This is a genomic window from Rahnella sp. AN3-3W3 (genome assembly GCF_003263545.1).
GTDB lineage: Bacteria > Pseudomonadota > Gammaproteobacteria > Enterobacterales > Enterobacteriaceae > Rahnella > Rahnella variigena.
The window spans coordinates 1-57,671 of record NZ_JYDG01000054.1 but is presented as its reverse complement, the minus strand read 5'-3'; the positions used below and the strand labels follow the sequence as shown (position 1 = coordinate 57,671).

Genomic DNA, 57,671 nt, shown 5'->3' with positions numbered 1-57,671 from the left:
GGATCCGCTTTGACTGGGTTGTGGAAGAAGGTTTCACTCAGATCCCCGGCTGGCATCCGGCCGTCGATCGCGTTATTCCGGTAGCGATCCGCCGCTGGCGCAAAAACTGGTTTGGCTCTGAAACCCGTCAGCAACGCTGTGATTTCAAACGCGAAGTGCAGTCCACCCGCTATGACGCCATCATTGATGCTCAGGGATTAATCAAAAGTGCAGCGCTGATCACCCGTGTTGCCAAAGGCGAAAAACACGGGCAAGACTGCAAAAGCGCCCGTGAACCTTTCGCCAGCTGGTTCTACAATCAGCGCCACGAAATTGATAAAAAACAACATGCAGTGGAGCGCTCCAGAGAACTGTTTGCTAAAAGCCTCGGCTATGTAAAACCTGCGACCCAGGGCGACTACGCCATTGCGGCGCGCTTCCTTTCACATTTACCTGACGATGCCGGTCAGTATCTGGTCTTTCTCCATGCGACCACCCGTGCAGACAAACACTGGCCGGAAGAAAAGTGGCGTGAACTGATCGGGATGTTGAGTGCTGCCAATCTTCGCATCAAACTTCCGTGGGGCGCTGAGCATGAATATCAGCGCGCGTTGCGCCTGGCTGAAGGGTTTCCTTACGTGGAAGTCTTGCCTAAATTGAGTCTCGAGAAAGTGGCTGAGGTGTTAGCCGGTGCGCAAGCCGTGATTTCAGTGGATACCGGACTCAGCCATCTGACTGCGGCGCTGGATCGCCCGAATATCACCCTCTACGGTCCGACCGATCCGGGTTTGATTGGCGGGTACGGGAAGAATCAGTTTGTCCTGAAAGCAGAAAACAACTCGCTGGAGGCTCTTCCGGCGGAACGCGTTTTTGAGCAACTCAACGATGTTATTTCTGCCAATAAGGAAATGAACTGACCATGAGCTATGTGATTATTTTCATTTTTCTGTGGCCATTCAAAATGCTGATGAAACCTTTTCATCGGGGCAAAGGACGCAATCTCGTCATCCAGACCGCCAAAATTGGCGATTTTGTTAACATCACGCCTTTACTCAAACATCTGAAAAAATCGGACGTGTTAATCAGTAAAACGGTGCTGCCACTGGCCGGGCGCGATACAACGATTGAGTCGATCTTCCTGATTGAAGAACACAAGAAGTCTCTCTTCAGTAAAATCCGTCTGGCGTTCAGGCTGCTCAACCGCTATGACAATGTCTATCTGCTGCAACCTAACAGCATTAATGCTTTCTACGCTGCATTTTGTAATGCGAAGCACAAAGCCTTTTTAGAAACCTATGTGCGTAAGTGGTATCACAGGATGTTCTTTGCCACAGCCAACGTGGTTCGTCAGCACGGTAAGTATGACCTCGCTTTAGAAAACTACCTGAAACTGGCTGATCCCGCGCTGACGGCTGACAGTTACCACTCGCATGCCACGCTGCCGTTATGGATCCCGAAAACTCACTATCCTGTGCTGGATAAAACCGGTGAAATCAAAATTGGGATCAGTATTTCTGCGGGTAATCGTGCAAAAACCATCCCACGGGAAGTCTGGCAACAGATCATACAAAATCTGTCGAATCTGAACTGTCAGTTCATCGTGTTCGGTCCGGCTAATGAACAGCCTTATCTGGATGCTTTGCTTGAAATATTAAGTGAAGAGGAAAAATCACGCATCGTGAGCCTCATCGGTCAGATGCCGTTAGAAGATGTGCCTTTTGCGCTAGGTCAACTTGATGCTTATATCGCCTCAGATTCAGGAAATGCCTATATAGCAGATTCACAAAAAACGCCTATCATCTGCTTTACCGGCCCATGTTGTAAGGAAGAACAGCGTCCGTTAGGCAAGGTGCTGTTTATTGAACCTGAAAACTTTGAACCTGCTTCGTTTGTTTTTGAAACCAGAACCCGTTTTAGCCTGACGCCGGAACAATTGTTTGCGCTGAACGAACATAAATTAAAAGCGATTCACGAGTTCATTACTGACAGCAGAGGTCAGGAGCCCCATTATGGCTAATATCTTGCATTCATCGATTAAGAATAGGGAAGAAATTGTTAACTCTCTGGGAACTGAAAAAGATGTGGTGCATCTCTCTTTCGGTATCAATGACAGTTATGCTCGCGGAATGGGCATTGCTGTGTTCTCAGTTCTGGAAAACAACCCTGATCTGCGCTTTCATGTTCATTTATTCGGTACAACACTAAGCAATGAGAGCATTAGCCGAATCATTGAGTTAGCGAAGATGTTTCCCCTTGCCGTCACCACCTATACCTTCAAAGATGAGGCGTTCCAGGGGTTGCCGATGGTTGGCCGTTACACACACGCCATCTATTACCGGTTATTTATTCCTCTCATCCTCGCTGATATCACAGATAAAGTGATTTATCTGGATGCTGATACGCTATGTGTCGGTCAGTACAATGACCTGATCACCCTGGATATCAGTCAACATACGTTATGTGCAGTAAATGATGAAAAAAGGGCGCGAGCTAAACTTTGCCCGGTGCTTAAACTGACTTCTGGTAATTATTTCAACTCCGGATTTCTTTATATCAATATCGAAAAATGGGTTGCCAGAGACACCACCAACCGGGTGATTAATGAGCTTCGCGAAAACGGGGATAAATTTAAATTCCCTGATCAGGAAGCTCTGAATGTCGTGCTGGAACACGAAACCCTGCTACTGCCTAAAGAATATAATTATATCGTCGATATCATTTACAAACGCGTAGGCCATGAGAAAGCCCTTCCTGCCGGTGTGATCCTGATTCATTACACTGGAAAATGTAAACCCTGGCACTCGTGGGGAGGAAGTAATGTGGCAGATCTCTATTACTCCTATTATGAGCGCTCCCCATGGAGAGGCATTTCGCTCGATATGCCAGTAAGTTATAAAGAAATGAAACGCTATGCTCGTGTCCTGTGGTTTAAAGGAGACTACTTAAGTAGCGTGAAATGGATGGCTAAGTATATGAACACAAAAGTATTCAGGAAAAGAACACATGATTAACCCTTGGTTATCAGCTATCAAAAAATCGTCATTTGACGATAAGCTTGCTGCACTGTTTTTCTTATTCACCACCATCTCGATTTCTTTTTTTATGCTGTCCGGAGAAGTCACCCGAAACTTTTTCTATATCACGACTTATATCGCAGTTATCTATTTCGTGTACATCACGTTTAAAAAAGATAAAAAAGTCCATTTTTACGTTTTTTCATGGATTGTATTACTGCTCGGTGTTAGCAAATTATTGTGGGTCGCATTGACGACCAATGAACAGTATCCGCTGATTGCTCACCATTATCAGATAAGCGGCAAGCGACTTATCCTGGCGGCCTTTATTCTTTATGCTATAGAGCATAATTTGCACAGATGGAAGATATCGACAGTGACTGTCCGCACGGGCATTGCGATCATGACATTGTTATTTATGATTATCTCCGTCATGCATATCGCGGTTTACCTGAAAACAGGCGAGCGTATCCGAATTAACTCTGACGCACCGACTTCCGGTGCTTATACGTTTACTATTTTCTCATTACTGGTGATGTACAGCCTGAAATTTCATGGGCTAAAACATTACAGGCTTTTTTGTCTGGTGATCATGACCATGACATTTGGCGTTCTGGCAGCAACAGAAACCCGATCAGCGGCAATCCTGTTTACCTTTATTAGCGTCTGTAGTGTGCTCTATGATTTCGCGAAGAGTTCACATACATCAAAAATGATTTATGGCTTCGCCATTGCAGGGCTAATCATTTCTGCTCTTTTATCCGGCCACCCGTATTACAACAAAATCGTTACCCGAATCGATAATCTGCAGAATGAAGTCGCCTCTTACGATGCCGGAGACCGTAATACTTCCGTAGGCGCCCGTTTCTCAATGTGGCGTGCCGGTATCGATGCTTTTGAACATCATCCGTTCGGACAGTCAGCAGACAGCCGGAATGCGCTGGCGACAACCTTCATTAATCAGCATGAAGGGGGAAATCCGGAAGCCTTACGTAATCTGCCTTTCCATTTGCACAATGACATTATTGACACCTTGTCATTACAGGGCATTTTTGGCGGGATTATTATCGTGCTGTTCTTCGCCGTATTATTGTTATATCCCTTTAAACTCGTCCCTAAAGGCTACGAATTCCTGCTTCTTTCAGTACCGGTTATTTATTTCAGTCAGGGCGACTCTCAGTTCTATAATCGCGAGACGCCGTATTTTGTCGTTCTGATCGTGGGTTATCTGCTGATGCTGCGGATGAAGACCCCAGCAGTCTCTGAAAAACAATGATTTTACGTGCCGGGCACTGCGTTCGGCGCGGTTGCTAGCTCTCCTTATTCGTGGAAATTTTGTGTCATGACCCTAACAATACCATCCGAAACCATTAAGCTCAGCGCGATCATCCCTATGTACAACGCAGGGGCGATGTTCCGGGATTTTATGGATTCACTCGTCGCGCAAACGCTGGATAGCCTCGAAATTATCATTGTTAACGACGGCTCGACGGACGGGTCAGAGCAGACAGCACAAGAGTACGCCGCAAAATATCCCCATATTCAGGTTATTACTCAGGAAAACGGCGGGGTTTCGCGCGCACGTAATGCCGGTCTGGAAATTGCCCGGGGCAAGTACGTGACCTTTCCGGATGCCGATGACATCGTCTCTCCGGAGATGTACAAAACGCTGATAGAGATGTGTGAGCAGGATGATCTGGATGCCGCTCAGTGCAATGGTGAACGCTATTTTGTCGGCTCAGAAAAAGTCAAACCGCTCATTCCTGAGGACCGTTTAACCTCAACGGGGGTACTGGATGGGCCGTTGTGGTTGAAAACGGCGCTGGCAACGAACCGGTATTTACATGTTGTCTGGCTTGGCGTCTATCGTCTCGAATTGATTAGAAAACAGGGACTGTATTTTGAACCTGGTTTACACCATCAGGACATTCCCTGGACGACCGAATTCATGTTCAATGCCCGCCGCGTGAGATACACCCAAACGATCCTATACCGCTACTACATTCACGGTCAGTCAATCAGTAATCAAAAACGCACCGGAATGAAGAACGTTGAATATCAAAGACATTATCTGAAAATTGCCAAAATGCTTGATGAGCTGAATGAGCAATATAAAGACCGGATAAAAATTTATCCTGAGTTTCCACGGCAGGTCACACGTGAAGCGCTGACGGTATGCCACTCAGTTCGTCGCGAGCCTGATCCTGCGGCTCAAAAAGCCATGATTGAAGATATTTATACCTCCGGCACACGTAAGATAATGCTCCGTAATGCCCGCGGCCCGAAACAATGGTGGCAACTATTATTGTGGCTAAAGCGCCTGCATAACTTACGCAAAAAACTCGCCTGAGGCCTTTAAGAAAGAGATGATTTCCTTACCCACATAATTCCTTTATAACTATTTCCTAAACGAAGTTATTTACCTTTCTATATCAGGCAGATAAATAACTTCACAGCATAGGATTCTTCACCTAAAATCTATTCACTATATTCTAATATCAGATAATAGAATGCCTAACTCAGAAGCCAAGTACGCAGCCTTTATCCCCAGACGAATTTTGCTGGTGAAACTCCGTCATCACGGAGATATGGTGCTCACAACACCAGTGATAAACAGACTGCGCCAGCATTATCCTGATGCTGAAATTGATGTGCTTCTCTATAAAGAAACCCGCCCTATTCTGAGCGAACATCCGTCGCTTTCACACATTCATGTCATTGACAGAACATGGAAAAAGCAAGGGATCCGCTATCAGTTACAGCAAGAATATCAGCTGCTGAAAGCCGTTCGCGCACGCCATTATGATCTGGTGATCAACCTGGCTGATCAGTGGCGCAGTGCGCTACTTTCTTTGTTTACGGGGGCAAAAGTCCGGCTGGGTTTTGACTATAAAAAACGCCGTTCTCCGGTCTGGCGGGCTGGCCATACAGAGTTAGTGACGACTGAAAATCACAGTATTTTGCATACCGTTGAACAAAATATGTCGATTTTATCTCCGCTTGGGATCCCGGTGGAGAATGCCCAAACCTCGATGCATTATTCAGAAAGTGACAAGGCTTTTTGCCAGCAGTTGCTTCTCAAACATCATGTCACCGGCGGATACATCGTGATTCAGCCGACCTCACGCTGGACGTTCAAATGCTGGGATGATGATAAATTTGCCAGCGTCATTGATGGCCTCGCAGATACAGGTCTTACGATTGTCATGACCGCGGGTCCTGATAAAAAAGAACGGGATATGGTGCGTAAAATCCAGGATCTCACTCACAACCCTCAGGTTATTTCTGTTGCCGGGCAGTTGTCGCTGACGCAACTGGCCGCCATGATTGACGGTGCAAAACTTTTTATCGGTGTTGATTCTGCGCCGATGCACATGGCAGCAGCCCTGAATACCCCCTGCGTGGCGTTGTTCGGTCCGACGAAAATGCAGCACTGGCGCCCCTGGGGCAATAATAATACGACCCTGTGGGCCGGAGATTATGCCCCGCTGCCCGCGCCGGATTCTATCGACACAAAAACCCAACAGCGTTATTTGCATGCTATTCCGGTCAGCGATGTTATTGATGCCGCCAGGAGTTATCTGCATGACTGATTCTGCTGACCAGACAACAAGTATTCGTTTAGCGATTGTCAGACAAAAGTATCGCCCGGATGGCGGTGCAGAACGTTTTATATCCCGTGCGCTGGAAGCGCTGGACGATCAGAATATCGACCTGAACATCATCACCCGTCAGTGGGAAGGCAAGCCTAATCCGAAATGGAAAATTCATCTTTGTAACCCGGCAAAATACGGTCGCGTTTCAAGGGAAAAAGGCTTTGCCGCCGCCGCGCAGCAATGCTGGAAGCAGGAACATTTCGATATCGTTCAAAGTCATGAGCGCATCCCGGGTTGCGATATTTTCCGTGCAGGAGACGGCGCACATCGCGTCTGGCTGGAACAAAGGACACGCGTCATTTCCCCTTTCCAGCGTTTCCTCACCCAAATAAGTCCCTACCACCGCTATGTCCTGCAAGCCGAAGAAGCGATGTTCCATTCGCCGGAATTGAAAAAAATCATCTGTAATTCTGAAATGGTAAAACGCGACATCATGCGTTGTTACGGGGTCGATGAGAGCCGGTTCGAGGTTATTTATAATGCTATCGACTCACAAAAGTTTATTCCTGCAACTGACGAGCAACGCAATGCCTCGCGCGAAACACTTTCTATCCCTGCCGGCGCTGTTGCCCTGATTTATGTGGGTTCAGGCTTCGAGCGTAAGGGGCTTAAACCCGCGATAGAAGCCATTGCCGCCAGTGACCGCTATCTCATCGTTGTCGGACAGGATAAAGACCAGAAGAAGTATGAATCTCTGGCGAAGCAGGCAGGATGTCTGGAAAGAGTCCGTTTCACCGGCGTACAAAACAATGTTATCCCGTTCTATCACGCAGCTGATGGAATGATTTTACCGACGTTGTATGACCCGTTTCCTAACGTCATTCTTGAAGCGATGGCCTGCGGCCTTCCGGTGATCACCAGCCAGACATGTGGCGGTGCTGAATTCATCAGGGAAGGACATGAAGGGTTTGTTTGTGATGCGCTGGATGTGGCAAAACTCATCGAATTCGTGAAGAAAATTCCTTCCCGAAGGGAAAATGCTGAGATGGGAAATGCGGCCAGAGAGCGTATTCTCCCCTATAGCCCCAAAAACCTTTCACAACAATTAGTTGCACTTTATTACTCGTTGCTGGCCTGATGCCATTCGCGCTGACATGATGAGTCGATCACACTTATCTGGTAACATGTGCCCATCTATCCGCCGGGACTATTTTCGCTATATGAAATTGACTTTCCCTTATGCAACGCCTGATAAAAGATGAATATTTTTTATAATATAATCATATATTTAATTCAGCCATTGATTTGGATTCGTTTACTGTTGCGCAGCCGGAAGTCTCCTGCATACCGTAAACGCTGGGCTGAACGTTATGGCTTCTGCAAAGGGAAGGTTGTGTCCGGTGGCATTATGCTGCATTCCGTTTCCGTGGGCGAAACACTGGCAGCCATTCCTTTAGTCCGCGCTTTACGTCATCGCTATCCTTCCTTGCCAATTACCGTCACGACAATGACCCCGACCGGCTCGGAGCGTGTTCAGTCGGCCTTTGGCAAAGGTGTGCATCACGTCTATCTGCCTTATGATCTGGCAGGATCGGTAAATCGTTTTCTTGATGAAGTAAACCCTAAGCTGGTGATTATCATGGAAACCGAGTTGTGGCCGAATTTGATCAGTGCCCTGCACCGTCGCCAGATCCCGCTAGTCATCGCCAATGCGCGCCTTTCAGCCCGTTCGGCAAAGGGATATCAGAAACTTGGCAAATTCATTCGTACCATTTTGCAACGTATCACGCTGATTGCCGCGCAAAACCAGGAAGACGGTGAACGTTTCCTCTCCTTAGGCCTGAAACGAAATCAGCTCGCTGTCACCGGTAGCCTGAAATTCGATATCTCCGTGACACCTGAACTGGCGGCAAAAGCCATTGCGCTGCGCAGTCAATGGGCATCACGCCGTCAGGTCTGGATAGCTACCAGCACGCATGAAGGTGAAGAAACTCTGCTGCTGGAAGCACACAAAGAGCTGCTGAAAGCGCATCCTAATTTGCTGCTGATTCTGGTTCCCCGCCATCCGGAACGTTTCCCGGTGGCCTGTGAACTGACGCGTAAAGCAGGACTTTCATTCATTCAGCGCAGCTCCGGGGAAGTGCCTTCCTCGACCACTCAGGTGGTGATCGGCGATACCATGGGCGAATTAATGCTGCTATACGGCATTGCTGACCTGGCATTTGTCGGCGGCAGTCTGGTCGATCGCGGTGGTCATAACCCGCTTGAAGCCGCCGCACACGCCATCCCGGTACTGATGGGGCCGCACACCGTTAATTTCAAAGACATTTGCGCCAAGCTGGCTCAGGACGACGGTCTGATTACGGTGACGGATACGGCATCGCTGGTGAAAGAAATTTCGACCCTGCTGACTGACGAAGACTATCGTTTGTATTATGGGCGTCACGCCGTTGAAGTTCTGCATCAAAATCAGGGGGCGTTACAACGTCTGCTGCATTTACTGGAGCCTTATCTGCCTGTCCGGAGTCATTAATGGCTGATAAAAAACGTTTATCCGTTGTACTGATTGCGCGTGATGAAGCCGGTTTGTTGCCGGAATGCCTTGAATCAGTCGAATGGGCGGATGAAATTATTCTGCTCGACTCCGGCAGTAAAGATGCAACTCAGGATGTCGCACGCAGTTTTGGCGCGAAAGTATTTCAAAATACTGACTGGCCGGGGTTCGGCAAACAACGCCAGCGGGCACAAAGTCACGCCACCGGCGACTATATATTGATGATCGATGCCGACGAGCGTGTAACGCCGGAATTGCGCCAGTCGATTGAAAATGTCCTGAATACTCCGCAGGAAAACACCGTTTATAGCCTCGGGCGCAGTAATCTTTTTCTCGGAAGATTCATGCGCCACAGCGGCTGGTATCCGGATCGCGTGAACCGGTTGTATCCTTCCACATTCAGTTATAACGACGATCTGGTTCATGAATCACTGAACACCGGCAGTGCCGCGGTGGTGCCATTGCCAGGCGATCTCCAGCATCTCACCTGTCGTGACCTTTTCGCTTTCCAGCGTAAACAGCTCAGTTATGCGCAGGCGTGGGCAGAACAACGTCATCAGCAAGGGCGTAAGTGCAGCTTCTTCTCGATTATTTCGCATACGCTGGGTGCATTCATGAAAACCTGGATCCTCCGCGCTGGCTTTCTGGATGGTAAGCAGGGGTTGATCCTGGCAGGCGTCAATGCACAATATACCTTCAATAAGTATGCCGCCCTGTGGGCACTCAGCCATCAACTGCAAAAGTGAGCCGTCATGAGCACTAAGGCAATTTATCCCGGCACGTTCGACCCGATGACCAACGGGCATCTTGATATCGTCACACGTGCGGCACTGATGTTTGACCATGTTATTCTTGCGATTGCGGCCAGCCCAGGCAAAAAACCGATGTTCTCGCTGGATGAGCGCGTGGCGCTGGCGACACAAGTGACGTCGCATCTGGATAATGTTGAAGTGATTGGCTTCAGCGATCTGATGGCGAATTTTGCCAAAGCTCAGGACGCTAACGTGCTGGTTCGTGGTTTACGCGCGGTGTCTGATTTTGAATATGAAATGCAGCTTGCGAACATGAACCGGCATTTACTGCCGACGCTGGAAAGTGTGTTCATGATGCCATCGAAAGAATGGTCGTTTATCTCTTCTTCTCTGGTCAAAGAAGTGGCACGCCACGGTGGCGACATCACGCCTTTCCTGCCACAGGTTATCACTCAGGCACTGATGGAAAAAATCAGCGCCTGAATCAAGCGTTAACGCTGGCAGTTCGGGCAGAAAAACGTGGTGCGCTGAGCGTGTTTCTTACTCTCAATTGGCGTACCACATGCCCGGCAAAGCTCGCCAGCCCTTCCATACACCTGCAATTCTTGCGCAAAATATCCCGGCTTTCCATCTGACTGTAAAAAGTCCTTCAGCGTCGTCCCGCCCTGTTCAATCGAACGCAACAGTACTGCTTTGATGGTTCTGACCAGCAACTCCGCTTCATCACGTTTGAGCGAATGCGCGGGTCTGTCAGGTGAAATCCCGGCAACAAATAAGGATTCACTGGCATAGATATTCCCCACGCCGACCACCAGTTTGTTGTCCATCAGCCAGGGTTTGATTGGTGATTTTTTCGTACGGCATTTCTCAAACAGATAATCTGCCGTGAAATCTTCGCTCAGCGGTTCAGGACCGAGATGCGCCAGGACATTGCTGGCCGCCAGATCAGAAGACCATAACCAGGCACCAAAACGCCGAGGATCGGTATAACGCAACACGTGGCCGGTATCCATCACCAGATCAACGTGGTCATGTTTGTCCGGCTCAGTCTCTTCCGGCAACACCCGCAAACTGCCAGACATGCCCAGATGAATGATGATCCATCCGGTTTTCAGCTCGACCAGCAGATACTTTGCCCGGCGCTGAACACTCAGAACAGGCTGATCGCTTAACGCTAAGATCTCCGCCGAGACAGGCCAGCGTAAACGCGGATTGCGTACGACGGCATGGAGTATCGTGTGACCTTTCAGATAGGGTTCAATCCCTCTGCGGCTGGTTTCAACCTCAGGTAATTCCGGCATTAATTTCTCCCTTAGCAGAATCGTGTTCAGAGTGTGTCGCAGACACCGACATCAGGCAAATAAAAGTCGCTGTGAATGGAAATCCCGAAATTCAGGCAATAAAAAACCCGGCCGGAGCCGGGTTTTTAGCAATCCACTAAAATTATTTAATTTTAGCTTCTTTGTAGATCACGTGTTGACGGACAACTGGATCGAATTTCTTCAGTTCCAATTTTTCCGGCTTAGTACGCTTGTTCTTCGTGGTGGTATAGAAGTGACCAGTACCAGCAGAAGAAACCAGCTTGATCTTCTCGCGAACACCTTTAGCCATGATGCAGTTCCTTAATACTTCTCACCGCGGGCACGCAGATCGGCCAAGACCGTCTCAATACCCTTCTTATCAATAACACGCATACCTTTAGCAGATACACGCAGAGTTACAAAGCGCTTCTCAGCCTCAACCCAAAAACGGTGGGAGTGCAGGTTCGGCAGAAAACGGCGTTTGGTCGCGTTCATTGCGTGGGAACGGTTGTTACCGCTCACCGGGCGCTTGCCAGTAACTTGGCAGACTCGGGACATGTCTATTCTCCAAAAATCAAATCAGCTCGAGCTTCGTATAGGGTATGGCCGCCTCGTCAGGCTTTTAGAGCCCATCTCAGCAAACTCCACTGAGAACCGACTCACTGTCGTCGGGTAAAAACCAATTCATCAGGTTAGAAACCTGCTGAGATAGGCTCTTATCGCCAAACCCAAGATTCTCAAAGGTGGCGTAGTATACGCTCTGTAGCGTAAGTGCTCAAGTCCCGAACAGCTAAAGATCCCAAAGGATCTTCAAAAAACAAGGCTAAATCCAACCACGCTCGGCAAAAGATACCGTTTCTCCGTGACCTACAACCAAATGGTCGAGGACACGAATCTCAAGCAGCTGGCACGCTCGAATAATCTGTTCAGTCACTTTTCTGTCCATCAGGCTGGGCTCAGCCCGACCGGATGGGTGATTATGCGCCAGAATTAGGGCTGCCGCATTAACCTTCATCGCACCACGAACAATTTCGCGGGGATACACTTCTACGTGCCCAATAGTACCAGCAAACATCTCCTCATGGCGAATAACGCGATGCTGGTTGTCGAGAAAAAGTACCAGAAACACCTCTCTTTCCCGGAAAACGAGCAAATTCTGCAAATATTCTCTGATAACCTCCGGGCTGAGCATCGCATTTTCAGCACTCAAATGACGCAAATAGGCTCGACGTGATAATTCGGAGACCGCGACCAGCTGGGAAAACTTGGCGACGCCCATCCCTTTCGTGCGGGCCATCGCGTCAAAATCGGCCATCAGCAACTGATGCAATGAACCGAACTCTTCCAGCAGATTCTTTGCCAGTTCCATCACATGCAATCCCCGGCATCCGGTGCGCAGGTAAATCGCCAGCAGCTCCTGATCCGTCAGCTCTTTCGCACCTTGCTGCAATAATTTCTCCCGCGGCGGCATCACGCCCGGCCAGGGCTCTTGTCGTTTCGTCATCCTGACTCCTTAATTGACCAGGATTGTGGCACAACGCCATAGCCGTCGTGATTTCCACCGGGTCAGCTTGCGAGACATTACGCAGAATTTTTATTGCTCCGGTAACGGAGCATCGCCAATAGCTGTCATCATTGCGCGTTATGCTAAAATGTCGCTTCTTCCAGCTTTCAACCAATCGGACAATGATGATGACGGGACTTTCCGGCAAACATATTGTGCTCGGTATCAGCGGTGGTATCGCTGCCTATAAAGCACCAGAACTGGTACGTCGCTTACGTGAAAGAGGCGCTGAAGTTCGCGTCGTTATGACAGAAGCGGCGAAATCCTTTGTGACTCCGCTGAGCCTGCAGGCTGTTTCTGGCTATCCGGTTTCCGACGACCTGCTTGATCCCGCAGCTGAAGCGGCAATGGGTCACATTGAGTTAGGAAAATGGGCTGATTTAGTGATTATCGCCCCCGCCACGGCGGATTTGCTGGCCCGCATGAATGCCGGTATGGCGAATGATCTGCTGACGACGGTTTGTCTGGCGACAGCCGCGCCGGTCGCGGTGCTCCCTGCGATGAATCAGCAAATGTATCGCGCTGCCGTCACGCAGGAAAATCTGCAAAGCCTGGCGGCGCGGGGCACGTTGTTGTGGGGCCCTGACAGCGGCAGTCAGGCTTGTGGCGACGTAGGTCCGGGACGCATGCTCGATCCGCTGGTGATTGTTGATATGGCAAACGCGCATTTCTCTTCGCGCAACGATCTGGCCCATCTGAACATTATGGTGACCGCAGGTCCGACCCGTGAGCCGCTGGATCCTGTCCGCTTCATCAGTAATCACAGTTCCGGCAAAATGGGTTTTTCGATTGCCAAAGCCGCCGCTGAACGCGGTGCGCAGGTTACGCTAATCGCCGGACCGGTCACTCAGCCGACACCGCCTAACGTCCGCCGGATTGATGTGGAAAGTGCGCTGGAAATGCAAAAAGCGGTGCAGCTTTCTGCGGGTTCTCAGCATATTTTTATTTCCTGCGCTGCCGTGGCTGATTACCGCGCAGAAATTATTGCTGATGAGAAAATCAAAAAGCAAGGCGATGAAATCACTGTGAAAATGGTGAAAAACCCCGACATTGTCGCGGGCGTTGCCGCCATGACAGAGAACCGGCCATACGTTGTGGGGTTTGCCGCTGAAACCCAGAATGTGGAAGAATACGCGCGGCAAAAAAGGATCCGCAAGAATCTGGATCTGATCTGCGCTAACGATGTTTCACTTGCCGGGCAGGGTTTCAACAGTGATTCCAATGCCCTGCATCTTTTTTGGCAGGACGGGGATAAAATTTTACCGCTCAGCGATAAGTCCCTGCTTGGTCAACGTTTATTAGAAGAGATTGTCAGCCGTTATGATGAAAAAAATCGACATTAAAATTCTCGACCCGCGCATCGGTTCGACTTTCCCTTTACCGGCTTACGCAACACCAGGGTCTGCGGGTCTGGATTTACGCGCCTGTCTGGACGCGTCTGTAGAACTGAAACCGGGCGAAACGACGCTGCTGCCAACCGGTCTGGCTATCCATATTGGTGATGCTAATCTGGCGGCGGTGATTTTGCCGCGCTCCGGTCTGGGCCATAAACACGGCGTCGTGCTGGGCAATCTGGTCGGTCTTATCGACTCTGATTATCAGGGCCAGCTGATGGTATCGGTATGGAACCGCGGTCAGACCACATTTATTATTGAACCGGGCGAGCGCATTGCTCAGATGGTATTTGTCCCTGTGGTTCAGGCAGAATTCAATCTGGTGGAAGATTTTGACGCCAGTGAACGCGGCGAAGGGGGCTTTGGCCACTCAGGTCGCCAATAAGAACCTGTTCAGCACCGCAGATTTTGACGCGATATTGAACAGATCCTTATCACTATCAGACCGTAACAACGCGAAGGGAACGAAATAAGCCGCAGGATCACAGCGATTCATGCGGCAGTTGTGCGGTTTCTCCATGGTTTTAGCCGTTTTTTAGCAAGGGTCTATTCAGACATGGCAGAGAAAGAAACGACAAAAAGGAACAGGCGCGAAGAGATTTTGCAGGCGTTAGCGCAAATGCTTCAGTCCAGCGATGGCAGCCAGCGGATCACAACGGCAAAGCTTGCCGCCAGTGTAGGTGTTTCAGAAGCAGCTCTTTACCGTCATTTTCCCAGTAAAACGCGGATGTTTGACAGTTTAATCGAGTTTATCGAAGACAGTCTGATCACTCGTATCAATCTCATCCTGCAGGATGAAAAAGATACGCTAAACAGAATCCGTCTGATTTTGCTGCTGATTTTAGGTTTTGCCGAACGTAATCCGGGATTAACCCGCATCATGACCGGTCATGCCCTGATGTTTGAACAGGACCGCCTGCAAGGTCGCATCAACCAGCTGTTCGAGCGAATCGAAGCGCAATTGCGTCAGGTTTTGCGGGAAAAGAAAATGCGTGAAGGCAGCGGGTTTATCAGTGATGAAACCCTGCTCGCCAGCCAGTTACTGGCATTTTGCGAAGGGATGCTGTCACGCTTTGTACGCTCTGAATTCAAGTACAAACCGACGCAAGACTTCGATACCCGCTGGCCGCTTATCTCCGCTCAGTTGCAATAAAAACACGACGCAGCGACAAATGTCAGATATCAAAAAGGGCCGAAAGGCCCTTTTGTTTTTCCGTTACGGCTGAATCATTTTTCCATTTTTATCCAGCATCGCAGTCAGTAATGCCGACCCGTCTTCCCCTACCCGAAATGCACCATAACGCGCGCTGGCGAAACGCTCACCGTGACTTTCCTGGAAAAAGTAAGCATCAGTCCCCACAGTCAGCATTCCGGACTTCATGTGATAGTTAACCCGCAGTTCATCAGGCTTCAAAGGCTCACCACTATCAAACCGCGCCTGAGTCACCTGCCGCTGTACATTAACGGTCACAATAATTTTGCCACTGACAGGCAGACACGGGGTCTGTGGAACAGAATCACAAACCTGACGTTGCTGGTAAAACTCCTCCTGCAAAGATCGCGTTATGGAATAATTGAGAGCCATGTAATCCCCCTGCATCAGGGAACGCGGATCAACCGGCGCAAGCTGCAATATCATCACCGCGCCCTGTTTAAGCACCTGCTCTTTTTGCCAGATACCCGTATTCACTGCGGTCAGCGTCAGCAGTATCACCAATCCTGCCAGCCATTTTCTCAGATTACCGGTTCGCATAAGTTTGCTCCTTACGCGCGGAGATCAGCTTTTTGGCTGCAAATACCAGCGCCAGCAACACCACGCCTGTGACAAACATCAGAAGAGATTTATGCAATAAGCTGACGCCGAGGAAGTAATACCAGTCAATGACATACAGCGCCAAAAAACAGCCGCTCGCGGCTAAAATCCCCTGACTTCCCTGATAACGGGCCATCAGTAACAACCACAGGCCCAGGCCGATCCCCGGAGCATAAAAGACTGCGGCACCACACAAAACCGCCGCCGCCAGATACAGCATTGCTGATGGCGTCTTTTTCACCCCAGTCTGATATAAACACCCCAATATTAAACCTGCGGCAATGCCTGCGCCGGTACCCTGCGAAAGAGTGAAATACCCTGCTGGCTGCCAGAAAAAATCGAAGAGAAGCGAGGAATTAATACCGGAAAAACACTGCAATATCAGGCCGGAAGGAATACCCCAGAGGAAAGGAGAAACCGCATCAGCCCATGATGTGGCTTTTAGATTAATTTGTTCTCTGATAATCCACAGCCAGAAAATCACTATGGCAGCGACCAGCGCTGAAACTGCCCAAAAACTGGCGGCCTGCGGTAAATACATGCCAGCCAGCAAATTGCCGGAAAGGATTAGCAAAAATGTCAGCGCGGTTATCGCCATAAAGCGGAAAGTACGATCAGGCATCGCCAGCGCCATCAACGCAAGCACCGGCAATGAACAGAGCGAGCCCACCAGGAAAGACATTTCCCAACCAGGCTCAAAGAGAATATAGAAACCAAAACAGAGGCCACAGGTTGCGGCTATTGCCCATGCCAGCCCGATATGATGCTTGCTCACGCCCTGTACGCGCAAAAGTCCGCCCGCGACAAAGGCAAGGAGCAGCGAAGGGATAATCACCGTGGCAGCGTTGGGATCATTGAGCAGGCCGACAACATACAGCACCAGCATCAGCAGAAGTAAAATAATCATCGCCGCCACCCAGCCACCGATACCCAGCGTCAGCCGCAGATACCAGGGAAGGTGAGAGGAGTGATCGTATTGCTGAATCTCTTCAATTTGCGTCTGATTAAGCAAATTATGCTGACGTAATTGCTCCGTCAGTAAAGCGATCTCCGTGGAGGAGACCTCGACCGGCTGGCGCTCATAGAGTTTACGCCGCCAGTAGAGCATCAGGGCACCACATCCCGCCAGCCATAAAGCCATCAGACAGCCCAGCATAAACAGGCCACCCACATCGTAAGAACTGTCGAACATTTGCATGATCAATACGCATCCAACGGCAGCCAAACTGACCGCCCCCAGCGTCAGCATGCAAAGATCGGGATGGCGATAGCGGTAGAAGAGGTATCCCGCCAGCAAAACAACCAGCCATAACGCGGTAATAAAGGGATAATGGTTACCGTAGCTCCAGCCGGATATATTTCCCGCCACGATGGACGTCAGCATCAACAGCAGAAAACCAGCCATCACGCGGGAGAACCAGCGACTGGCGAGCCAGGACTGAGGATTATGTTTTAGGGTCCGCAGGGCAAGCACTTCACGCGTAACCAGACACAATATCTGCACAATCAGATAGCTGTAGAGCGCAGTTGCAGGGAAATAGTCGAGACCGTCAAATGCCGCGCTGTCCAGCAAAGACATTGACACCGTAGCGTAATAGAGCTGAAACGTAAGATTGGCAAGTAACCAGGAGCAGAACCACAGACTGTTCTGTCGGGCGATGAGGGCTAAAGGCAGGAAAACAAACAACCAGGCTCTGAACAACTCCCAGCTGTCGGCGCCCGTCTGATAAATCTGGCCATAGAGGGCAAACAGCGCACCAAAACTGAGGCCGGCGGCCAGCAAGGCGCTGCGTGCAAGTCCGTCATACCAGCGCCACCAGACTACGACGGCAAGCGCAACGATCAACAACTCTGCCAGCGCAAATTTTGCCATCTTCGGCATATTTACCCAGTTCCAGGCGACAAAAAAGACGGCACCCGCGACCAGCGACAACAAACCCAGTAGCGAGAGTAATGGGACCAGAAATTTTCGCCATTCTGGATAATCAGGCCGGACACCAAAAAAATCATAAATACGCTGGCATTCCGCTGGCGTCAGGATGCGGCTTCTGACCAGGTGCTGCGTCTGGCGACAGAGAAACTCTGCCGCCCGGGAAGGCATCCATGCTTTGCTGCCCGCTTCAATTTGTGTCATGACATCCCTGCCTTATCAAGTTTTACCCGATATTAAACGCCATACTCCTGCCGGTAAGCCCGCACAGCAGCCAGATGGTCAGCCATTTCCGCTTTTTCTTCCAGATATTCAATCAGGTCGGCCAGCGTAATAATTGAAATCACTTTGCAATGATAGTCGCGTTCAACTTCCTGAATGGCGGAGATATCTGCGCGTCCGCGTTCCTGACGGTCCAGAGAAATCAGCACACCTGCCAGAGTGGCGTTATTGGCATTGATGATTTCCATCGATTCACGGATAGCCGTCCCGGCGGTGATCACATCATCCACCAGCATGACGCGCCCCTGCAACGGACTGCCTACCAGCAAACCGCCTTCGCCGTGGTCTTTGGCCTCTTTGCGGTTAAAGCAGTATGGCACATCGTGCTCATGGTGCTCAGCCAGCGCAACCGCCGTGGTCGTCGCGATTGGGATCCCTTTATAAGCCGGGCCAAACACTAAATCGAAATCAATTTTAGAATCCACCAATGCTTCGGCATAAAAACGTCCCAGTAACGCCAGATCACGGCCGGTATTAAACAAACCAGCATTGAAGAAGTAAGGGCTGATGCGTCCTGACTTCAGGGTAAATTCGCCGAATTTCAAAACCTGTTTGTTCAGTGCGAACTCAATAAACTGGCGCTGATAGGCTTTCATTGATGGTCTCCTCGATAATGTCTTATTTCTAATTGTCAGCCCGCAGGCCATAAAAAAGGCGACTTCTCAGTCGCCTTAAAAAATTATTCCGCCAGCGCCGCTTTCTGCGCCTGGAAGATAGTGTCGATGCCCCCTCGGGCGAGGGCCAGTAAACCGAGTAGCTCCTCATGACTGAATGGCTCGCCCTCTGCGGTGCCCTGCACCTCAATCATGCGCCCATCTTCCATCATCACGACGTTCATATCGGTTTCAGCTGCCGAATCTTCAACATACTCAAGGTCACACAGCGCTTCGCCTTTAACGATACCGACAGACACCGCGGCAACCATGCCTTTCATCGGGTTAGCTTTCAGTTTACCCGCAGCCACCAGCGCATTCAGCGCATCGGCCAGAGCCACACACGCACCAGAGATGGACGCAGTACGCGTACCACCGTCAGCCTGCAACACGTCGCAGTCGAGGGTAATGGTGAACTCACCCAACTTTTTCAGATCGACAGCAGCACGCAGGGAACGGGCAATCAGACGCTGAATTTCCAGCGTACGGCCGCCTTGCTTGCCTTTTGCAGCTTCACGCGCATTACGCGTGTGGGTAGAACGCGGCAACATGCCGTACTCAGCGGTGATCCAACCTTGTCCCTGACCTTTCAGAAAACGCGGAACACCTTCCTCCACCGTGGCGGTACACAGCACTTTGGTATCACCAAACTCCACCAGCACGGAACCTTCAGCGTGTTTAGTGTAATGGCGGGTCAGTGTTACGGGGCGCACTTGTTGTGCATTTCGGCCTGCTGGACGCATGGATAGTTCTCCGGGTCGCGAATCATGTTTGGCTGCGCATTATACGGACTTCGCGAGGTAATGCCTATCATGACCGGCACGGCACGGCTATAATCGCTGCATCTTTACATTAACAGGTACGCATACATGATCAGAAGTATGACCGCTTATGCCCGACGCGAAATTAAGGGTGACTGGGGCAGCGCAGCGTGGGAACTCCGCTCGGTAAACCAACGTTATCTCGAAACTTACATCCGTCTGCCCGAGCAATTCCGCAGCCTGGAGCCGGTCGTCCGTGAGCGTATTCGTTCTCGCCTGACCCGCGGTAAAGTCGAATGTAATCTGCGTTTTGATCTCGATCCGGGCGCACAGAGCACATTGCAGCTCAATGAAAAGCTGGCTAAACAGCTGGTTGAAGCCGCGCAATGGGTAAAAATGCAAAGTGACGAAGGTGAAATCAATCCGCTGGAAGTTCTGCGCTGGCCGGGCGTCATGCTGGCCGAAGAACAGGATCTGGATGCTATCAGCAACGAATTACTGGTGGCTCTGGAAACTGCGCTGGACGATTTCATCAGCGCCCGTGAAAGCGAAGGTGCCGCGCTGAAAACCATGATCGAGCAACGTCTCGACGGTGTCAGTGCTGAGGTGATCAAGGTTCGTGCCCAGATGCCAAACATTTTGCAATGGCAGCGCGAACGTCTGGTCAGCAAGCTGGAAGATGCCCAGGTACAGCTGGAAAACACCCGTCTGGAGCAGGAACTGGTGCTGATGGCGCAGCGTGTTGATGTAGCAGAAGAGCTGGACCGTCTGGAAGCACACGTCAAAGAAACGCACAAAATCATGAAGAAGGAAGAAGCCGTTGGCCGTCGTCTTGATTTCATGATGCAGGAATTTAACCGCGAGTCGAATACGCTGGCGTCTAAATCCATCAACGCCGATGTCACGACTTCCGCCATTGAGCTGAAAGTATTGATCGAGCAAATGCGCGAGCAGATCCAGAATATCGAGTAAATATTCGCCTCACGCACAAAAAACGCCTCCGGTCATCACAACCCGAGGCGTTTTTTTATGCTTTAACAGCGAGGGAAATTAGTTTTCCCAGCGTTTCAGCAGTACGCAGGCGTTCACGCCACCGAAACCGAAGCCGTTTGACAGGGCATAGGTAATCTCATGTTTCTGCGCGGTATTACCGACAATGTTCAGACCTGCAGCTGCTTCATCTTTGTTTTCCAGATTCAGCGTCGGAGGAACAATCTGGTCACGCACGGCCAGAATGGTGAAGATGGTTTCCAGACCACCAGCCGCGCCCAGAAGATGCCCGGTCGCAGATTTGGTGGATGTCACCGCCAGCTTACCGTCGGTGCCGAACAGGGTTTTAATCGCATTGATTTCACCCAGATCCCCCACCGGGGTAGAGGTGGCATGAGCATTCAGGTGCTGGACATCTGAAGGCTGGATACCCGCCTGACGCAGCGCGATTTTCATGGCGCGACCCGCGCCGTTACCATCTTCCGCACCGGAAGTCATATGGTAAGCGTCACCGCTGGTGCCGTAACCGACAATCTCAGCAAGAATTTTCGCACCACGGGCTTTCGCGTGTTCCAGCTCTTCAATCACCAGCATGCCCGCACCTTCGCCCATGATGAAACCATCACGCGCGCTGTCGAACGGGCGGGAAGCTTTTTCCGGATGATCTTCATGGCCGGTGGACATCGCTTTCGCCGCAGCAAAACCACCCAAACTCACAGTATCGATAGCCGCTTCTGCACCGCCACAAAGCGCAACATCCGCTTCGTCATTACGAATCAAACGTACAGCATCGCCAATCGCCTGGACACCTGCCGCGCAAGCCGTTACCGGTGCGCCAATCGGGCCTTTGAACTGATGCTTAATGGAAACCTGACCAGACGCCAGATTCACCAGGAATGAAGGGATCGTGAACGGGGACAAACGCTTAGCGCCACGGCTATCGTTAGTACGTACAGCATGCGCAATCGCCGGGAAACCACCAATACCGGAACCGATTACCGTTGCGGTACGTTCCTGCTGTTCCTGCGTTTCTGCTTTCCAGCCCGCATCAGCAACGGCCATATCAGCAGCAGCCATCGCGAATAGAATGAAACGGTCCATTTTTTTCTGATCTTTGGGCACCACGAACTGGTCCGGATCGAATCCTGACTCAGGGTCCTGTTCTTTGGTTTGTACCTGACCACCAATTTTCACGGACAGGGTTTCAACAATCTCTTCCGGTAAAACTCGGATACCGGACTGACCGGCCAGCAGGCGCTTCCAGATCGTTTCGATATCACAGCCCAGAGGACTCACAGCCCCCATGCCGGTTATAACTACTCGACGATGAGACATAAATATTCCTCTCTGTCTGTTTAGGACTTAAGTTTCTGCGGGCGCTTTGATGAACCGGCCAGAAACGGGTTTCTGATAATAAGGCTGACAGTATGTGACGAATTACGATTTTGTAAACCCGTAACCAAAAATTTCGTTATGGCTATTTTGCCAGACTGCGCAGAACCAGGCTGGTAATCGCCTGAACGCGCTCTTCCAGTTGTTCCGGCGTTTTTTGTTCCAGCAACAACGGGTGCGAAAACGGCGTGGTCACGCTGGTGATCGCCATGCAAACCTCATCCAGCGGCGTTTTACGCTCAAACTCACCAGATTCGCGCCCGTCTGTGACCACTTTCTCAACAATGCTGTACATCATTGCCCGGTGATTTAGTGTCGATTTCCATTGCTGAGCCGCTGCTGTCGCGGCCAGATCATGTAATTTCCGATCCTGGAAAAAGAGATCCAGACTACGTGTCAGCAGCGTTTTAAAAATAGATCTCAGGCGCAGAGTCGCACTTTGGTCGCTTTGTGCAATCAACAGGAGTGCTTCATCTATCTGCCCAACACGTTGCGAGCAAATAGCTTCGCCAATAGCCTGTTTAGACTCAAAAAACTTATAGATATAAGCACTTGAAACGCCAATCGATTTTGCCAGATCGGCAACCGACGTTTTGGCAAACCCATAAAGGCGAAAGTGCTCGAAAGCAGCATCAATGATTTGCTCACGCCGTTCGTGCCCGGCAGGTCCACGCTGTGTTAACGCAACCGGAATATCGGGTTTCATACACGCCTCCGGGCAGATAAAACTATTATGCATTGCGTCAATGAGTGACGATTTTAAATAATCGTAACTTATAAACAGAGAAAATTCACCTCTGATAAGAATGTCGGGCGTACATTAAAGAGTAAAAGGAAGGTTAAAGTAACGAGCAATTGCGATTTTTCTAATCTAAAATAACCCGACATTCTTACCCACCCTTTTACACAGGCAAGTTTCAGGGGTAATCGCATTAGATTTAGTAATTTCAAAATCAATGCAAAAGAAAAACTCAGTCGAGAGGCAATGGGAAACTCATTACTCTACGCGGCTATCGCTTTCTCATTACTGATTCGTCTGGCGCATATCGATGTTACTCACTGTTCTTTATATTATTGGGATCACCGCAGAGGCTATGACCGGTGCTCTTGCTGCCGGGCGGCGTAAAATGGACTCCTTTGGCGTCATTATTATCGCATCAGCGACGGCAATTGGTGGCGGCTCTGTCCGCGATATGCTGCTGGGGCACTATCCTTTGGGGTGGGTTAAGCATCCGGAATACATTGTCATTGTGGCCGTCGCCGCACTCATGACCACCTGGCTTGCACCGCTTATGCAACACCTGCGCCGGCTCTTTTTGGTACTGGATGCGCTGGGGCTGGTGGTGTTTTCTATTATCGGAACACAAGTGGCGCTCGATATGGGACATGGTCCTATCATCGCTTCGGTTTGCGCAGTCATCACCGGCGTTTTCGGTGGCGTCCTGAGGGACATGATGTGTAATCAGATCCCACTGGTCTTCCAGAAAGAGATATATGCAGGCGTTTCATTTGCCTCTGCCTGGGTGTATATCGGCCTGCAATATTTCTCGTTACCGCACAATCTGGTGGTAATCATTACCCTGCTGGTCGGGTTTATTGCTCGCCTGATTGCATTACGGTTCCGCCTTGGATTGCCTGTCTTCAATTATCCGCATTCGGACCATTAACCCGGTTTTTATAGCTCACTGAAAGGCAGGCAAATGCGCCTGCCTTAACGCCCCGGCGATTGCCATCACCTGCGGGTGATGAATAAACTCAAAAATCTGGTTCGCCCGCGTTTTCCCGATTCCTGCTTTTGCTTCCCACTCCGGCGAGGTCATTGCTTTCAGCTGGTTCCAGGAATGCTGGCGCTCTGCAAATTTCAGTGCAAATGTTGGAAATCCCATTGCTGAAAGCCAGTGGCGAAAATCTTTTTCCCGCGTCAGGGAAATCTGGGCCATCAACTTTTGAGCCTGTTTAACACCAATGCCCGGAACCGCAGCCATCTCTTTTTCGGTGATATCTAACCAGCTGACCAGCGAATCAGCAGGACGAGCATCGAGCAGTTTTTGCCAGGTTGCCCCGCCAAATCCGGCCATATCCAGCGCTTCCGGTCCGCTGAGCCAGACCAGCCGGGATAGGAACTGCTGCGCGCAACCAGGCTCAGGCGTGAAACAAGAAAGCGCGTTGTATTGCTGTGGGTCTGGCAGTTGCAGCCCCGTGCGCTCACTCACGCGCCACACAACTTCGTCAAGACGCGGGATCCCTTGCCCGGCCAGTGTAATGGCCACCTGGTCTCCCGGGAGCACATCCCATTTTCTGAAACGATTTATGGATCCCACATTCACCTTATTCACCCATTTGTCGTCCAGCCTGAGGCTTTTCAGATTCAGAATGATGGTGACTTTCCCGCTTCGCCCGATAGTCGTCGTGATACCCGCGACTTCTGTGAGCTGTCTTACCGGTGGATATTTCCACGCCACAGCCCAGGTCGCTGGCTTATTTTTCCAATATTTTCCCGCAGGCTCCTCTTCCTGACGGATGACGACGCCATCGGTCGCAAAAGGCAGTGGCCGGAGAAACCAGGTATCACGCCATTTAGCGACTTCATCAACAGATTTCACGGGCAGGGTGTATTGAGAAACCACAGGAAAACCGAACTGGCTGAGTTTCCCGAGATGCGAGCTCATACTGAGCGGACCATCCGGCCACGACCAGATGAAAATACCCAGCTGATTCAATATGTCAGAGGCCGAAGTGCGCAGCATTGCCCCCGCGACTTTCGATCGTGCATTCACGCCGCCATCAGCACGCTGCTGATGACCGGTCATCTTCAGATAGAGCTCGCCCTGTAACACCAGTTGGGGTGCCAGGTCGGGAATAGTCAGGGGTATAGCCGGAATCAATGCAGCTTTTGCGGTCCAGCTTTGTCCTTTTTCACCATCACCGCGGCTGAGCAACGCGGCGAGTTGCCCGTATCGGTAAATCAGCGTCACTGCTACGCCATCTATTTTGGGCTGCACCCAAAGGTTTTTACGCCCCTTCATCCAGTCTGCAACAGCTTGCTTGTCTTTCATTTTATTCAGCCCGGTATGAGAAACCGGATGAACGGAAATAGCATCTTCTGCGCGGGGGATCACTGGTGCAGGAAGTACCTGACCGGCACATTGCAGCCAAAAACTCTGTTTCTGGCGTAAATTGTCATAGACCGAATCCTCAACCGGGCTGATGCCTGACTGATGGTAAGCGGTGTCCCATTGTGCGAGTTGGGCCGTGAGCTGACGGGTTTCCTTTTCCAGATGTGTCGCTGGCCAGGCAGGACATGCACGCTCAGACAACTCAGCGCTTAGAGAAGAAAAATGGATAAATAACAGACTGATAATGATGAGCTGGCGCATAAGCACCTCCTTGTGGGCGCCAGTAAACGCCGCAGAGATATCTTCCGCCAGTCGCATTTTTGATTCCTGCGAGATGCATTCACCGTTATTTAGTGAGTTGCTGTAACGAAAAGAAATTTTGGAAGACGGCACGTAAATCGACAAAGAAAGGCTATTTTCCCGTGCGAAGTTGCGATGAAATACGTCTGGGCACTGCACCGAATGCGGCGAGCGTGTATACTGTGCGAGAGATCACTCTTCGCATACTTCCTATCAACCCATTCAGTTGAAACGTCATCATGGTTCAAGGCACGCTATATATTGTCTCCGCCCCAAGTGGAGCAGGTAAATCAAGTCTGATTCAGGCTTTACTTAAAACACAACCGCTCTACGACACACAGGTTTCTATTTCTCATACCACCCGTTCAATGCGACCGGGCGAGAAACACAGCGAACATTACTTCTTTGTCTCTAAAGAAGAGTTTCGCGAGATGATTGAACGTGATGCCTTTTTAGAACACGCAGAAGTTTTCGGTAATTACTACGGCACTTCGCGTGAAACCATTGAGCAGGTTTTAGCTTCTGGTGTGGATGTTTTCCTGGATATCGACTGGCAAGGCGCTCAGCAAATCCGGAAAAAAATGCCTCAGGCACGCAGTATTTTTGTATTGCCGCCATCCAAAGATGAGCTTGACCGCCGCCTGCGTGGCCGCGGTCAGGACAGCGAAGACGTTATCGCAAAACGTATGGCACAAGCTGTTGCGGAAATGACGCACTTTGCTGAATACGACTATTTAATTGTGAATGATGATTTTGATCTGGCGTTATCGGATTTAAAAACCATTATTCGCGCCGAACGTCTGCGTCTGAGCCGTCAGCGGCTCCGTCATGACGGATTAATCACCAAACTATTGGCAGACTGAAGTCACTTTCAGTATTATGCCCAGTCTTTCGTCACCCTGTGGAGTAGCACATATATGGCACGCGTAACTGTTCAAGACGCTGTTGAGAAAATTGGTAACCGTTTTGACCTGGTGTTGGTGGCTGCTCGTCGCGCACGCCAGCTGCAATCTGGTGGTAAAGATCCACTGGTCGCTGAAGAAAACGATAAATTCACCGTTATTGCCCTGCGCGAAATCGAAGAAGGCCTGATCACTAATCAGATCCTCGACGTTCGTGACCGTCAGGAGCAACAAGAGCAGGAAGCCGCAGAGATTCAGGCAGTGACTGCCATCGCTGAAGGCCGTCGTTAATTAACGAAACGGATCTCACTTGTATATCTTTGAAAGCCTGAATCAACTGATTCAAAAATACCTGCCGGAGGAGCAAATTAAGCGCCTCGTGCAGGCTTACCTCGTGGCGCGGGATGCGCACGAGGGGCAAACACGTTCCAGCGGTGAGCCGTATATTACTCACCCGGTGGCCGTGGCCTGTATTTTGGCTGAAATGAGACTCGATCATGAGACTCTGATGGCGGCGTTATTACACGACGTTATCGAAGACACGCCTGCAACTTACCAGGATATGGAACAACTGTTTGGCAAGAGCGTTGCTGAGCTGGTTGAAGGCGTTTCAAAGTTAGACAAGCTGAAGTTCCGCGATAAGAAAGAAGCGCAGGCGGAAAACTTTCGCAAAATGGTCATGGCGATGGTGCAAGACATCCGCGTCATTCTGATCAAACTCGCTGACCGTACCCATAACATGCGCACGCTGGGCTCTTTGCGCCCGGATAAACGTCGCCGCATTGCCCGCGAAACGCTGGAAATTTACAGCCCGCTGGCACACCGTTTGGGTATTCATCACCTGAAAACCGAGCTCGAAGAGCTGGGCTTCGAAGCACTCTATCCAAACCGTTATCGCGTCATCAAAGAAGTGGTGAAAGCCGCGCGTGGTAACCGTAAAGAGATGATCCAAAAAATCCTCTCTGAGATAGAAGGCCGTTTAACCGAAGCCGGTATTCAGTGCCGTGTCAGTGGCCGCGAAAAACACCTGTACTCTATCTATTGCAAAATGCACCTCAAGGAACAGCGTTTCCATTCCATCATGGATATCTACGCCTTCCGGGTGATCGTTAAAGACCTCGATACCTGCTATCGCGTGTTAGGGCAGGCTCACAGCCTCTACAAACCGCGTCCGGGTCGGGTCAAAGATTACATCGCAATCCCAAAAGCCAACGGCTATCAATCTTTGCATACCTCACTTATCGGCCCGCACGGCGTGCCGGTTGAAGTGCAGATCCGTACTGAAGATATGGATCAGATGGCAGAGATGGGGGTTGCGGCTCACTGGGCTTATAAAGAGAACAGTGAAACCAGCACGACGGCGCAGATCCGCGCTCAACGCTGGTTGCAGAGTTTGCTTGAGCTGCAACAAAGCGCAGGCAACTCCTTTGAATTTATCGAGAGTGTGAAATCGGATCTGTTCCCGGATGAGATTTATGTCTTTACCCCGGAAGGTCGTATCGTCGAATTGCCTGCGGGCGCGACGCCGGTCGACTTTGCTTACGCAGTGCATACCGATATCGGCCATGCCTGTGTCGGCGCGCGCGTTGACCGCCAGCCTTATCCGCTTTCACAGCCGCTCACCAGCGGTCAGACTATCGAAATCATTACCGCTCCGGGTGCCCGCCCGAACGCGGCCTGGCTAAACTTTGTCGTTAGTTCACGCGCTCGCGCCAAAATCCGCCAGATGCTTAAAAACCTGAAACGTGATGATTCCGTTTCGCTGGGTCGTCGTCTGCTGAATCACGCGCTGGGTGCCGGTAAAAAACTGTCAGATATTCCGCCAGAAAACATTAAAAATGAGCTGGATCGCATGAAGCTCGTGGCGATGGATGATCTGCTGGCTGAAATCGGTCTCGGCAACGCGATGAGCGTTGTTGTTGCTAAAAATCTGATGGGCGATCAGTCATCAATGGCATCGTCAGGCACGCGTAATCTGCCGATTAAAGGCGCAGACGGCGTACTGATCACGTTCGCAAAATGTTGTCGTCCGATCCCGGGTGACCCGATTATTGCGCACGTCAGCCCGGGCAAAGGTCTGGTTATCCACCATGAATCCTGCCGTAATATTCGTGGCTATCAGAAAGAACCTGAGAAATTCATGGCCGTTGACTGGGATGACCATCAGGAAACGGATCAGGAATTTATCGCCGAAATCAAAGTCGATATGTTCAACCATCAGGGCGCACTGGCGAACCTGACAGCAGCAATTAATGCTGCTCAGTCGAACATTCAGAGCCTGAGCACCGAAGAAAAAGACGGTCGCGTCTACAGCGCCTTTATCCGCCTGACGACTCGCGATCGCGTTCATCTGGCGAATATCATGCGTAAAATTCGTATCATGCCGGACGTCATTAAAGTTACCCGCAACCGAAACTGATTGTTATGACCCCAGAACGTTATGCGCGTATCCGCGAAATGCTTGCGGCCCGACAGCCAGACCTGACGGTCTGCATGGAACAGGTGCATAAACCGCATAACGTTTCTGCCGTCATTCGCACGGCAGATGCCGTCGGCGTTCATGAAATCCATGCCGTCTGGCCTACCACCCGAATGAAAACACTGGTCTCTTCGGCGGCGGGCAGCAACAGCTGGGTTCAGGTCAAAACACACAAAACCATTCAGGAAGCCGTCGCCAAAATGAAGGCGAAGGGTATGCAAATACTCGCTACGAATCTTTCTGAAAAAGCTGTCGATTTCCGTGCCATTGATTACACCCGTCCGACCTGTATCTTACTCGGACAAGAAAAAACGGGTATCACTCCAGAAGCTTTAGCTCTCGCGGACAGCGATATCATCATTCCGATGATCGGGATGGTGCAATCTCTGAACGTATCTGTCGCCTCAGCACTTATCCTGTACGAAGCACAGCGTCAGCGGGAAAATGCCGGTCTGTATCGCCGTGAAACCAGCCTGCTGAGCGAGAAAGAGCAGCAGCGACTGCTGTTTGAAGGTGGCTATCCGGTGCTGTCGAATGTGGCGAAGCGCAAAAAACTGCCACGCCCTTTCATTGACGATCACGGCCAGATTGTTGCCGATGACGAATGGTGGTCTGCGATGCAAATGACGGTTAAAAAAAGATGAAAGGCCGCCTGCTCGACGCCATCCCGCTGACGTCGCTTTCCGGCGTCGGAGCCAGTCAGGCAGATAAACTCGCTAAACTCGGCCTTGAAACTATTCAGGATTTACTGCTTCACCTGCCTTTGCGTTATGAAGACCGTACCCGCCTTTACACCATCAATGATTTACAGCCTGGCATTTTCGCAACTATAGAAGGCGAAGTGCTGCGCAGTGATATCAGTTTTGGCCGCCGCAGAATGCTGACCTGTCAGATAAGCGATGGCACTGGCATGGTGACGTTGCGGTTCTTCAATTTTAACGCCGCGATGAAAAACAGTCTGGCAGCAGGCCGTCGTGTCACCGCGTATGGCGAAATTAAACGCGGCACCATCGGCGCTGAAATCATTCATCCGGAATACCGCATTCAGGGTGAAAACAGTGAAGTGGTTTTGCAGGAATCGCTGACGCCGGTCTATCCGACAACGGAAGGTATTCGCCAGGCAACACTGCGTAAACTGACCGATCAGGCTTTAGAATTACTCGATACCGTACCTATCGCCGAATTATTGCCGGAAGAATTAAGCCGTTCGCTGATCCCGCTTCCTCAGGCGCTGCATTTACTGCATCGCCCGCCGCCAGACATCCAGCTCGCCGATCTTGAGAAAGGTCATCATCCTGCTCAGCGACGCCTGATTATGGAAGAACTGGTGGCGCATAATCTCAGTATGCTGGCCGTTCGCGCCGGTACACAAAGCTATAAAGCACTGCCATTGCACCATGACGATCGCCTGAAAAAACAGTTCCTCGCTTCTCTTCCTTTCAGCCCGACAGGCGCGCAGCAGCGCGTGGTGGCTGAAATCGAGCAGGATTTAGCGAAAAGCTACCCGATGATGCGTCTGGTTCAGGGTGATGTGGGTTCTGGCAAGACGCTGGTAGCAGCTCTCGCCGCACTCTGCGCTATCGCTCAGGGGCAACAGGTCGGATTAATGGCGCCGACAGAATTGCTGGCCGAACAACATGCCAATAATTTCCGTCAGTGGTTTGAACCGCTGGGAATTCAGGTCGGCTGGCTGGCAGGAAAACAAAAAGGTAAAGCCCGGCAGGCGCAGCAAGACGCGATTGCCAGCGGTCAGGTTTCAATGGTGGTGGGCACGCATGCCATCTTCCAGGAGCAGGTTTTGTTCTCGTCACTTTCTCTGGTCATCATTGATGAACAGCACCGGTTTGGTGTACACCAGCGTCTGGCGCTGTGGGAGAAAGGCCTGCAACAAGGGTTCCATCCGCATCAGTTGATCATGACGGCGACGCCTATTCCGCGAACTCTGGCCATGACTGCCTATGCGGATCTTGATACGTCAGTGATCGACGAATTGCCGCCAGGCCGTACGCCGGTAACAACCGTCGCGATCCCCGATACCCGCCGCAGTGATATTATCAGCCGCGTCAAAAGTGCCTGCGAGCAGGAAAATCGTCAGGCTTATTGGGTATGTACGCTGATCGAAGAATCAGAAATGCTCGAGGCTCAGGCAGCCGAAGCCACCTGGGAAGGACTGAAAGAGGCCCTGCCAGCGCTCAACATCGGGCTGGTGCATGGTCGCATGAAAGCGCAGGAAAAACAGGCCGTCATGCAGGCGTTTAAACAAGGCGAAGTGCAACTTCTGGTGGCGACGACCGTTATTGAAGTCGGCGTTGACGTACCAAATGCCAGCCTGATGATTATCGAAAACCCGGAGCGTTTAGGACTGGCGCAATTACACCAGCTGCGCGGCCGCGTCGGGCGCGGTGCCGTGGCTTCCCACTGTGTTCTGCTCTATAAAACGCCGCTGAGCAAAACTGCGCAGAAGCGTTTGCAGGTACTGCGTGACAGTCACGATGGTTTTGTCATTGCCCAGCAGGATTTAGAGATCCGCGGACCGGGCGAATTACTGGGTACGCGCCAGACTGGCAGTGCAGAGTTTAAAGTCGCGGACCTGTTACGCGACCAGGCAATGATCCCCGACGTGCAGCGTATAGCGCGCTATCTGCAACAGCAGTTCCCGGATCACGCCAAAGCATTGATAGAACGCTGGCTGCCGGAAAGAGTCAGATACACCAACGCCTGATCCCCTTCTCCACTCTCTCTTATCGTCGAAGCATTATTAAAAATGATGTTTTTGCGCCTTCACATTCATGCAAATTTTAATGTCACCGCAGCTGAACTGCTTTCTTCGTTGGTTATTTGATGACCTTCACAGAGTGAGGCAAAGTCGGTAACCGGTTTCATACCCCATCACTACACTGATGATAATTAAGGCAACCGTGTCTGAACTCTTCAACATAAGGCCAATATTATTATGAGCATCAGCCAGTCACTCTTTAACTTTATAGAACTAAAGATCAGCCCTTTTGCTGCCAGGCTTTCCTCACAACGGCACGTCATGGCAGTACGTGATGGCTTCATTTCAGCAATGCCGTTTATGATTGTCGGCTCATTTTTACTGGTTTTTGTCCACCCGCCATTCTCGCCTGAATCTTCGTGGGGTTTCGCCAGGAGCTGGCTGGCGCTTTCGGCTAAATATGAAGTACAAATTTTGACGCCGTTCAATATGACGATGGGGATTATGTCGATCTACATCGCGGCATCGATTGCCTACAATCTGGCAAGAAGTTACAAACTTGACCCGTTTATGACGGCGATGCTGGCGCTGATGTCTTTTCTGCTGGTTGCTGCGCCGCAGGTTGATGAGAAAATGTCGACCGTCGCGCTGGGTGGCGTGGGCATATTTACCGCCATTCTGGTGGCGATTTATGTGACTGAGCTGACGCGGCTGCTGAAAAAATACAATATTGGCATACGCTTACCTGAACAGGTTCCTTCAAACATTAAGCATTCATTCGATTTGCTGATCCCGATTATTGCGGTGGTGGTGACGCTTTTCCCTTTGAGTTTGCTGGTGCAGTCAGGTTTCGACATGCTGTTACCACAGGCGATTATGGCGCTGTTCGAGCCGCTGATTTCCGCCGCTGACTCACTGCCCGCAGTACTTCTCGCCGTGCTGATTTGCCACCTGTTGTGGTTTGCCGGTATTCACGGTTCAGCCATCGTTTCCGGCATGTTGCAGGCTTTCTGGTTAACCAACCTTGGCCTGAATCAGACAGATCTCGCCGCAGGTTTACCGATGACGCACATCATGACCGAGGCTTTCTGGAATTTCCTGATCGTTATCGGCGGCTCCGGCGCAACCATCGGGCTGGTGTTGCTGTTTTGTCGCAGCAAGTCGGCGCATCTGCGTACAATGGGCAAACTCAGTCTGGTACCCAGCTGCTTTAACATTAATGAGCCGGTGATCTTCGGCACGCCAATTGTTATGAACCCGGTATTTTTCATCCCCTTTCTTCTGGCACCGATGGTGAATGCCGTCATTGCCTACACTGCGGTTAAAACCGATCTTCTGCCGCATATGATTTCACTGGTTCCCTGGACATCTCCGGCGCCGATTGGCGCAGCCTGGGCAATGGGCTGGGATTTCAAAGTGTCGATTCTGGTCGTCATGCTGATGGCACTTTCGATGGTGATTTACTATCCGTTCTTCAAGGTTTATGAAAAACAGCTTATGGCGCAGGAGAAAGCCGCTGAAGCGGAAGAGGTGTTTACGGAAAAGGCAGCACAGTAAGCGATAAATCAGAAGGAAAGGCAGGCACAGAAGCGAAACTTCTGTGCCTGTTTTTTTAACTGAAAGCCGGGAATATTGGCAGCATCAGATACAATTTAATGACGATCGCATTGGCAATATCAATGAAGAATGCCCCAACCATCGGCACAACCAGGAAGGCCAGATGCGAAGGACCAAACTGGTTGGTGATCGCCTGCATATTTGCAATCGCCGTCGGCGTTGCACCCAGTCCGAAGCCGCAATGTCCGGCAGCCAGTACCGCGGCATCATAGTTTTTGCCCATTACGCGATACGTTACGAAAATCGCGTAAAGCGCCATCGCGATGGTCTGTACGATGAGGATTGCCATCATCGGCAAAGCCAGTGACGCCATTTCCCACAGCTTCAGGCTCATCAGTGCCATCGCAAGGAACAACGACAGGCTGACATTACCCAGTACTGAAACGGCCCGGTCGAAAACACGATAAAAACCGAGCCACGCCATGACGTTGCTCAGGATCACACCCACGAACAGAACACAGACAAATGTCGGAATTTCGAAGGCAGACCCCTGAAGCAGGCTGGCAAAGTAAGTTCCAGCCATCAGACATATCGCGATCAGCGCGATCGTTTCCACCATCACCAGCGGGGTGATCATCCGCCCGATGGTCGGTTTTTCAAATGCGCTGGGATCGGCGGCATCTTCCGGTGTGCCGTTTGGTGTTGAAGAATGGCTGACCAGATAACGCGCCACCGGCCCGCCGATGATTCCACCTAACACCAGGCCGAAGGTCGCGCAGGCCATAGCAACTTCCATCGCGTTTTCAAAGCCATAACGTTCGATAAACAGCTTGCTCCACGCCGCACCTGTTCCGTGACCGCCAGAAAGTGTAATCGAACCGGCCAGCAAGCCCATCAGCGGATCAAGCCCCAACATTTTCGCCATCCCGATACCGATGGCGTTTTGCATCAGCAACAGGCCGATAACGACAAAGACCAGAAGAAATAAAGATTTGCCGCCTGCACGCAAGCTGGAAAGATTGGCATTCAAACCAATTGTCGCAAAGAACGCCAGCATCAGGGGCTCTTTAAGGGACATATCAAAGCCGATTTCCAATCCGAACATCTGATTGGCGATCAGCAACAGCAAAGCGACCAGCAACCCGCCGGCAACGGGCTCAGGAATAGTGTATTTCTTTAGAAATTTGACCGACTGGACGCATTTTCGTCCTAAAAGGAGTACCAACGTGGCGGCAACGAGCGTGCCGTAGTTGTCGAGTTGAATCATTGAAAAACTCCATTTTAAAAAAATATCCAAAAATATTATTGAGTTATAAACATCTCATTTAAGTATCATTTCCCCAGAGGCTGAATTAGAAGTCATTAAAGCTGCGATAAGCAAGAAAAACAGATCGTAAATCTCCCCTTAACCCAAACATTCCACCCAAAATTGCCGATAGCAAACGATTGCTTTTGTCGGTGATTTCAATAAAAATGCCCGCTTTGCCGCTTATTGGAATGCCACAACATGAGTTCGCAAACCGCAGAACAAGAAACACAGCAATCTGACCTCTCACGCCAGCAAAAAAGTGAACTGATTTACCGCCTCGAAGATCGTCCGCCACTTCCTCAGACGTTATTTGCCGCCTGTCAGCATTTGCTGGCGATGTTTGTTGCGGTGATCACACCGGCATTGCTGATTTGCCAGGCGCTGGGTTTACCCGCGCAGGACACGCAGCACATCATCAGCATGTCGCTGTTCGCCTCTGGCCTCGCTTCCATTTTGCAGATTAAAACCTGGGGGCCTGTCGGTTCAGGTTTACTCTCCATTCAGGGCACCAGTTTTAACTTTGTGGCACCGCTTATCATGGGCGGAATGGCGCTGAAAAATGGCGGTGCCGATGTCCCGACCATGATGGCGGCGCTGTTCGGCACCCTGATGCTGGCTTCCTGTACTGAAATCATTCTTTCCCGTTTCCTGCATCTCGCACGCCGCATCATTACGCCGCTGGTTTCCGGCATCGTGGTGATGATTATCGGGCTTTCACTGATTCAGGTCGGACTGACGTCTATTGGCGGCGGTTACTCCGCCATGAGTGATCACACTTTCGGCGCGCGAAAAATCTGTTGCTGGCCGCCGTGGTGCTGGTGGTGATTGTTCTGCTGAACCGTCAGCGCAATCCTTATCTGCGCGTGGCATCTCTGGTGATCGCGATGGCCGTGGGTTATCTGGCAGCCTGGATGATGGGGATGTTGCCCTCCGTCGCGCCAGCTGCACAAACAAACTGGATAACCTTACCGACGCCGCTGTACTACGGTCTGGGCTTCGACTGGAATCTGCTGATCCCGTTGATGCTGATTTTCATGGTCACGTCGCTGGAAACTATCGGTGATATTACCGCGACCTCAGACGTTTCGGAGCAGCCGGTCAGCGGCCCGCTTTATATGAAGCGCATCAAAGGCGGTGTTCTGGCAAACGGCCTGAACTCAATGCTGTCTGCGGTGTTTAACACCTTTCCGAACTCCTGCTTCGGGCAGAACAACGGCGTGATTCAGCTGACCGGTGTTGCCAGCCGCTATGTCGGTTTTGTTGTCGCTCTGATGCTGATCATCCTTGGGCTGTTCCCTGCCGTAGCGGGTTTTGTGCAACATATTCCTGAACCGGTTCTGGGCGGCGCAACCATCGTGATGTTCGGTACGATCGCGGCTTCCGGCGTGCGTATTGTTTCCCGCGAGCGCCTTAACCGCCGCGCAATTATGATCATGGCGCTTTCACTGGCCGTCGGTATGGGTGTTTCCCAGCAACCGCTGATCCTGCAATTCGCGCCCGACTGGCTGAAAACGCTTCTGTCTTCGGGAATTGCTGCTGGTGGTATTACTGCGATTGTTCTGAATCTGGTCTTCCCTCACGAAAAGTAATCACGGGATGTAATCCGCGTGCAACAGCGGCAGCGGGTCTGGAACCCCTGCCGCTTTTTATTGTCTCCATTCTGCTAACCTGTTGAGAAAAGTCGCTGTTTGCGGCATAAACAAAGAATCTTTTTTCCGCTTTCCCGTTACAGGGCTCCAGACGATGAGATTTATCGGTAAAATTTTGCTGACGTTCGCCTTACTTCTGGTGCTGGCGATCGTGCTGGTGTACGTCCTATTACAAACCCGGTGGGCGGCTGGCTGGGTCAGCCGCTGGATCAGCGATAACAGCGAGTACCGCGTCTCCGTAGAGAAAATCGACCACAACTGGTCGTCTCCGGGTCGTGTGACGTTAAACAATGTCGTCTTCGGGCAAAAGAATCAGCCGGAAATCCTGAACGCTGGCGAAGTCGATCTGGATTTAAGCTTGCGACAGATAACCGAGCCACGCTTTTTCGATCGCGTCGTTCTGGCTAACGGTCGCCTCAGCGTCAGCCCTTCCTCAATGAATTTACCGTTGCAGGCCAATACGCTGCAGCTCAGCAAAATGGCGCTGACCGGGAATACCGCCGGATTAGATATTCAGGGACAGCAGATTAATGCCGGCATTTCGCCGTGGCAGCCAAAACCGGCTCAGCTACTGGGTGACAAAGCCGATTTCCAGCTGAGTGCCGCGAATCTGACGGTCAACGGTCTTCCGGCCGAAAATGTGCTGATTCAGGGCAATATCAATAATAAGAATCTGACGCTGAGTAATTTTGGCGGCGATCTGGCGCGCGGTCAGCTGACCGGTAAAGCCACACAGGCCGCTGACGGTAGCTGGAACATTGAAAACCTGCGCCTGAGCAATGTACGCCTGCAAACCTCTAAATCACTTGCTGCTTTTTTTGATGATTACCAGACATTGCCCAAAGTGACTATCCAGCGCCTTGACCTGATCGACGCCCGCTTGCAGGGAACAGACTGGGCATTCAGCGACGTTGATTTGTCTGTGCAGGATCTGACCCTGGAAAAAGGCGACTGGCAAAGTGATGACGGGGAAATCACCCTGAATGCAACCGATATGATTGATGGCAATCTGCATATCCAGGATCCTATTATCAGTCTCGACCTTTCACCGCAGGGCATTGCCATCAAACAGGCGACGGCGCGCTGGGAGCGCAGCTTGCTCCGTACCACAGGGAACTGGTTGCGCGCCAACAAACGACTGCAACTTGATGAAGTTTCCGTCGCTGGCCTGGAATATACATTGCCGGAAAACTGGAAACAGCTCTGGAATCAGGCGTTGCCGGATTCGCTTTCTGAAGTCTTTGTCAGCCGGTTTATTGCCAACCGAAACCTGATTATTGATATCAACCCGCAGTTCCCTTTCCAGCTGACCGCGCTTGATGGTCTGGGCAATAATCTGTTGCTGGCACGTAATCATCAATGGGGGATCTGGAGCGGTACGTTAAATCTGAATGCCAGCGAAGCCACATTTAATCGTAATGACGTGCGTCGTCCTTCAATAACCCTGAATGCGAACGACAGTCAGGTGAATATTTCCGAACTGAGCGCCTTTACTAAAGAAGGTTTGCTGGAAGCCAGTGCGACCGTTGACCAGCAGCCGCAACGTCATTTCTCATTGAAGATGACCGGTCGCTCCGTACCGGCAAATCAGCTGGAAAACTGGGGGTGGCCACATGTGCCCCTGGAAGGTAACGTCAATATGCAGCTCAATCTGCAAGGGCAAATGCCGGCAAATGTCGATTACAAACCGACGCTGAACGGCACATTGCAGATAAACGGCAGCGAGACCATTGACCAGAGGATGGTGAACGGATTGGTTTCCGGTGCGCCATCCCCCGTTGCGCCATAAATCAGTTCGTCTGGCTATAACGCAAAAAGGCACCGCAATCGCGGTGCCTTTTGTTTGGGCTAAAGCAAATCAGTTAATTTCGGGTTCGAGCGGTGCGCCGGGTGCAGCCGGAAGCACCAGATAGGTACCTTCAAACACTGCGCCGTCTACCTCATCGCCGTATAAATTCACTTCGAGTTGCACGCGCGCCTTACGCCCGCGAGCCAGACGATCAAGGTCGCCGCTGACAGAGCCTAAATCCGCCACCGCACGCGGCCTGCCGGTCACCGGCGAACTGTAACGGATATGGGCATCCGCCAGCACAATGGTGCCGCCCAGATGCCGTTCACGCAGCAGCAGCCAGATCAAACCCCAGCCTGTCAGCGTTGCCAGCGAGAACAGACTTCCCGCAAATAACGTATGGTGCGGATTCTGATTGCCGGTTTCCGGCATCGTGGTGACAAAACGCTGTCCGGTATACTGGCTGATCCGCACACCCATTTTCTCACTCAGCGGGATATGGTCGTACCAGGCTTGTTGCAGTTGTCCGCACCAGTCGGGGCGATGAAGAATATCATCCAGCGTTTCGATCGGTTTAATCATCAGGAAGTGACGAACCGGTGTAGTTTGCGGGGTGGTAATTTCCCCCTGATTCACAAAGCCCAGTTTGGCAAAAAAATCCACTGCGTCTTCGCGGGCGCTACAGACTACGCGCTTTACCCCTTCCTGACGCGCCACAGACTCCAGGGTCATCGCCACTAGTGTTCCTAACCCTTTGTCCTGTACATTCGGGTCAACGGCCAGGAAGCGGATTGAGGCTTCGTTATCGGCATTAATGTATAAACGGCCAACAGCAACCGGCTCGCCGCTTTCATCCACGACCATCTGATGATGCGCAATGGAATCGTAGGCATCACGTTCGGAACCTTCAGGCTGACGCAGTGGTTTGCGCAGCATTTCCCAGCGGAATCGGTAATAGGCGGCCAGCTCTTTTTCGGTCGTCGGTACTCTAAGGTGATACATAGATGCGTTCTCTCCGGCGTTATGCCTTATCGATCAGACTTGTAGCCAGAAGGTCACCGGCCCGTCGTTCACCAGTGCCACTTTCATATCCGCAGCGAAACGCCCGGTTTCGGTCACAATGCCTTTCTCACGACACTGCCCGCAAAAATACTGATACAACCGGTCGGCTTCCTGTGGTTCAGCACCGCGTGAAAACCCCGGACGCATGCCTTTTTGTGTGTCAGCCGCCAGTGTGAACTGCGACACTACCAGCAGGCTACCGCCCGCCTGCTGTACGTTAAGATTCATTTTGTCATTTTCGTCACCGAAAATTCGGTACCCGATCACCCGTTCGCAAAGGCGTTTAGCTTTTTGTTCGTCATCGCCCTGTTCAACACCCAGCAAAACCAGTAATCCCGGCCCTATCTGGCCGCAAACGTCGCCATCGATAGTCACGCTGGCATTCAATACCCGCTGAATTAACGCAATCATACAAATCCTTCGAACTGATTATTCTTCTGCTTTGTATTGAGCAGACTGCAATTTTCTCACAGAACGGAACTCGCCAAGCGTCACGGTAATTTCTGCGCCAAGAAGCACGATACACCAGCTGACATAGACCCAGAGAAATAAAATGGGGATCACAGCCAGTACACCGTAAATCAACTGATACGATGGGAAAAGCTGAATATACAAGGTGAAGATTTTTTTACTCAGCTCAAATAAGGCACCGGAAACCAGGGCGCCAACCAGCGCATCCTTTGCCGGAACTCTCACCGTTGGCACGACCTGATATAAGAGCCAGAACGTCACCCAGGAAATCAGTAACGGCAGGATCCGCAGCGCATGGTCGATGAGGGAATGCACGCCGCTGAGGTTAAGCCAGTTCAGGGAGAGTAAATAAGAGCTGACCGCCACGCTGGCCACCAGAAGAATGGGCCCGAGCGTTAATACCATCCAGTAGACCGCAAATGAGAACACAATCGGACGCTTGGTTTTGCTGTCCCAGATTTTATTCAGCACGCTGTCCACTGAAGCGATCAGCAGTAATGCGGTGACAATTAATCCGCAGGTACCCACCGCCGTCATTTTGCTGGAGTTGGCAACAAACTGTTCGAGATAACGCTGAATGGTATTGCCCGTGGCCGGCATGAAGTTAGAAAAAATGAAGGTTTTAAGCTGTGCACTGATATCCGAAAAGACCGGAAATAATGCGAACAGCGAAAATACCACGGCAATCAGCGGAACCAGAGAAAGCAAAGAAACATAGGCTAAATGGCCCGCCAGAAGCGTCAGGCCATCCTTATCTGAGCGCTTTAAGAGCAGGACTGTGAATTTCCATAATGATTTTGGGTAGTGGCTCAATGCCCTTTTGTGCATCCTTACATCCTTCAGGAAAAGTATTTCGGTACCGTCTGGTTATCTTCCACCCACACAGCTTCAATGCCTGCCGCGCGGGCAGCCTCGATGTTTTCAGCAACATCATCAAAGAACACGGCCTGATCGGCGGTGAATCCTTCTTTCTCCAGCACATGCTGGAAAATTTCCGGTTCAGGTTTGCGCATACCCAGATTTTGCGAAAGATACATCGCATCGGTATTGGCTTCGATTTCCGGATAGTGCTGCGGCCAGAAATCCAGGTGTAGGCGGTTAGTATTCGACAGCACGACAACGCGATGACCTTCTTCGCGCAGCTTTTGGAATAACGTGATGACTTCAGGACGTAAACCGACGAAAACGGCGTGCCAGCCCGCACTGAACTGCTCAAAACTGAGCGCAATGCCCATTTCATCACACAAATCGGCGGCGAACTGCTCATCGCTGATTTCACCCCGCTCGTGCTGCTGGAACACCTCGCCCATTTTGAAGCGCTCGGTCAGCGTAGCCAGTGGCGTTCCGCTGAGATGGCTCCACACGCCAAGGACACGTTTGAAATCAATATCAATAATGACGTTTCCCATATCAAAAATGTACAGCATTGCACGCTCCTGATTTCAAAGATGACTTTTAACTTTAGCGGTAAAACGTACACCTGAACAGTGACAGAGTTGCGCTGTTGAGCTCAGCGTTAGAAAAAAGACAAAAAAAAACAGGGTACCCAAAGGCACCCTGTTTCTGTGTAACGGCACGCGTTAAAGAAGATTAACCTTCTTTAGGACCACGCATTGCACGTTTACGATCGTTCTCGGTCAGGTGACGTTTACGAATACGTACAGACTGAGGAGTCACTTCGACCAGTTCGTCATCATCGATGAATTCCAGAGCTTGCTCCAGAGACATTTTGATAGCAGGAACCAGAGTCGTTGCTTCGTCAGTACCGGACGCACGCATGTTGGTCAGTTTCTTACCGGTCAGGCAGTTCACGGTCAGGTCGTTAGAACGTGAGTGAATACCGATGATCTGGCCTTCATACACTTCTGCGCCGTGGCCCAGGAACAATTTACCGCGGTCTTGCAGGCTGAACAGTGCGAATGCAACTGCTTTACCCTGACCGTTGGAGATCAGCACGCCGTTCTGACGCTGGCCGATTTCGCCCGGACGAACGTCATCGTAGTGGCTGAACGTGGAGTACAGCAGACCGGTACCAGAAGTCATGGTCATGAATTCTGTACGGAAGCCGATCAGGCCACGTGCAGGGATCAGGTAATCAAGACGGATACGACCTTTGCCGTCTGGGATCATGTCTTTGACATCGCCTTTACGCTCACCCATGGCCTGCATTACAGAACCCTGGTGTTGCTCTTCGATATCCAGTGTCACGTTCTCGAATGGCTCTTGCATGCGGCCATCGATTTTACGGTTGATTACTTTAGGACGGGAAACCGCCAGCTCGAAACCTTCACGACGCATGTTTTCGATCAGAACCGACAGGTGAAGTTCACCACGGCCTGAAACGCGGAATGCATCAGCATCTTCAGTTTCTTCAACACGCAATGCAACGTTATGCACCAGTTCTTTGTTCAGACGGTCAAGGATCTGACGTGAAGTCACATACTTACCTTCTTTACCACAGAACGGAGAGGTGTTTACGTTGAAGTACATGGTTACTGTTGGTTCATCAACGCTCAGCGCTGGCAGAGCTTCAACATTCGCCGGATCACAGATTGTGTCGGAGATGTTCAGTTCGCCCAGGCCGGTGATTGCGATGATGTCGCCCGCTTCAGCAACGGTGGCTTCGATACGCTCAAGACCCATGTGGGTCAGAACTTTACCGACTTTACCGTTACGGGTTTTGCCTTCGCTGTCGATGACAGTGATTTGCTGGTTAGGCTTAACGGTACCGCGTTTGATGCGGCCGATGCCGATGACGCCAACATAGTTGTTGTAGTCCAGCTGAGAGATTTGCATCTGGAAAGGTGCATCCATCTCAACTTGTGGCGGAGATACGTGGTCAACGATCGCCTGGTACAACGGGGTCATATCTTCGGCCATATCGTTATGGTCGTTACCCGCGATACCCATCAATGCTGATGCATAGATGATTGGGAAATCGAGTTGTTCGTCGGTTGCGTCCAGGTTTACGAACAGGTCGAAGACCTGATCAACAACCCAGTCAGGACGCGCGCCAGGGCGGTCAACCTTGTTGATTACCACGATCGGTTTCAGACCATTAGCGAATGCTTTTTTGGTCACGAAACGGGTTTGCGGCATAGGGCCATCCATTGCATCCACAACCAGCAGCACCGAGTCGACCATTGACATCACACGCTCTACCTCACCGCCGAAGTCGGCGTGTCCTGGGGTATCCACGATGTTGATGCGGTAGTCTTTCCAATTAATGGCGGTGTTTTTTGCGAGGATGGTAATCCCACGCTCTTTCTCCAAATCGTTGGAGTCCATTACGCGTTCAGTGGCTTCTACACGCTCTCCGAAAGTACCGGATTGTTGTAGCAGCTTGTCGACCAGGGTGGTTTTACCATGGTCAACGTGGGCAATAATGGCGATGTTACGCAAATTTTCGATCACAGCTTTGCCTCAGGCATTAGAAATAGCGCGCTATTGTACACGTATTAAGCGAGGTTCTAAACAAGATCACAAGGATCTTGATGAAACAACTTGTGGATGGTTACTTTGTGATCCCTTTCACGGTGCAAAAAGATCACTGAACCATTATGACGCACCGTTTTGGTGCCATGCATCTCAGAGATAGCACCATTATAGTGCAGAAATTCCGTTATGGTGCATACTTATCGAGTGCAAGAGCCCTGTAAAATGGCGTTGTTTGCATTTTCTCAAAGTTGGCACACTTTTCGCTAATAGTTTTTAGGGTAAAAAAAAGTTTTTACAGGGTGACGCGTCTGACCAGTCAAATAATAGCGCTGTTCAGTCCACACGCCAGTTCAAGTAAAGCTGTTATTTCCAACTAAAGACCAAAAATGGTTATTCGTTCCACGACGATAATGAGAAATTCGGGAGAACTAGTATGTCCGCTGAACACGTTTTGACGATGCTGAATGAGCATGAAGTGAAATTCGTAGATTTACGTTTCACAGATACCAAAGGCAAAGAACAGCACGTCACCATTCCTGCACACCAGGTTAGCGCTGACTTCTTCGAAGAAGGCAAAATGTTTGATGGCTCTTCAATCGGTGGCTGGAAAGGCATTAACGAATCTGACATGGTTTTGATGCCAGATGCGAGCACTGCTGTTCTTGACCCGTTCTACGAAGAAACCACGCTGATCATTCGTTGCGACATCCTTGAGCCAACTACGCTGCAAGGTTATGACCGCGACCCACGTTCTACCGCAAAACGTGCAGAAGACTTCCTGCGCTCTTCCGGTATCGCGGACACCGTTCTGTTCGGGCCAGAGCCAGAATTCTTCCTGTTTGATGATGTGCGCTTCGGCAGCAGCATCTCCGGTTCTCACGTGGCTATCGATGATATCGAAGGCGCATGGAACTCCAGCACCAAATATGAAGGCGGCAACAAAGGCCACCGTCCTGCAGTTAAAGGCGGTTACTTCCCGGTTCCTCCGGTCGACTCCTCCCAGGATCTGCGTTCTACCATGTGTCTGACCATGGAAGAAATGGGTCTGGTTGTTGAAGCTCACCACCACGAAGTGGCAACCGCGGGTCAGAACGAAGTGGCAACCCGCTTCAATACCCTGACCAAAAAAGCGGACGAAATCCAAATCTACAAATACGTGGTTCACAACGTGGCTCACGCATTTGGCAAAACTGCGACCTTCATGCCAAAACCAATGTTTGGCGATAACGGTTCCGGTATGCACTGCCACATGTCTCTGTCCAAGAACGGTAACAACCTGTTCGCTGGCGACAAATACGGCGGCCTGTCTGAAATGGCACTGTTCTATATCGGCGGTATCATCAAGCACGCTAAAGCGATCAACGCCTACGCTAACCCGACTACCAACTCCTACAAGCGTTTGGTCCCGGGCTACGAAGCGCCAGTGATGCTGGCTTACTCTGCGCGTAACCGTTCTGCATCCATCCGTATTCCACACGTATCAACGCCTAAAGCGATGCGTATCGAAGCACGCTTCCCTGATCCAGCGGCTAACCCATACCTGGCGTTTGCTGCACTGATGATGGCTGGCCTGGACGGTATCATCAACAAGATCCACCCTGGCGATGCGATGGACAAAAACCTGTATGACCTGCCACCGGAAGAAGAAGCAGAAATTCCAAAAGTTGCAGGTTCACTGGAAGAAGCGCTGAACGCACTGAACGAAGACCGCGAGTTCCTGACCCGTGGCGGCGTGTTCACTGACGACGCTATCGATGCTTACATCGGTCTGCGTAAAGAAGAAATGGATCGCGTGCGTATGACTCCGCATCCGGTTGAGTTCGAGCTGTACTACAGCGTCTAAAGACAGCGTTTAATTCTCGAATTAGCTGCTGAACTCAGCGCCCGTCCTCTGACCGGCGCTGAGAGAAATACCCGACTGGAGGCCTGGCGGTAAGAAAGCCTTCAGCGTCAAAATCAAGTAAGACGATTTTATTTGTTGCCGTGGAAACTTTCAGCCCATCTCCGGATGGGCTTTTTTCTCCACACTCTTTCCTGCTTAACCCCTCTGACCCGTGTTTTGGCCGGGTAGCGAGACAAATTGCACCCATCAGGTGCGGGAGACTGCGGTATGGCAACTGGCAAGCTGCCCGATGCTGGGCAGATCCTGAATTCTTTAATCAACAGCGTTCTGCTGTTGGACGACGATTTGGCTGTGCATTACGCCAACCCGGCGGCTCAGCAATTACTGGCGCAAAGTTCCCGCAAACTTTTTGGCACCCCGTTGCCAGAGCTGGTGGGATATTTTTCGCTGAACATCGAGTTAATGCGTGAAAGTCTGACGGCCGGACAGGGCTTTACAGACAGCGAAGTGACTTTAGTCGTCGATGGCCGCGCGCATGTGTTGTCACTGACCGCACAGATGCTGCCGGAAGGTTTTATTCTGGTCGAACTGGCGCCGATGGATAATCAGCGACGTTTGAGTCAGGAACAATTGCAGCATGCTCAACAGGTTGCAGCCCGAGATTTGATCCGCGGTCTCGCGCATGAAATTAAAAATCCGCTTGGCGGTTTGCGTGGTGCGGCACAGTTGTTATCCAGAGCGCTGCCCGATCCGGCTTTGCTTGAGTACACCAAAGTCATTATTGAGCAAGCCGACCGTCTGCGTAATCTGGTCGACAGATTGCTGGGTCCGCAACGTCCGAGCCAGCATGTGACACAAAGTATTCATCAGGTTGCGGAGCGCGTTTGTCAGCTGGTGTCGATGGAAAAACCCGATAACGTTCAGCTGGTACGGGACTATGATCCGAGCCTGCCGGAACTGGCACACGACCCTGATCAGATAGAACAGATTTTATTGAATATTACCCGCAATGCCTTGCAGGCGCTGGGGGAGGAAGGCGGCACAATAACACTGCGTACGCGGACAGCTTTCCAGATTACGTTACACGGCGTGCGTTATCGTCTGGCGGCACGCATCGATATTGAAGATGACGGCCCCGGCGTACCGGCACATTTGCAGGACACTCTTTTTTACCCCATGGTCAGTGGCCGCGAAGGGGGCACTGGACTGGGCCTCTCTATCGCACGCAGTTTGATTGACCAGCATTCGGGTAAAGTTGAATTTAACAGTTGGCCAGGACATACCGAATTCTCGGTTTTCCTGCCTATTCGCCAGTGAGGTTCTTATGCAACGAGGGATAGTCTGGATCGTCGATGACGATAGCTCCATCCGCTGGGTACTTGAACGTGCGCTCACTGGAGCCGGTTTGACCTGCACCACGTTTGACAGCGGCAATGAAGTGCTTGATGCCATTGCGACTCAAACCCCTGACGTTTTGTTATCAGATATCCGTATGCCGGGGATGGACGGTTTAGCGCTGTTAAAGCAGATTAAACAGCGCCACCCGATGCTTCCGGTCATCATAATGACAGCGCACTCCGATCTGGATGCGGCGGTCAGCGCCTATCAGCAAGGCGCATTTGATTATCTGCCAAAACCTTTCGACATTGACGAAGCAGTGGCGCTGGTTGAACGCGCTATCAGCCATTATCAGGAGCAACAGCAACCGGCTCGCAGCCAACCTGCAAGTGGCCCGACGGCGGATATTATCGGCGAAGCGCCAGCCATGCAGGACGTCTTTCGCATCATCGGCCGTTTGTCCCGCTCTTCAATCAGCGTGCTGATTAACGGGGAATCCGGTACCGGTAAAGAGCTGGTGGCTCATGCTTTACACCGTCACAGCCCGCGCGCCAAAGCGCCTTTTATCGCACTGAACATGGCGGCAATCCCGAAAGACCTGATCGAATCCGAACTATTCGGCCATGAGAAAGGGGCGTTTACTGGCGCTAACACCATCCGTCAGGGACGTTTTGAGCAGGCCGACAACGGCACGCTGTTCCTTGATGAAATCGGTGATATGCCCCTCGATGTGCAAACCCGTCTTCTGCGCGTGCTGGCTGATGGTCAGTTCTATCGTGTGGGCGGCTATGCGCCGGTGAAAGTGGATGTGCGTATTATCGCTGCGACTCACCAGAATCTGGAATTACGGGTTCAGGAAGGAAAATTCCGCGAGGATTTATTCCACCGCCTGAACGTTATCCGTGTCCATCTGCCACCGCTGCGCGAACGTCGCGAAGATATTCCGCGTCTGGCGCGTTATTTCCTGCAAGTGGCGGCGAAAGAACTGGGCGTGGAAGCGAAGAACCTGCATCCGGAAACGGAAACCGCGCTGACGCGTCTGCCGTGGCAGGGCAACGTGCGCCAGCTGGAAAACACCTGTCGCTGGTTAACGGTGATGGCTGCGGGTCAGGAAGTCCTGATTCAGGATTTACCGAGCGAACTGTTTGAAACGTCTGCCCCGGAAACCGGCGGTCAGAGCTTACCGGACAGCTGGGCGACGCTGCTGGCACAATGGGCCGATCGCGCCCTGCGTTCCGGTCATCAAAACCTGTTATCAGAAGCGCAGCCTGAAATGGAGCGCACTTTGCTGACCACGGCATTGCGTCACACGCAGGGACATAAACAGGAAGCCGCACGCTTACTGGGCTGGGGACGCAATACGTTGACCCGCAAGCTGAAAGAACTGGGTATGGAATAACCGGGCCTGAAATAAAAGCCTTGTGCCAGAAAGCAAAACAGCCGCTTATGCGGCTGTTTTTGTTGATAGCAAAGAAATCAGATCACGCGGGAGAATTGCTGCTGACGTACCTGACGGCGCAGATAAATATCAAAGCACATGCAGATGTTGCGGATAAGCAAACGCCCGCGCGGCGTTACCTGAATATGCGTCTCGCTCACCTCAACCAGCCCGTCTTCAACCAGCGGTTTCAGCAGCGCCAGATCATCGGAAAAATAGTCGGTAAAACGGATGCCATATCGCTCTTCGATATCCGCAAAGCTCAGCTCGAAATGGCAGATCAGCGATTTAATGACATCGCGACGCAGGCAATCATCATCCGTCATTTCCAGACCGCGCCATAACGCATTCCCCCGCTCTTCTACTCTGGCGTAATACGTTTTGAGGTCTTTCTCGTTCTGCGCGTAGGTATCGCCCAGCATGCTGATGGCTGACACGCCCATTCCCAGTAAATCACTGTCGCCCTGCGTGGTATATCCCTGGAAATTACGGTGCAGCTTGCCTTCACGTTGGGCAATCGCCAGTTCGTCATCAGGACGCGCAAAGTGATCCATGCCGATAAAGCGGTAGCCGGAGGCGGTCAGCGAGGCAATGGTTTCCTGCAGAATTTTCAATTTCTCTTCTGCGCCCGGCAAATCAGCGTCTTTGATTTTGCGCTGAGCGGCAAACAGTTTTGGCATGTGGGCGTAATTGAACACGCTCAGGCGATCCGGGTTCAGCTCTGCCACGCGTTGCAGCGTATACGCAAAACTTTCCGCCGTTTGCTTCGGCAGACCGTAAATCAGGTCGATGTTGGTGGAATTGAAACCCAGCGCTCTGGCGCGTTCAATCAGCGCAAAGATAAAATCTTCATCCTGCTCGCGATTCACCAGACGCTGCACTTCTTTATTGAAATCCTGCACGCCCATGCTCAGACGATTAAAGCCTTCGCTGCGCAGATGGTCGAGCACATTCAGCTCGATTTCGCGGGGATCCACTTCCAGTGACATTTCTGCATCAGGGAGAATATCAAAGTGTGCCCGCAGAAGGCCCATCAGACGGCTTATCTGCGCTTTATCGAGGTAAGTCGGAGTCCCACCGCCCCAATGCAACTGACTGACCTGACGGCCCTTAAAGAGCGGTGCACGGTGACTTATCTCTTTCTCAAGTACGTTGAGATATTCTTCGGCTTTATGCTGCTGACGGGTTACCAGTTTATTGCAGCCACAGAAATAGCAGAGCTTATGGCAGAAAGGGATATGCACATACAGAGAAAGGGAACGCTCAGGGTAACGGACAGCCGCTTGTTTAAAAGCCGCATCGTCGTAGCTTTCGCTGAATTCGAGTGCTGTTGGATAGGATGTGTATCGCGGACCTGAATAGTTGTACTTCTGGATCAGCGCTAAATCCCAGACGGTTGTCTGTTCTGACATGGGTGACTTACTCCTTCCGGCGTCGGATGCTGCCGGTTTCCCTTACAGGCAGGCTTTTAGCCTGCCTTACAAAGGTCGCTCTGCGCAAACGTGCTTTGGTTTTCGATAACCGTCGTAGTTTACCGAATAACCAAAGGAGATAACATGCAAAGAGTAAGGCTATTGCCGGAATGACCCAGCGCATCGCTTAGAAACCTTCTTTTGGATTCCCGCGTTTGAGCAACTGCATCATATCTTCGTTCTTCTCTTCTTCTTCGTCATCTTCATCGTCGCCGAGTTCGATACCGAGAATTTCCATCAGAACATCAATACGATCCAGAGTCTGGTCAACATAAGCCTGATCTTCTGCACTCAGCGCTTTGCCGTCGTCGATAAGATCAAGCAATGAATCCAGACGCTCATCGTTTTCCAGTAATGTCAGTTCTTCTTGCGGAGACATTTTAGGTTTTGCCTCTGGCTTCGGCTGAGCGGCTTTCTTCGCTTTCGCTGCATTGTTGGTGACGGTTTCCACGATCAATGGCACCGCTTTTTTACTGCCGATACGCGGATCGGTTTTTTTAGCGCCTGCGCCGCTTTGATTCTGGGCTGCGTCCGGATTTGCGCGTGAGCCTGCTTTATGGCCACGACGCTTATTGTCACGCTTGCGTTCGCGCGCTTCGATATCAAGCTCTACACGACTTTTCTTCTTCGTTTTAGCTGTCGCGGTATTGGCGCGCGGGGCTTTCGCTGGCTGTTTCATGGCATCTGCTCTTAGGTGTGTACATTTAGTATAGATTTGCGGCGGAATCTAGCAGAAAGCGGACAAAGAAAAAAGGCAGCAAGTTAACCTTGCTGCCTTTTTCTTTCCTTCAGAAGAAGGATATTCCTCAAACACTTTCCCTGTATAGCGTCAACGTCCCGGTTTTTCCTTTGCCTTTCAGAGCCTCCGGCTCCGTTTGTCCTTAAATCGCGATGCATTTCCCGTGATCCCTGAATGCAATAATCGTCCTTGTTTCCGTTCTCGCCTTCACCGCGTAAGAAATACTTTACCCGACTGGCACAAAGGCTCAAGATACCCGCCAGCCGTCTTGTCGGTTTCATAACGATCTAAATTTTATCTTATTGAAATTGCATAATATTAAAAGTTTCGGCGACAAAACAAGCGAAATAACCCGCATCATGAATAGCAAATGTCTTACATCATGAAGGCAATTTCCCCCGCCTTCATCTCTGTGGTCCCTTCGCCTCATCATTCGGATTTTAAAAACACGAACGCATCTCGGCTCTGTTGCAGTTATAATCGCCAGCCAGATACTCATGCCTCACGGAGACGCACGCTTTGACCAGCCAAACTTACAACTATCATATGACCCATTTCGTCATGAGCGCCCCGGATATCCGGCATTTGCCATCTGACGCAGGCATTGAAGTCGCATTTGCTGGTCGTTCAAACGCCGGCAAATCCAGCGCACTGAATACTCTGACGCAGCAGAAAAGCCTCGCACGTACCAGTAAAACGCCTGGCCGTACTCAGCTCATCAACCTGTTTGAAGTGAAGCCGGGCATCCGTCTGGTCGACTTGCCGGGTTATGGCTACGCGGAAGTACCGGAAGAAATGAAGCGTAAATGGCAGCGCGCGCTGGGCGAATATCTGCAAATGCGCAACTCGCTGAAAGGTCTGGTGGTGTTGATGGATATCCGTCATCCGCTGAAAGATCTCGATCAGCAGATGATTCAGTGGGCTGTCGATGTGGGTACGCCGGTGATGTTGCTGCTGACGAAAGCCGACAAACTGGCATCCGGCGCGCGTCAGGCGCAGATCAAAATGGTCCGCGAAGCCGTGAAAGAATTCATGGGCGATATTCAGGTGGAAGCCTTCTCTTCCCCGAAGAAAATGGGCGTTGATAAACTGAGTGACAAACTGAACACCTGGTTCAGCGAAATCCCACCGGAAGTGCTGGAAGAAGAGCTTTTTGACGAAGGCGAGTAAATCCCGGCTTAAAAGAAGAAGTCTGTAAGTAAAGAACATATCAGGGTAGCCAAGAGGCTGCCCTTTTTTATGGGCGGGATTTTATCACTGTAGTCAGAAAACAGGCGTAAACCTGTGAAAACTCCAATAAAAAACGCCCCAGACATAAATGCCTGGGGCGGCTAAAATATTCAGCCAAATCCGATTACGTGAAGTAAAAGGTCTGAAAGATAGAACATCTTACCTCTGTACCCTACGAGAGAAACTTTACCCTATTTCATGACGGGGAAAAAGAACTTTTTGTAGTTTACTTACACAAAAATCGTGGATTATGCGATCACCTTCATGGTCTGAGCACATAATCATGTAGCTTAATTACAAAAAAAGCTTAATTACTATCCACTTAGTGAGCCTGATCCCAATTCTCGCCAGTACCGACGTCCACTTTCAACGGAACCGCCAATGTCATACTGGCTTCCATCAGGCTGCGAATTTTTTCACTCGCTGCAGCAACATCATCTTTATGCACTTCAAACACCAGTTCATCGTGTACCTGCATGATAATGCGGGCACGCGGAGCATCTGACTGTTTCAGCCAGGCATCGACGCTGATCATGGCGCGTTTGATAATGTCAGCCGCAGTACCCTGCATCGGGGCGTTGATCGCGGCACGCTCGGCACCTTTACGGCGCATCGCGTTGCTGGATTTGATGTCCGGCAGATACAGACGGCGACCATCGAGCGTTTCAACGTAACCCTGCTCAGAAGCCTGAGTGCGGGTACGTTCCATATATTCCAGCACGCCCGGATAACGCTCGAAGTACAAATCCATATAACGCTGGGATTCTTTGCGTGGAATATTGAGCTGACGCGATAAGCCAAAGGCGCTCATGCCGTAAATCAGACCAAAGTTAATCGCTTTAGCGCTGCGACGCTGTTCACCAGATACTTTCTCCAGCGGTGTGCCGAAAACTTCTGCGGCGGTCGCGCGGTGAATATCCTGGCCTTCAGCAAAGGCTTTCAGCAAGCCTTCATCTTTCGATAAATGCGCCATGATGCGCAGTTCAATCTGCGAATAGTCGGCCGCCAGAATGATGTAATCTTTTGGCGCAATAAACGCCTGACGAATACGGCGCCCTTCATCATTACGCACCGGAATGTTTTGCAGGTTGGGATCGCTGGAAGACAGACGCCCCGTCGCGGTCACGGCCTGATGGTAGGACGTATGAACGCGGCCAGACTGCGGGTTGATCATCAATGGCAGTTTATCGGTGTAAGTCGATTTCAGTTTTGCCAGACCACGATATTCCAGAATCACTTTCGGCAACGGATAATCCAGCGCCAGTTCAGCCAGAACTTCTTCGTTAGTTGATGGCGCACCACCCGGAGTTTTCTTCAGGATTGGCAGTTTTTGTTTTTCATACAAAATAGCCTGCAACTGTTTGGTCGAAGAGAGGTTGAAAGGCTCTTCAGCCAGTTCATGCGCTTTGTTTTCCAGCTCATTCAGTCGAATTGCCAGCTCTTTCGAGTGAGCCGCGAGGATGTTCTGATCAATCAGAACCCCGGTACGCTCGATATGGGAAAGAACAGGAACCAGCGGCATTTCAATATCCGTGAACACTTTGGTCAGGGATTCGCTTTCCTGAATGCGTGGCCAGAGTGCCTGATGCAATTGCAATGTGACATCAGCATCTTCTGCCGCGTAAGGCGCTGCCTGCTCAAGGGCTATCTGGTTGAAGGTTAGCTGGTTCTTACCTTTACCCGCAATCTCTTCAAAGCCCACGGTTTTATGGCCGAGATAGCGGTCTGCCAAACTGTCCATGTCATGGCGGCCAGATACGCTATCGAGCACGTAGGATTCAAGCATGGTGTCGAAGGCGATACCTTTCAGTTCGATGTCATAACGCAGTAAAACACCGCGGTCGAATTTGAGGTTCTGCCCGACTTTCAGCTGCTTTTCATCTTCGAGTAACGGCTTGAGTTGTTTCAGCACATCATCGCGGTCCAGCTGCGCCGGTGCATCCAGATAGTCATGTGCCACAGGAAGATAAGCCGCTTTACCCGCTTCTGTGGCGAAAGATAAGCCGATCAGATTGGCAGTCAGGGTATCCAGACCATCCGTTTCGGTATCGAAAGCGAAAACATTCGATGCTTTTAGATAACCGATCCAATCATCAAGAGTCGCCTGATCCAGAATGGTGACATATCCCTCCTGCGAGAGCTGGTTTGGTTCAACAGCAGATACTGACGTCGTTTCTTCTGCCGGAGCACCTTTCTTCGCTGCTGCCGACGCTTTACCTGCCGATTTTTTGGCGCTCAGCCAGGTGCCGGATTCAACATCTGCCAGCCAGCGCTTGAATTCATAGCGGCCAAATAACTTGTGAAGTTCATCGGCATCGGGTTCTGAAACCGTCAGCTCAGCACAAGTGAGATCCAGCTTAACGTCAGTTTTAATGGTCGCCAGCTGATAAGAGAGGTAGGCAACTTCTTTATTATCTGCCAGTTTTGCCGCCATGGTTTTTGAACCACGGAAACTGAGTGTCGATACTTTATCCAGATCGGCATATAACGTATCAAGGCCACCAATGCCTTGTAACAGTGCCTGTGCCGTTTTCTCACCAACGCCCGGTACGCCCGGAATGTTGTCCGAGGAGTCACCCATCAGGGCGAGGAAATCGATGATCAGTTCAGGCGGCACACCGTATTTCTCGACAACTTCATCTGGCCCCAGAATCGCATTATTCATGGTGTTGATCAAAGTGACACCCGGCGTCACCAGCTGAGCCATATCTTTATCGCCGGTGCTGATCAGAACCGCATGACCGGCCTGTTCGGCTTCAAGTGCCAGCGTACCGATCACGTCGTCCGCCTCTACGCCGGAAACCACCAGTAATGGCAACCCCATCGCTTTCACCATTTGATGAAGCGGCTCAATTTGAGAACGCAGATCATCCGGCATCGGAGGACGATGGGATTTATATTGTTCGAAAAGCTCATCACGGAAGGTTTTGCCTTTCGCGTCAAAAACCACCGCAACATGGCTTGGTGTGTATTGCAGCAAAAGACTGCGCAACATATTCAGCACACCGTACATCGCGCCGGTCGGTTCACCCGCAGAGTTGGTCAGCGGAGGGAACGCATGATAAGCGCGATAAAGGTAGGACGAACCGTCCACCAGGATTAATGGGTTTTCTGCTATCTGGGCCATAACTCTTCTTTATTCGTGATCAGACATGCTCTAAGGATGCCATAGCCAGCGGGAAAGACGAACCTTGAGAAGGAAATTCATTACGAAGTTGCGGGGGATCTCGAAGGATCATCCTGTGGATAACTTTGTGAATAGTTTTAAGAGGAAATTAATTCGGATGGTTAATCCGAAAACACATCAGGATTTTAGCTACGTGTTTCATCAGGTTATAGGATTGCTTAATGAATATTGATGTAATAGAAGCTTAATAGCTATTGTGGATAGTAATATTTACCGGGAAACTTTCTGCGGGATATTTTTTATATTTACGCCTGCAAACATTTCCTTTTTCTCATTTCTTCGAAAATATAACGCCAGCCCGAAAGCTGGCGCTGAGATCAGAAATTCTTATTTTTTGGTCGCTAAGAAGTTGATCACATCAGAATATTGTTTGACGTACATATCCATTGAGCTGGTATCAAGTCCGTCATTTTTAACCATATATTTGCCGTTCACAAATACGGAAGGAACGCCTTGCAGACCCAGGTCAGCAGCGGCTTTCTCCTGTTGAACAACCAGAGATTTCACAACAAAGCTGTTAAGTGCAGCATCGTAATCCTCGCCTTTCACACCCGCCTGAATAAAGACTTTACGGATATCATCAGCATTCTGAATGGATTGCTGTTTCTGCACAGCATCAAACATCAGCGGACTCACTTTGTCTTCCACACCCAGGGCAATCGCAACAGCCCAGGCTTGAGTTAATTGTTTACCCAATGGCCCCAGGAATTCGACGTGATATTTGGCATATTTAACATCTTTAGGCAGGTTCTTGCGGATGTTATCAGAGACATGCCAGACTTGTTCAAACTGGTAGCAGTGCGGGCAATAAAATGAGAAGAACTCGAGTACCTGTGGCTCATTAGCAACGGTTTTATCTAAAGTAACGTACTGTGCGCCATCAGAAAACTGCGCGGCAGACACACTGAAGGCCATAACCATACCAACTAGTGCCAGGAATATCTTTTTCATATAAAGCCTATCTCCATTTAATTAAACTTCAAACATTAATCATGACTTAATACATTGGCATCAGCTGTAAAGGAGGTGCCTGTAATTTCTTAACTTGCTCAGTAAACGCCGCTATCTGACTACGCCAGAAATCTTCATCCTGCATCCAGGGGAAACTCTTAGGAAATGCAGGATCCTCCCAGCGACGGGCAACCCAGGCCAGATAATAAACCATACGCATAGCCCGCAGCGGTTCAATCAAAGAGAGTTCGCGCGTATCTAAATCAGCAAACTCTCCGTAAGCTTCCAGCAAGATATCTAACTGGAGCCTTTGCTCACTTTGATCCCCATGCAACAGCATCCAGAGATCCTGAATTGCCGGACCATTACGGGCATCATCCATATCGACAAACAATGGCCCGTCACGCCAGAGAATATTCCCCGGGTGGCAATCGCCATGTAAGCGTAGAGGTTGCCAGTCAGTATGCCAATAATCGCCCGTAGTGCGAATCAGCTGGTCTGTTGCGGATAAGAAGGGTTCACGCAAACTCTTGGGGATCAGCGGACATTGCGCGAGAACTTCGCGCGGCCGGACGAGATACTCATCAAGTCCGATAGTTGGCCGTGCGGTAAACAGGCTTTCATTGCCCACCTGATGAATGCGCCCAAGAAAACGTCCTACCCACTCCAGCTGGTCGAGATTATCGATTTCATACTGACGACCACCCACGCTGGGAAATACGGTAAACATATATCCCTGGTAGTGGTGCAGTGTGTTTTCGTTGATAGAAAGAGGGGCAACAGCAGGAATTTCAGCATCAGCCATATCAAGCGAAAACAGATGCTCTTCGTGGATTTGTTCTTCGGTCCATCGCTCAGGACGGTAAAACTTCACCACATAGCGTTTTCTGTCTTCACCAAGAAACTGGTAAACGCGGTTTTCATAACTGTTTAATGCAGTGAGGCCGGACTCAGCAATAAGACCGACACTCTCTAACGCATCAAGGATAAGATCCGGCGACAATGCCTGAAAATTAAAAGCTGAATTGTTCATAACTTCATTCGGATTGGCCGCACAGAAAAATGACAATGGGAAATAGTATCATCTATTTTTGGCGGTTCGCATGAAGTTCACATAAGTTTACATCAATCCTTAATTACGCCACGGGCACGTAAAAGTGCAGTTTTAAAGTCATCCTCATAGTCTTTCTTTAAACCCGGGATTTCAGTCGTGCTGTCAGTACCACGCATTTTCAGGTGATAAATCAATGTGTCATCACTGAGTTCGCCTAATGTCCCCTGGTATCCACATTCTGTGGCCAGCTTCTGGATGAACTCCATCAGGTTCAGATCGCAATCCTCTTTCCATGCCGGATGCAGCAGTTCGATCAGCTCGTTTACGCGATGTTCTTTCATGATAATCCTTCTCCACTTGTTTTCAGACCTTAAAAATAACAGGGTTATTTCGTTAGGGAAAGTACAAGCTCACTGTAAAAAAGTTTAACCTGCCCGGTATAAATTAAGGCGTTACAATGACGGCAATAATGAGGTTCTGAAAGGCGGATATTATGGATCGCAGTAACATCACTGGCGTTATTTTAGCAGGCGGTCGGTCGAGCAGGATGGGCGAAGATAAAGGGCTGATTGATATTAATGGTCAGCCTTTATTTGAACATATCACCCAAAGATTACATCCCCAAGTCGGAGAAATTCTGATCAGCTGTAATAGGAATTCTGAACGCTATGGCAGAAATAACCAGACCGTCCCGGACCTCAAACAGGATTTATCGGGGCCACTCGCCGGTATGCTTGCTGCGTTATCAGTGAGTAAAACCGAATGGATACTCTTCGTTCCCTGCGACGTGCCAGATTTTCCCATCGACCTTAGTGAAAGATTATTTGCCGGGCTATCAGGGCAGAAAGCAGCTTATGTGCGTGATCCGGAGCGTGAGCATCCAACGCTTTGCCTGTTAAACCGGAGTCTGATCCCGGCACTGACGTCGTATCTTGAAAACGGCGACAGGAAGCTCATGATTTTCCTTGATAATATCGGAGCAAACTCGGTGCTGTTCAGTGAGTCTGCTGCGTTTTTCAATCTTAATACGCCTGAAGATGTGGCGCTTTGGAAAATCCGCAACCAGGATCATTCAAGATGATAAACCAACCAATCCCATTACTTGGGATCGTCGCTTATAGCGGTACAGGAAAAACAACACTGCTGAAACAGCTCATCCCCTGGCTTCGTCAGCGTGGTATCCGGACCGGTCTGATAAAGCATACCCATCATGATGTAGATGTAGATACGCCGGGTAAAGACAGTTTCGAGCTACGCAAAGCTGGCGCAGACCAGACAATGGTTGCCAGCAATAGCCGGTGGGCGCTGATGACTGAAACACCCGGGCATGACGACTTCAGTCTTGAGTATCTGGCAACGCGTTTCGACAGTAGTAATCTTGATATGATTTTGGTTGAGGGATTTAAACATGAAGATATCGATAAAATCGTGCTGCACAGGAAGGAAACGGGAAAGTCACTGGAGAGTCTGATTGATATTCACGTTGTTGCAGTCGCAACTAATGATCTGTTCACGCCTGTTAGGCAGGTGATCAACATCCTGAATATAAATGAGGTAGATAAAGTGGGGGGATTTGTTGTTCAGTGGCTGGAAAGTCAGCAAAACTAGAGGTTCTACCCTCTTTTATTTTCCTAAATCTCACATAGCAAAAAGCCC

51 protein-coding genes and 1 pseudogene (1 of these 52 running past the window's edge) are annotated in these 57,671 nt (G+C 50.6%); 29 read left to right on the top strand and 23 right to left on the bottom strand.

Annotation, left to right across the window (positions count from 1 at the left end):
- From rfaC to coaD, 10 genes are all read left to right on the top strand, one after another.
- Positions 1–896 carry the 3' portion of a lipopolysaccharide heptosyltransferase RfaC gene (gene rfaC / locus UC15_RS15780; protein WP_112289321.1) on the top strand. It extends 88 nt beyond the left edge of the window, so only the last 896 of its 984 coding nucleotides appear in the window; its start codon lies beyond the left edge, outside the window; its stop codon occupies positions 894–896.
- 2 nt (positions 897–898) lie between these two features.
- Positions 899–1,996: a glycosyltransferase family 9 protein gene (locus tag UC15_RS15775; protein ID WP_112289320.1), complete on the top strand. Its 1,098-nt coding sequence runs from the start codon at positions 899–901 to the stop codon at positions 1,994–1,996.
- On the top strand, positions 1,989–2,990 hold the full coding sequence (locus tag UC15_RS15770) for a glycosyltransferase family 8 protein (protein ID WP_112289319.1): 1,002 nt from the start codon (positions 1,989–1,991) through the stop codon (positions 2,988–2,990). The genes UC15_RS15775 and UC15_RS15770 overlap by 8 nt, the downstream gene beginning before the upstream one ends.
- The gene (locus UC15_RS15765; RefSeq protein ID WP_112289318.1) at positions 2,983–4,269 is read left to right on the top strand and encodes an O-antigen ligase; all 1,287 of its coding nucleotides are present in this window, start codon (positions 2,983–2,985) and stop codon (positions 4,267–4,269) included. The genes UC15_RS15770 and UC15_RS15765 overlap by 8 nt, the downstream gene beginning before the upstream one ends.
- A gap of 66 nt (positions 4,270–4,335) precedes the next feature.
- Complete coding sequence (locus tag UC15_RS15760; RefSeq protein ID WP_112289317.1) at positions 4,336–5,343, top strand: glycosyltransferase; 1,008 nt, start codon at positions 4,336–4,338, stop codon at positions 5,341–5,343.
- Positions 5,344–5,503: 160 nt separating this feature from the next.
- Complete coding sequence (rfaQ, locus tag UC15_RS15755) at positions 5,504–6,586, top strand: putative lipopolysaccharide heptosyltransferase III (protein WP_112289316.1); 1,083 nt, start codon at positions 5,504–5,506, stop codon at positions 6,584–6,586.
- Positions 6,579–7,727, top strand: a complete 1,149-nt coding sequence (locus tag UC15_RS15750) for a glycosyltransferase family 4 protein (RefSeq protein ID WP_112289315.1) — start codon at positions 6,579–6,581, stop codon at positions 7,725–7,727. Before rfaQ ends, UC15_RS15750 begins: the two co-directional genes overlap by 8 nt.
- Positions 7,728–7,847: 120 nt before the next feature.
- Positions 7,848–9,122: a lipid IV(A) 3-deoxy-D-manno-octulosonic acid transferase gene (waaA, locus tag UC15_RS15745; RefSeq protein WP_112289314.1), complete on the top strand. Its 1,275-nt coding sequence runs from the start codon at positions 7,848–7,850 to the stop codon at positions 9,120–9,122.
- Positions 9,122–9,889, top strand: coding sequence for a glycosyltransferase family 2 protein (locus tag UC15_RS15740; RefSeq protein ID WP_112289313.1), 768 nt, complete (start codon positions 9,122–9,124; stop codon positions 9,887–9,889). Before waaA ends, UC15_RS15740 begins: the two co-directional genes overlap by 1 nt.
- 6 nt (positions 9,890–9,895) lie before the next feature.
- On the top strand, positions 9,896–10,378 hold the full coding sequence (gene coaD / locus UC15_RS15735; protein ID WP_112289312.1) for a pantetheine-phosphate adenylyltransferase: 483 nt from the start codon (positions 9,896–9,898) through the stop codon (positions 10,376–10,378).
- A gap of 8 nt (positions 10,379–10,386) precedes the next feature.
- On the opposite strand, the gene mutM is transcribed toward coaD, so the two are convergent.
- From mutM to radC, 4 genes are all read right to left on the bottom strand, one after another.
- The gene (gene mutM / locus UC15_RS15730; RefSeq protein WP_112289311.1) at positions 10,387–11,196 is read right to left on the bottom strand and encodes a bifunctional DNA-formamidopyrimidine glycosylase/DNA-(apurinic or apyrimidinic site) lyase; all 810 of its coding nucleotides are present in this window, start codon (positions 11,194–11,196) and stop codon (positions 10,387–10,389) included.
- Positions 11,197–11,338: 142 nt separating this feature from the next.
- Positions 11,339–11,506 carry a 50S ribosomal protein L33 gene (gene rpmG, locus UC15_RS15725; protein WP_004392084.1) on the bottom strand — a complete coding sequence of 56 codons (168 nt, stop codon included), beginning with the start codon at positions 11,504–11,506 and terminating at the stop codon, positions 11,339–11,341.
- A gap of 11 nt (positions 11,507–11,517) precedes the next feature.
- Complete coding sequence (gene rpmB / locus UC15_RS15720; RefSeq protein ID WP_004931195.1) at positions 11,518–11,754, bottom strand: 50S ribosomal protein L28; 237 nt, start codon at positions 11,752–11,754, stop codon at positions 11,518–11,520.
- Positions 11,755–12,019: 265 nt separating this feature from the next.
- On the bottom strand, positions 12,020–12,700 hold the full coding sequence (gene radC, locus UC15_RS15710) for a DNA repair protein RadC (protein WP_112289310.1): 681 nt from the start codon (positions 12,698–12,700) through the stop codon (positions 12,020–12,022).
- Between the two features lie 185 nt (positions 12,701–12,885).
- On the opposite strand from radC, the gene coaBC reads away from it, so the two are divergent.
- From coaBC to slmA, 3 genes are all read left to right on the top strand, one after another.
- Positions 12,886–14,103 (top strand): bifunctional phosphopantothenoylcysteine decarboxylase/phosphopantothenate--cysteine ligase CoaBC, encoded by a 1,218-nt coding sequence (gene coaBC / locus UC15_RS15705; RefSeq protein ID WP_112289309.1) that lies wholly within the window; start codon positions 12,886–12,888, stop codon positions 14,101–14,103.
- On the top strand, positions 14,081–14,539 hold the full coding sequence (gene dut / locus UC15_RS15700; protein WP_015699226.1) for a dUTP diphosphatase: 459 nt from the start codon (positions 14,081–14,083) through the stop codon (positions 14,537–14,539). Before coaBC ends, dut begins: the two co-directional genes overlap by 23 nt.
- A 171-nt stretch (positions 14,540–14,710) precedes the next feature.
- Positions 14,711–15,307 (top strand): nucleoid occlusion factor SlmA, encoded by a 597-nt coding sequence (gene slmA / locus UC15_RS15695; RefSeq protein WP_013577628.1) that lies wholly within the window; start codon positions 14,711–14,713, stop codon positions 15,305–15,307.
- A gap of 63 nt (positions 15,308–15,370) precedes the next feature.
- Here the strand turns inward: slmA and UC15_RS15690 are convergent, their stop codons facing one another.
- The 4 genes from UC15_RS15690 to rph form a co-directional block, all read right to left on the bottom strand.
- Positions 15,371–15,907: a GDYXXLXY domain-containing protein gene (locus tag UC15_RS15690; protein WP_112289308.1), complete on the bottom strand. Its 537-nt coding sequence runs from the start codon at positions 15,905–15,907 to the stop codon at positions 15,371–15,373.
- Positions 15,894–18,101, bottom strand: coding sequence for a DUF2157 domain-containing protein (locus UC15_RS15685; RefSeq protein WP_112289307.1), 2,208 nt, complete (start codon positions 18,099–18,101; stop codon positions 15,894–15,896). Before UC15_RS15685 ends, UC15_RS15690 begins: the two co-directional genes overlap by 14 nt.
- Positions 18,102–18,133: 32 nt before the next feature.
- A complete protein-coding gene (gene pyrE, locus UC15_RS15680) occupies positions 18,134–18,775 on the bottom strand; it encodes an orotate phosphoribosyltransferase (RefSeq protein WP_112289306.1) in 642 nt (213 codons plus the stop codon).
- An 83-nt stretch (positions 18,776–18,858) separates the two neighbouring features.
- Positions 18,859–19,575, bottom strand: coding sequence for a ribonuclease PH (gene rph / locus UC15_RS15675; RefSeq protein WP_013577632.1), 717 nt, complete (start codon positions 19,573–19,575; stop codon positions 18,859–18,861).
- Between the two features lie 126 nt (positions 19,576–19,701).
- On the opposite strand from rph, the gene UC15_RS15670 reads away from it, so the two are divergent.
- Positions 19,702–20,565: a YicC/YloC family endoribonuclease gene (locus UC15_RS15670; protein WP_112289305.1), complete on the top strand. Its 864-nt coding sequence runs from the start codon at positions 19,702–19,704 to the stop codon at positions 20,563–20,565.
- Positions 20,566–20,643: 78 nt separating this feature from the next.
- Here UC15_RS15670 and fabF read toward each other — a convergent pair whose 3' ends face one another.
- Entirely contained in the window at positions 20,644–21,918 is a 1,275-nt protein-coding gene (gene fabF, locus UC15_RS15665; protein WP_112289304.1) for a beta-ketoacyl-ACP synthase II, read from the bottom strand.
- A gap of 142 nt (positions 21,919–22,060) precedes the next feature.
- The gene (locus UC15_RS15660) at positions 22,061–22,681 is read right to left on the bottom strand and encodes a TetR/AcrR family transcriptional regulator (RefSeq protein ID WP_112289303.1); all 621 of its coding nucleotides are present in this window, start codon (positions 22,679–22,681) and stop codon (positions 22,061–22,063) included.
- A gap of 343 nt (positions 22,682–23,024) precedes the next feature.
- Between UC15_RS15660 and UC15_RS15655 the strand changes: the two genes are divergently transcribed.
- Positions 23,025–23,642 (top strand): trimeric intracellular cation channel family protein, encoded by a 618-nt coding sequence (locus UC15_RS15655; RefSeq protein ID WP_112289302.1) that lies wholly within the window; start codon positions 23,025–23,027, stop codon positions 23,640–23,642.
- 15 nt (positions 23,643–23,657) lie between these two features.
- On the opposite strand, the gene ligB is transcribed toward UC15_RS15655, so the two are convergent.
- Positions 23,658–25,352: an NAD-dependent DNA ligase LigB gene (ligB, locus tag UC15_RS15650; protein ID WP_112289367.1), complete on the bottom strand. Its 1,695-nt coding sequence runs from the start codon at positions 25,350–25,352 to the stop codon at positions 23,658–23,660.
- A 278-nt stretch (positions 25,353–25,630) separates the two neighbouring features.
- On the opposite strand from ligB, the gene gmk reads away from it, so the two are divergent.
- From gmk to UC15_RS15620, 6 genes are all read left to right on the top strand, one after another.
- Complete coding sequence (gene gmk, locus UC15_RS15645) at positions 25,631–26,254, top strand: guanylate kinase (protein WP_112289301.1); 624 nt, start codon at positions 25,631–25,633, stop codon at positions 26,252–26,254.
- 54 nt (positions 26,255–26,308) lie between these two features.
- Positions 26,309–26,584, top strand: a complete 276-nt coding sequence (rpoZ, locus tag UC15_RS15640) for a DNA-directed RNA polymerase subunit omega (protein WP_015699238.1) — start codon at positions 26,309–26,311, stop codon at positions 26,582–26,584.
- A gap of 19 nt (positions 26,585–26,603) precedes the next feature.
- Positions 26,604–28,712: a bifunctional GTP diphosphokinase/guanosine-3',5'-bis pyrophosphate 3'-pyrophosphohydrolase gene (gene spoT / locus UC15_RS15635; RefSeq protein WP_112289300.1), complete on the top strand. Its 2,109-nt coding sequence runs from the start codon at positions 26,604–26,606 to the stop codon at positions 28,710–28,712.
- Between the two features lie 5 nt (positions 28,713–28,717).
- Entirely contained in the window at positions 28,718–29,416 is a 699-nt protein-coding gene (gene trmH, locus UC15_RS15630) for a tRNA (guanosine(18)-2'-O)-methyltransferase TrmH (RefSeq protein ID WP_112289299.1), read from the top strand.
- A complete protein-coding gene (gene recG, locus UC15_RS15625; RefSeq protein ID WP_112289298.1) occupies positions 29,413–31,494 on the top strand; it encodes an ATP-dependent DNA helicase RecG in 2,082 nt (693 codons plus the stop codon). Before trmH ends, recG begins: the two co-directional genes overlap by 4 nt.
- A 231-nt stretch (positions 31,495–31,725) precedes the next feature.
- Positions 31,726–33,045 (top strand): PTS sugar transporter subunit IIC, encoded by a 1,320-nt coding sequence (locus UC15_RS15620; RefSeq protein ID WP_112289297.1) that lies wholly within the window; start codon positions 31,726–31,728, stop codon positions 33,043–33,045.
- A 55-nt stretch (positions 33,046–33,100) separates the two neighbouring features.
- On the opposite strand, the gene gltS is transcribed toward UC15_RS15620, so the two are convergent.
- A complete protein-coding gene (gltS, locus tag UC15_RS15615; RefSeq protein WP_112289296.1) occupies positions 33,101–34,312 on the bottom strand; it encodes a sodium/glutamate symporter in 1,212 nt (403 codons plus the stop codon).
- A 240-nt stretch (positions 34,313–34,552) separates the two neighbouring features.
- On the opposite strand from gltS, the pseudogene UC15_RS15610 reads away from it, so the two are divergent.
- Together UC15_RS15610 and UC15_RS15605 are read left to right on the top strand one after the other, a co-directional pair.
- Positions 34,553–35,943 (top strand): annotated as a pseudogene (locus UC15_RS15610) (NCS2 family protein).
- Between the two features lie 154 nt (positions 35,944–36,097).
- Complete coding sequence (locus tag UC15_RS15605) at positions 36,098–37,792, top strand: AsmA family protein (protein ID WP_112289295.1); 1,695 nt, start codon at positions 36,098–36,100, stop codon at positions 37,790–37,792.
- A 69-nt stretch (positions 37,793–37,861) separates the two neighbouring features.
- Here the strand turns inward: UC15_RS15605 and fabY are convergent, their stop codons facing one another.
- The 5 genes from fabY to typA form a co-directional block, all read right to left on the bottom strand.
- On the bottom strand, positions 37,862–38,794 hold the full coding sequence (fabY, locus tag UC15_RS15600) for a fatty acid biosynthesis protein FabY (RefSeq protein WP_112289294.1): 933 nt from the start codon (positions 38,792–38,794) through the stop codon (positions 37,862–37,864).
- Between the two features lie 33 nt (positions 38,795–38,827).
- Positions 38,828–39,265 (bottom strand): D-aminoacyl-tRNA deacylase, encoded by a 438-nt coding sequence (gene dtd, locus UC15_RS15595; RefSeq protein ID WP_112289293.1) that lies wholly within the window; start codon positions 39,263–39,265, stop codon positions 38,828–38,830.
- Positions 39,266–39,283: 18 nt separating this feature from the next.
- The gene (locus UC15_RS15590; RefSeq protein WP_112289292.1) at positions 39,284–40,153 is read right to left on the bottom strand and encodes a virulence factor BrkB family protein; all 870 of its coding nucleotides are present in this window, start codon (positions 40,151–40,153) and stop codon (positions 39,284–39,286) included.
- An 11-nt stretch (positions 40,154–40,164) separates the two neighbouring features.
- On the bottom strand, positions 40,165–40,752 hold the full coding sequence (gene yihX / locus UC15_RS15585) for a glucose-1-phosphatase (RefSeq protein WP_112289291.1): 588 nt from the start codon (positions 40,750–40,752) through the stop codon (positions 40,165–40,167).
- Positions 40,753–40,915: 163 nt separating this feature from the next.
- The gene (typA, locus tag UC15_RS15580) at positions 40,916–42,739 is read right to left on the bottom strand and encodes a ribosome-dependent GTPase TypA (protein WP_112289290.1); all 1,824 of its coding nucleotides are present in this window, start codon (positions 42,737–42,739) and stop codon (positions 40,916–40,918) included.
- A 457-nt stretch (positions 42,740–43,196) separates the two neighbouring features.
- Between typA and glnA the strand changes: the two genes are divergently transcribed.
- The 3 genes from glnA (at position 43,197) to glnG (ending at position 47,343) form a co-directional block, all read left to right on the top strand.
- Positions 43,197–44,606, top strand: a complete 1,410-nt coding sequence (glnA, locus tag UC15_RS15575; RefSeq protein ID WP_013577652.1) for a glutamate--ammonia ligase — start codon at positions 43,197–43,199, stop codon at positions 44,604–44,606.
- Positions 44,607–44,873: 267 nt separating this feature from the next.
- The gene (glnL, locus tag UC15_RS15570; protein ID WP_112289289.1) at positions 44,874–45,923 is read left to right on the top strand and encodes a nitrogen regulation protein NR(II); all 1,050 of its coding nucleotides are present in this window, start codon (positions 44,874–44,876) and stop codon (positions 45,921–45,923) included.
- A 7-nt stretch (positions 45,924–45,930) separates the two neighbouring features.
- Positions 45,931–47,343 (top strand): nitrogen regulation protein NR(I), encoded by a 1,413-nt coding sequence (gene glnG, locus UC15_RS15565; protein WP_095924078.1) that lies wholly within the window; start codon positions 45,931–45,933, stop codon positions 47,341–47,343.
- Between the two features lie 77 nt (positions 47,344–47,420).
- Here the strand turns inward: glnG and hemN are convergent, their stop codons facing one another.
- Together hemN and yihI are read right to left on the bottom strand one after the other, a co-directional pair.
- The gene (hemN, locus tag UC15_RS15560; protein ID WP_112289288.1) at positions 47,421–48,794 is read right to left on the bottom strand and encodes an oxygen-independent coproporphyrinogen III oxidase; all 1,374 of its coding nucleotides are present in this window, start codon (positions 48,792–48,794) and stop codon (positions 47,421–47,423) included.
- A 187-nt stretch (positions 48,795–48,981) separates the two neighbouring features.
- The gene (gene yihI / locus UC15_RS15550; RefSeq protein ID WP_112289286.1) at positions 48,982–49,533 is read right to left on the bottom strand and encodes a Der GTPase-activating protein YihI; all 552 of its coding nucleotides are present in this window, start codon (positions 49,531–49,533) and stop codon (positions 48,982–48,984) included.
- A gap of 579 nt (positions 49,534–50,112) precedes the next feature.
- On the opposite strand from yihI, the gene yihA reads away from it, so the two are divergent.
- Positions 50,113–50,763, top strand: coding sequence for a ribosome biogenesis GTP-binding protein YihA/YsxC (gene yihA / locus UC15_RS15545; RefSeq protein WP_112289285.1), 651 nt, complete (start codon positions 50,113–50,115; stop codon positions 50,761–50,763).
- Between the two features lie 382 nt (positions 50,764–51,145).
- On the opposite strand, the gene polA is transcribed toward yihA, so the two are convergent.
- From polA to UC15_RS15525, 4 genes are all read right to left on the bottom strand, one after another.
- On the bottom strand, positions 51,146–53,950 hold the full coding sequence (polA, locus tag UC15_RS15540) for a DNA polymerase I (RefSeq protein WP_112289284.1): 2,805 nt from the start codon (positions 53,948–53,950) through the stop codon (positions 51,146–51,148).
- A 387-nt stretch (positions 53,951–54,337) separates the two neighbouring features.
- Positions 54,338–54,961, bottom strand: a complete 624-nt coding sequence (gene dsbA / locus UC15_RS15535; RefSeq protein ID WP_112289283.1) for a thiol:disulfide interchange protein DsbA — start codon at positions 54,959–54,961, stop codon at positions 54,338–54,340.
- Positions 54,962–55,007: 46 nt separating this feature from the next.
- Positions 55,008–55,994: a serine/threonine protein kinase gene (locus tag UC15_RS15530; protein WP_112289282.1), complete on the bottom strand. Its 987-nt coding sequence runs from the start codon at positions 55,992–55,994 to the stop codon at positions 55,008–55,010.
- 92 nt (positions 55,995–56,086) lie between these two features.
- Entirely contained in the window at positions 56,087–56,356 is a 270-nt protein-coding gene (locus UC15_RS15525) for a YihD family protein (RefSeq protein ID WP_112289281.1), read from the bottom strand.
- A 152-nt stretch (positions 56,357–56,508) separates the two neighbouring features.
- On the opposite strand from UC15_RS15525, the gene mobA reads away from it, so the two are divergent.
- Together mobA and mobB are read left to right on the top strand one after the other, a co-directional pair.
- On the top strand, positions 56,509–57,096 hold the full coding sequence (gene mobA, locus UC15_RS15520) for a molybdenum cofactor guanylyltransferase MobA (protein WP_112289280.1): 588 nt from the start codon (positions 56,509–56,511) through the stop codon (positions 57,094–57,096).
- The gene (gene mobB, locus UC15_RS15515) at positions 57,093–57,623 is read left to right on the top strand and encodes a molybdopterin-guanine dinucleotide biosynthesis protein MobB (RefSeq protein WP_112289279.1); all 531 of its coding nucleotides are present in this window, start codon (positions 57,093–57,095) and stop codon (positions 57,621–57,623) included. Before mobA ends, mobB begins: the two co-directional genes overlap by 4 nt.
- Positions 57,624–57,671 lie beyond the last annotated feature (48 nt).

What these genes read in the sequence shown, in the direction of transcription:
- UC15_RS15775 (WP_112289320.1), top strand. Translation starts at nt 899, where the DNA reads ATGAGCTATGTGATTATTTTCATTTTTCTGTGGCCATTCAAAATGCTG.
- UC15_RS15770 (WP_112289319.1), top strand. Translation starts at nt 1,989, where the DNA reads ATGGCTAATATCTTGCATTCATCGATTAAGAATAGGGAAGAAATTGTT.
- UC15_RS15765 (WP_112289318.1), top strand. Translation starts at nt 2,983, where the DNA reads ATGATTAACCCTTGGTTATCAGCTATCAAAAAATCGTCATTTGACGAT.
- UC15_RS15760 (WP_112289317.1), top strand. Translation starts at nt 4,336, where the DNA reads ATGACCCTAACAATACCATCCGAAACCATTAAGCTCAGCGCGATCATC.
- rfaQ (WP_112289316.1), top strand. Translation starts at nt 5,504, where the DNA reads ATGCCTAACTCAGAAGCCAAGTACGCAGCCTTTATCCCCAGACGAATT.
- UC15_RS15750 (WP_112289315.1), top strand. Translation starts at nt 6,579, where the DNA reads ATGACTGATTCTGCTGACCAGACAACAAGTATTCGTTTAGCGATTGTC.
- waaA (WP_112289314.1), top strand. Translation starts at nt 7,848, where the DNA reads ATGAATATTTTTTATAATATAATCATATATTTAATTCAGCCATTGATT.
- UC15_RS15740 (WP_112289313.1), top strand. Translation starts at nt 9,122, where the DNA reads ATGGCTGATAAAAAACGTTTATCCGTTGTACTGATTGCGCGTGATGAA.
- coaD (WP_112289312.1), top strand. Translation starts at nt 9,896, where the DNA reads ATGAGCACTAAGGCAATTTATCCCGGCACGTTCGACCCGATGACCAAC.
- mutM (WP_112289311.1), bottom strand. Translation starts at nt 11,196, where the DNA reads ATGCCGGAATTACCTGAGGTTGAAACCAGCCGCAGAGGGATTGAACCC.
- rpmG (WP_004392084.1), bottom strand. Translation starts at nt 11,506, where the DNA reads ATGGCTAAAGGTGTTCGCGAGAAGATCAAGCTGGTTTCTTCTGCTGGT.
- rpmB (WP_004931195.1), bottom strand. Translation starts at nt 11,754, where the DNA reads ATGTCCCGAGTCTGCCAAGTTACTGGCAAGCGCCCGGTGAGCGGTAAC.
- radC (WP_112289310.1), bottom strand. Translation starts at nt 12,700, where the DNA reads ATGACGAAACGACAAGAGCCCTGGCCGGGCGTGATGCCGCCGCGGGAG.
- coaBC (WP_112289309.1), top strand. Translation starts at nt 12,886, where the DNA reads ATGATGACGGGACTTTCCGGCAAACATATTGTGCTCGGTATCAGCGGT.
- dut (WP_015699226.1), top strand. Translation starts at nt 14,081, where the DNA reads ATGATGAAAAAAATCGACATTAAAATTCTCGACCCGCGCATCGGTTCG.
- slmA (WP_013577628.1), top strand. Translation starts at nt 14,711, where the DNA reads ATGGCAGAGAAAGAAACGACAAAAAGGAACAGGCGCGAAGAGATTTTG.
- UC15_RS15690 (WP_112289308.1), bottom strand. Translation starts at nt 15,907, where the DNA reads ATGCGAACCGGTAATCTGAGAAAATGGCTGGCAGGATTGGTGATACTG.
- UC15_RS15685 (WP_112289307.1), bottom strand. Translation starts at nt 18,101, where the DNA reads ATGACACAAATTGAAGCGGGCAGCAAAGCATGGATGCCTTCCCGGGCG.
- pyrE (WP_112289306.1), bottom strand. Translation starts at nt 18,775, where the DNA reads ATGAAAGCCTATCAGCGCCAGTTTATTGAGTTCGCACTGAACAAACAG.
- rph (WP_013577632.1), bottom strand. Translation starts at nt 19,575, where the DNA reads ATGCGTCCAGCAGGCCGAAATGCACAACAAGTGCGCCCCGTAACACTG.
- UC15_RS15670 (WP_112289305.1), top strand. Translation starts at nt 19,702, where the DNA reads ATGATCAGAAGTATGACCGCTTATGCCCGACGCGAAATTAAGGGTGAC.
- fabF (WP_112289304.1), bottom strand. Translation starts at nt 21,918, where the DNA reads ATGTCTCATCGTCGAGTAGTTATAACCGGCATGGGGGCTGTGAGTCCT.
- UC15_RS15660 (WP_112289303.1), bottom strand. Translation starts at nt 22,681, where the DNA reads ATGAAACCCGATATTCCGGTTGCGTTAACACAGCGTGGACCTGCCGGG.
- UC15_RS15655 (WP_112289302.1), top strand. Translation starts at nt 23,025, where the DNA reads ATGTTACTCACTGTTCTTTATATTATTGGGATCACCGCAGAGGCTATG.
- ligB (WP_112289367.1), bottom strand. Translation starts at nt 25,352, where the DNA reads ATGCGCCAGCTCATCATTATCAGTCTGTTATTTATCCATTTTTCTTCT.
- gmk (WP_112289301.1), top strand. Translation starts at nt 25,631, where the DNA reads ATGGTTCAAGGCACGCTATATATTGTCTCCGCCCCAAGTGGAGCAGGT.
- rpoZ (WP_015699238.1), top strand. Translation starts at nt 26,309, where the DNA reads ATGGCACGCGTAACTGTTCAAGACGCTGTTGAGAAAATTGGTAACCGT.
- trmH (WP_112289299.1), top strand. Translation starts at nt 28,718, where the DNA reads ATGACCCCAGAACGTTATGCGCGTATCCGCGAAATGCTTGCGGCCCGA.
- recG (WP_112289298.1), top strand. Translation starts at nt 29,413, where the DNA reads ATGAAAGGCCGCCTGCTCGACGCCATCCCGCTGACGTCGCTTTCCGGC.
- UC15_RS15620 (WP_112289297.1), top strand. Translation starts at nt 31,726, where the DNA reads ATGAGCATCAGCCAGTCACTCTTTAACTTTATAGAACTAAAGATCAGC.
- gltS (WP_112289296.1), bottom strand. Translation starts at nt 34,312, where the DNA reads ATGATTCAACTCGACAACTACGGCACGCTCGTTGCCGCCACGTTGGTA.
- UC15_RS15605 (WP_112289295.1), top strand. Translation starts at nt 36,098, where the DNA reads ATGAGATTTATCGGTAAAATTTTGCTGACGTTCGCCTTACTTCTGGTG.
- fabY (WP_112289294.1), bottom strand. Translation starts at nt 38,794, where the DNA reads ATGTATCACCTTAGAGTACCGACGACCGAAAAAGAGCTGGCCGCCTAT.
- dtd (WP_112289293.1), bottom strand. Translation starts at nt 39,265, where the DNA reads ATGATTGCGTTAATTCAGCGGGTATTGAATGCCAGCGTGACTATCGAT.
- UC15_RS15590 (WP_112289292.1), bottom strand. Translation starts at nt 40,153, where the DNA reads ATGCACAAAAGGGCATTGAGCCACTACCCAAAATCATTATGGAAATTC.
- yihX (WP_112289291.1), bottom strand. Translation starts at nt 40,752, where the DNA reads ATGCTGTACATTTTTGATATGGGAAACGTCATTATTGATATTGATTTC.
- glnA (WP_013577652.1), top strand. Translation starts at nt 43,197, where the DNA reads ATGTCCGCTGAACACGTTTTGACGATGCTGAATGAGCATGAAGTGAAA.
- glnL (WP_112289289.1), top strand. Translation starts at nt 44,874, where the DNA reads ATGGCAACTGGCAAGCTGCCCGATGCTGGGCAGATCCTGAATTCTTTA.
- glnG (WP_095924078.1), top strand. Translation starts at nt 45,931, where the DNA reads ATGCAACGAGGGATAGTCTGGATCGTCGATGACGATAGCTCCATCCGC.
- hemN (WP_112289288.1), bottom strand. Translation starts at nt 48,794, where the DNA reads ATGTCAGAACAGACAACCGTCTGGGATTTAGCGCTGATCCAGAAGTAC.
- yihI (WP_112289286.1), bottom strand. Translation starts at nt 49,533, where the DNA reads ATGAAACAGCCAGCGAAAGCCCCGCGCGCCAATACCGCGACAGCTAAA.
- polA (WP_112289284.1), bottom strand. Translation starts at nt 53,950, where the DNA reads ATGGCCCAGATAGCAGAAAACCCATTAATCCTGGTGGACGGTTCGTCC.
- dsbA (WP_112289283.1), bottom strand. Translation starts at nt 54,961, where the DNA reads ATGAAAAAGATATTCCTGGCACTAGTTGGTATGGTTATGGCCTTCAGT.
- UC15_RS15530 (WP_112289282.1), bottom strand. Translation starts at nt 55,994, where the DNA reads ATGAACAATTCAGCTTTTAATTTTCAGGCATTGTCGCCGGATCTTATC.
- UC15_RS15525 (WP_112289281.1), bottom strand. Translation starts at nt 56,356, where the DNA reads ATGAAAGAACATCGCGTAAACGAGCTGATCGAACTGCTGCATCCGGCA.
- mobA (WP_112289280.1), top strand. Translation starts at nt 56,509, where the DNA reads ATGGATCGCAGTAACATCACTGGCGTTATTTTAGCAGGCGGTCGGTCG.
- mobB (WP_112289279.1), top strand. Translation starts at nt 57,093, where the DNA reads ATGATAAACCAACCAATCCCATTACTTGGGATCGTCGCTTATAGCGGT.